The sequence below is a fragment of the Mesorhizobium sp. C268A genome, assembly GCF_040324475.1.
Classification (GTDB): Bacteria; Pseudomonadota; Alphaproteobacteria; order Rhizobiales; family Rhizobiaceae; genus Mesorhizobium.
Genome location: NZ_JAMYVX010000003.1, coordinates 844,089 through 901,759 on the forward strand (window position 1 = coordinate 844,089; position 57,671 = coordinate 901,759).

At 63.7% G+C, this 57,671-nt stretch carries 43 protein-coding genes and 1 pseudogene (2 of these 44 cut by a window edge); 21 read left to right on the plus strand and 23 right to left on the minus strand.

The features are described from left to right. Positions 1–1,305, minus strand: partial view of a trimethylamine methyltransferase family protein gene (locus NKL06_RS30975; protein ID WP_023690816.1) — the 5' portion only. 234 nt of this gene lie to the left of the window's left edge; 1,305 of the gene's 1,539 nt are visible here — the first part of the coding sequence; the start codon lies at positions 1,303–1,305; its stop codon lies beyond the left edge, outside the window. Between the two features lie 217 nt (positions 1,306–1,522). Here NKL06_RS30975 and NKL06_RS30980 point away from each other — a divergent pair, with 217 nt between their 5' ends. Beyond that, positions 1,523–2,113: a transglycosylase SLT domain-containing protein gene (locus NKL06_RS30980; protein WP_023668193.1), complete on the plus strand. Its 591-nt coding sequence runs from the start codon at positions 1,523–1,525 to the stop codon at positions 2,111–2,113. 56 nt (positions 2,114–2,169) lie between these two features. Here NKL06_RS30980 and NKL06_RS30985 read toward each other — a convergent pair whose 3' ends face one another. From NKL06_RS30985 to NKL06_RS31020, 8 genes are all read right to left on the minus strand, one after another. After that, on the minus strand, positions 2,170–2,607 hold the full coding sequence (locus NKL06_RS30985) for a TA system VapC family ribonuclease toxin (protein WP_023682204.1): 438 nt from the start codon (positions 2,605–2,607) through the stop codon (positions 2,170–2,172). Further along, entirely contained in the window at positions 2,604–2,831 is a 228-nt protein-coding gene (locus NKL06_RS30990) for a hypothetical protein (protein ID WP_023668191.1), read from the minus strand. The genes NKL06_RS30985 and NKL06_RS30990 overlap by 4 nt, the downstream gene beginning before the upstream one ends. Before the next feature lie 142 nt (positions 2,832–2,973). Next, a complete protein-coding gene (locus tag NKL06_RS30995) occupies positions 2,974–5,190 on the minus strand; it encodes a dipeptide ABC transporter ATP-binding protein (protein WP_023690815.1) in 2,217 nt (738 codons plus the stop codon). A 45-nt stretch (positions 5,191–5,235) separates the two neighbouring features. Continuing rightward, complete coding sequence (locus NKL06_RS31000; RefSeq protein ID WP_023690814.1) at positions 5,236–6,393, minus strand: ABC transporter permease; 1,158 nt, start codon at positions 6,391–6,393, stop codon at positions 5,236–5,238. A gap of 13 nt (positions 6,394–6,406) precedes the next feature. Then, complete coding sequence (locus tag NKL06_RS31005) at positions 6,407–7,441, minus strand: ABC transporter permease (protein ID WP_023668188.1); 1,035 nt, start codon at positions 7,439–7,441, stop codon at positions 6,407–6,409. A 223-nt stretch (positions 7,442–7,664) separates the two neighbouring features. Continuing rightward, positions 7,665–9,317 (minus strand): ABC transporter substrate-binding protein, encoded by a 1,653-nt coding sequence (locus NKL06_RS31010; RefSeq protein ID WP_023668187.1) that lies wholly within the window; start codon positions 9,315–9,317, stop codon positions 7,665–7,667. Positions 9,318–9,569: 252 nt separating this feature from the next. Continuing rightward, positions 9,570–15,617, minus strand: a complete 6,048-nt coding sequence (locus NKL06_RS31015; protein ID WP_023690813.1) for a translocation/assembly module TamB domain-containing protein — start codon at positions 15,615–15,617, stop codon at positions 9,570–9,572. 2 nt (positions 15,618–15,619) lie between these two features. After that, positions 15,620–17,548, minus strand: coding sequence for an autotransporter assembly complex protein TamA (locus tag NKL06_RS31020; RefSeq protein ID WP_352581512.1), 1,929 nt, complete (start codon positions 17,546–17,548; stop codon positions 15,620–15,622). 277 nt (positions 17,549–17,825) lie between these two features. On the opposite strand from NKL06_RS31020, the pseudogene NKL06_RS31025 reads away from it, so the two are divergent. The 7 genes and pseudogenes from NKL06_RS31025 (at position 17,826) to NKL06_RS31055 (ending at position 30,557) form a co-directional block, all read left to right on the plus strand. Beyond that, positions 17,826–23,311, plus strand: a pseudogene (locus NKL06_RS31025) (alpha-2-macroglobulin family protein). Between the two features lie 83 nt (positions 23,312–23,394). Then, entirely contained in the window at positions 23,395–25,500 is a 2,106-nt protein-coding gene (pbpC, locus tag NKL06_RS31030) for a penicillin-binding protein 1C (RefSeq protein ID WP_031207981.1), read from the plus strand. A 253-nt stretch (positions 25,501–25,753) separates the two neighbouring features. Continuing rightward, on the plus strand, positions 25,754–26,437 hold the full coding sequence (locus NKL06_RS31035) for a M15 family metallopeptidase (protein WP_023690810.1): 684 nt from the start codon (positions 25,754–25,756) through the stop codon (positions 26,435–26,437). A 230-nt stretch (positions 26,438–26,667) separates the two neighbouring features. Further along, entirely contained in the window at positions 26,668–27,696 is a 1,029-nt protein-coding gene (locus NKL06_RS31040) for a sulfate ABC transporter substrate-binding protein (protein ID WP_023673082.1), read from the plus strand. Between the two features lie 18 nt (positions 27,697–27,714). Beyond that, positions 27,715–28,566, plus strand: a complete 852-nt coding sequence (gene cysT, locus NKL06_RS31045; RefSeq protein WP_023687973.1) for a sulfate ABC transporter permease subunit CysT — start codon at positions 27,715–27,717, stop codon at positions 28,564–28,566. Next, on the plus strand, positions 28,559–29,443 hold the full coding sequence (cysW, locus tag NKL06_RS31050; RefSeq protein WP_023690809.1) for a sulfate ABC transporter permease subunit CysW: 885 nt from the start codon (positions 28,559–28,561) through the stop codon (positions 29,441–29,443). Before cysT ends, cysW begins: the two co-directional genes overlap by 8 nt. Positions 29,444–29,516: 73 nt before the next feature. Further along, positions 29,517–30,557: a sulfate/molybdate ABC transporter ATP-binding protein gene (locus tag NKL06_RS31055; protein WP_023690808.1), complete on the plus strand. Its 1,041-nt coding sequence runs from the start codon at positions 29,517–29,519 to the stop codon at positions 30,555–30,557. 14 nt (positions 30,558–30,571) lie between these two features. Here NKL06_RS31055 and NKL06_RS31060 read toward each other — a convergent pair whose 3' ends face one another. Both NKL06_RS31060 and NKL06_RS31065 read right to left on the minus strand, forming a co-directional pair. Next, on the minus strand, positions 30,572–30,970 hold the full coding sequence (locus tag NKL06_RS31060; RefSeq protein ID WP_023690807.1) for a type II toxin-antitoxin system VapC family toxin: 399 nt from the start codon (positions 30,968–30,970) through the stop codon (positions 30,572–30,574). Continuing rightward, entirely contained in the window at positions 30,970–31,242 is a 273-nt protein-coding gene (locus NKL06_RS31065) for an AbrB/MazE/SpoVT family DNA-binding domain-containing protein (protein WP_023690806.1), read from the minus strand. Before NKL06_RS31065 ends, NKL06_RS31060 begins: the two co-directional genes overlap by 1 nt. 240 nt (positions 31,243–31,482) lie before the next feature. Here NKL06_RS31065 and NKL06_RS31070 point away from each other — a divergent pair, with 240 nt between their 5' ends. Both NKL06_RS31070 and NKL06_RS31075 read left to right on the plus strand, forming a co-directional pair. Continuing rightward, positions 31,483–32,469 carry a sulfate ABC transporter substrate-binding protein gene (locus NKL06_RS31070; RefSeq protein WP_023690805.1) on the plus strand — a complete coding sequence of 329 codons (987 nt, stop codon included), beginning with the start codon at positions 31,483–31,485 and terminating at the stop codon, positions 32,467–32,469. Positions 32,470–32,728: 259 nt separating this feature from the next. Further along, entirely contained in the window at positions 32,729–33,178 is a 450-nt protein-coding gene (locus NKL06_RS31075) for an RrF2 family transcriptional regulator (protein WP_023673075.1), read from the plus strand. 65 nt (positions 33,179–33,243) lie between these two features. Here NKL06_RS31075 and NKL06_RS31080 read toward each other — a convergent pair whose 3' ends face one another. Beyond that, positions 33,244–34,785, minus strand: a complete 1,542-nt coding sequence (locus tag NKL06_RS31080; protein ID WP_050587033.1) for an acyl--CoA ligase — start codon at positions 34,783–34,785, stop codon at positions 33,244–33,246. Positions 34,786–34,898: 113 nt separating this feature from the next. Here NKL06_RS31080 and NKL06_RS31085 point away from each other — a divergent pair, with 113 nt between their 5' ends. Further along, positions 34,899–36,047 carry a lysophospholipid acyltransferase family protein gene (locus tag NKL06_RS31085; protein ID WP_023690803.1) on the plus strand — a complete coding sequence of 383 codons (1,149 nt, stop codon included), beginning with the start codon at positions 34,899–34,901 and terminating at the stop codon, positions 36,045–36,047. Here the strand turns inward: NKL06_RS31085 and NKL06_RS31090 are convergent. The 7 genes from NKL06_RS31090 to NKL06_RS31120 form a co-directional block, all read right to left on the minus strand. After that, positions 36,042–36,596 (minus strand): gluconokinase, encoded by a 555-nt coding sequence (locus NKL06_RS31090; RefSeq protein WP_023690802.1) that lies wholly within the window; start codon positions 36,594–36,596, stop codon positions 36,042–36,044. The two genes, NKL06_RS31085 and NKL06_RS31090, sit on opposite strands and share 6 nt — an antisense overlap. A 2-nt stretch (positions 36,597–36,598) precedes the next feature. Then, entirely contained in the window at positions 36,599–37,585 is a 987-nt protein-coding gene (locus tag NKL06_RS31095) for an ABC transporter permease (protein WP_023690801.1), read from the minus strand. After that, entirely contained in the window at positions 37,582–38,562 is a 981-nt protein-coding gene (locus NKL06_RS31100; protein WP_023690800.1) for an ABC transporter permease, read from the minus strand. Before NKL06_RS31100 ends, NKL06_RS31095 begins: the two co-directional genes overlap by 4 nt. Next, positions 38,559–40,124 (minus strand): sugar ABC transporter ATP-binding protein, encoded by a 1,566-nt coding sequence (locus NKL06_RS31105; RefSeq protein ID WP_023690799.1) that lies wholly within the window; start codon positions 40,122–40,124, stop codon positions 38,559–38,561. The genes NKL06_RS31100 and NKL06_RS31105 overlap by 4 nt, the downstream gene beginning before the upstream one ends. A 93-nt stretch (positions 40,125–40,217) precedes the next feature. Then, on the minus strand, positions 40,218–41,342 hold the full coding sequence (locus NKL06_RS31110) for a sugar ABC transporter substrate-binding protein (protein ID WP_023682221.1): 1,125 nt from the start codon (positions 41,340–41,342) through the stop codon (positions 40,218–40,220). Positions 41,343–41,666: 324 nt separating this feature from the next. Continuing rightward, complete coding sequence (gntR, locus tag NKL06_RS31115; protein ID WP_023682222.1) at positions 41,667–42,695, minus strand: HTH-type transcriptional regulator GntR; 1,029 nt, start codon at positions 42,693–42,695, stop codon at positions 41,667–41,669. Between the two features lie 159 nt (positions 42,696–42,854). Continuing rightward, a complete protein-coding gene (locus tag NKL06_RS31120; protein WP_050587031.1) occupies positions 42,855–44,027 on the minus strand; it encodes an MFS transporter in 1,173 nt (390 codons plus the stop codon). A gap of 229 nt (positions 44,028–44,256) precedes the next feature. Here NKL06_RS31120 and NKL06_RS31125 point away from each other — a divergent pair, with 229 nt between their 5' ends. From NKL06_RS31125 to mocR, 4 genes are all read left to right on the plus strand, one after another. Then, positions 44,257–44,544, plus strand: coding sequence for a DUF3175 domain-containing protein (locus NKL06_RS31125; RefSeq protein WP_023690797.1), 288 nt, complete (start codon positions 44,257–44,259; stop codon positions 44,542–44,544). A 214-nt stretch (positions 44,545–44,758) separates the two neighbouring features. Further along, positions 44,759–45,670: a myo-inosose-2 dehydratase gene (gene iolE / locus NKL06_RS31130; RefSeq protein ID WP_023690796.1), complete on the plus strand. Its 912-nt coding sequence runs from the start codon at positions 44,759–44,761 to the stop codon at positions 45,668–45,670. A gap of 214 nt (positions 45,671–45,884) precedes the next feature. Next, positions 45,885–46,091 carry a LacI family DNA-binding transcriptional regulator gene (locus tag NKL06_RS31135; protein ID WP_023682225.1) on the plus strand — a complete coding sequence of 69 codons (207 nt, stop codon included), beginning with the start codon at positions 45,885–45,887 and terminating at the stop codon, positions 46,089–46,091. Position 46,092: 1 nt separating this feature from the next. Then, positions 46,093–47,559, plus strand: a complete 1,467-nt coding sequence (gene mocR / locus NKL06_RS31140; RefSeq protein ID WP_245267063.1) for a rhizopine catabolism transcriptional regulator MocR — start codon at positions 46,093–46,095, stop codon at positions 47,557–47,559. Between the two features lie 19 nt (positions 47,560–47,578). Here the strand turns inward: mocR and NKL06_RS31145 are convergent, their stop codons facing one another. Beyond that, entirely contained in the window at positions 47,579–48,823 is a 1,245-nt protein-coding gene (locus NKL06_RS31145) for a DegT/DnrJ/EryC1/StrS family aminotransferase (RefSeq protein ID WP_023690794.1), read from the minus strand. 360 nt (positions 48,824–49,183) lie between these two features. On the opposite strand from NKL06_RS31145, the gene NKL06_RS31150 reads away from it, so the two are divergent. From NKL06_RS31150 to NKL06_RS31170, 5 genes are all read left to right on the plus strand, one after another. Beyond that, entirely contained in the window at positions 49,184–50,095 is a 912-nt protein-coding gene (locus NKL06_RS31150) for a polysaccharide deacetylase family protein (protein ID WP_023690793.1), read from the plus strand. Between the two features lie 63 nt (positions 50,096–50,158). Further along, positions 50,159–51,127: a rhizopine catabolism ABC transporter substrate-binding protein gene (locus tag NKL06_RS31155; RefSeq protein ID WP_023687959.1), complete on the plus strand. Its 969-nt coding sequence runs from the start codon at positions 50,159–50,161 to the stop codon at positions 51,125–51,127. 157 nt (positions 51,128–51,284) lie between these two features. Beyond that, a complete protein-coding gene (locus NKL06_RS31160; RefSeq protein WP_031207966.1) occupies positions 51,285–52,400 on the plus strand; it encodes an ABC transporter permease in 1,116 nt (371 codons plus the stop codon). Further along, positions 52,397–53,233, plus strand: coding sequence for an ATP-binding cassette domain-containing protein (locus NKL06_RS31165; RefSeq protein ID WP_023712088.1), 837 nt, complete (start codon positions 52,397–52,399; stop codon positions 53,231–53,233). The genes NKL06_RS31160 and NKL06_RS31165 overlap by 4 nt, the downstream gene beginning before the upstream one ends. Before the next feature lie 32 nt (positions 53,234–53,265). Next, positions 53,266–54,372, plus strand: a complete 1,107-nt coding sequence (locus NKL06_RS31170) for a Gfo/Idh/MocA family protein (RefSeq protein WP_023690791.1) — start codon at positions 53,266–53,268, stop codon at positions 54,370–54,372. A gap of 149 nt (positions 54,373–54,521) precedes the next feature. On the opposite strand, the gene NKL06_RS31175 is transcribed toward NKL06_RS31170, so the two are convergent. Both NKL06_RS31175 and NKL06_RS31180 read right to left on the minus strand, forming a co-directional pair. Continuing rightward, positions 54,522–55,298 (minus strand): FadR/GntR family transcriptional regulator, encoded by a 777-nt coding sequence (locus tag NKL06_RS31175; protein WP_023690790.1) that lies wholly within the window; start codon positions 55,296–55,298, stop codon positions 54,522–54,524. A gap of 107 nt (positions 55,299–55,405) precedes the next feature. Then, entirely contained in the window at positions 55,406–56,296 is an 891-nt protein-coding gene (locus tag NKL06_RS31180) for an NAD-dependent epimerase/dehydratase family protein (protein WP_023690789.1), read from the minus strand. 117 nt (positions 56,297–56,413) lie between these two features. On the opposite strand from NKL06_RS31180, the gene NKL06_RS31185 reads away from it, so the two are divergent. Then, positions 56,414–57,352, plus strand: coding sequence for an NAD(P)-dependent oxidoreductase (locus NKL06_RS31185; protein WP_023690788.1), 939 nt, complete (start codon positions 56,414–56,416; stop codon positions 57,350–57,352). Between the two features lie 18 nt (positions 57,353–57,370). On the opposite strand, the gene NKL06_RS31190 is transcribed toward NKL06_RS31185, so the two are convergent. Beyond that, positions 57,371–57,671, minus strand: the 3' portion of a protein-coding gene (locus NKL06_RS31190; protein ID WP_023690787.1) for a FadR/GntR family transcriptional regulator. Its footprint extends 482 nt past the window's final position; only the last 301 of its 783 coding nucleotides appear in the window; the start codon falls outside the window, past its right edge; its stop codon occupies positions 57,371–57,373.

Genomic DNA, 57,671 nt, shown 5'->3' on the forward strand with positions numbered 1-57,671 from the left:
TTCGCCGAAGAAATGGCCGCCGGTCGGCACCGCGCCCAGCGCCTCGACAGCAAGCTCCGCCTCGTCGACGACGATCGGGCGCAGGAATTCCATCATGTGCTGGATCATCTCGACATCGATGATGAGCTTTTCGAACGATGCCGTCAGCCCGCCCTCCTGCCAGCCGGCGGCATGATAGACGAGGTTGCCGTGGCCGAGCACAGCGCCCCACAGCGCCATCAGCGTCTCGTAGGCGCCTTGCGCGTCCGCCGCATTCGATGCCGACCCCGGTGTGGTGCGGTAGGGCAGGTTGTAGCGCCGCGCCAATTGCCCCGAGGCGATGTTGGCCTTGGTGTTCTCCGGCGTTCCGAAGGCCGGCGCGCCCGACTTCATGTCGACGTTGGAGGTGAAGGCGCCGTACATCACTGGCGCGCCGGGGCGCACCAGTTGCGTCAGCACCACGCCGAACAGCGCCTCGGCATTCTGCTGCGCCAGGGCGCCGGCGAGCGTCACCGGGCTCATCGCGCCCATCAGCGTGAACGGCGTCACCGCCACCGACTGGCCGAACTCAGCCATGGTCATCAGCCCTTCGGCCATCATCTCGTCGAAACGCCGCGGCGAGTTGACCGAGATGATGGTGGCAATGCCGGGATCATCGCGCATCTCGTCCAGCGTCAGCCCGCGCGCGATTGCCATCATCTCGATGCCGTCCAGCGCCCGGCCTCGTCCGATCGCCGAGACATGGAACGATTTGTCGGTCAGCGTCAGATTGGTGAAATAGGTATCCATGTGCCTGGTGTTGGCCGGCAGTTCCACCGGCGCGCAGACCTGGTTGCCGAGCATGTGGATGCAGTTGAAATGCTGCGCCAGCCGGGTCAGATCGGCATAGTCGTGCAAGTTTCCGGCGCGCCGGCCGCGCTCCATGTCGTGCACATTGGGCGGCCCGGCGACGAGGGTGAAATTGATCGTGTTGCCGCCGAGATGAATGGTGTTGGCGGGGTTGCGCGGCGTCAGCCGATAGCTGGACTGCGTGGTCTTCAGCGCCTCGGCGACAAGGCCCCGGTCGATGCGGACATTCGCGGTCGCATGGTCGACTTTTGCGCCCGCCTTCTCGAACAGCGCCAGCGCCCGCTGAGACATCACCTCGATGCCGAAATTTTCCAGAATATGCATCGACGCCTGGTGGATCGTTTCGACCTGGTCGACTGAGAGCATCGCCATCGGCGGATAGGGATTGGTCACCCGCCGCAGTGGAAGTTGCGGGATGGCGGCGGGCCCCCGGTTGCTGGTTCGCTCCGCGCCGCGCTTTCGTCTTGGTTCATTCATGCCTGGCATCAGAGCGCCGGCATCCGGATATCGCTGTCAGAAATCCGCCCTTCGCGGGCGTGATTTTAGCCAAGGCGGCATTTTTGAATTCGTATGGAGACAGAGGCGACGCAAAAGGTCGGAATAATGATACAGGTCCCACTCAGCGGAGCCGGGCCGGCAAGCCGTTAAGAAACGCCGCAAGATTCCCTTTATGATTTCAGCCTATCCGTCTTCCATGCGTAGTTCGAATTTGAGTAAAATTGTAGCGGTTGGCGTGCTGCTGGCTTTGCCGGCCTGCGCGACGCCGCCCAACCATATCAACGATGTCTGCGCCGTCTTCGACCAGAACGACGGCTGGTTCGACAACTGGCAGTCGGCCGCCGAGCGCGCCTCGCAGAAATACGGCGTCCCTGTCCCCGTGCTGATGGCGACGGTGCGCAAGGAATCCGGTTTCAAGAGCAATGCCAGGCCGCCGCGTACCAAACTGCTCGGCTTCATTCCGTGGAAACATGTCTCGTCGGCCACCGGTTTCTCGCAGGCGCTCGACGGCACCTGGTCGCAATATCAGAGCGAAACCGGCAGCTGGGCGGCGCGGCGGACCAAGTTTGCCGATGCCGTCGATTTCGTCGGCTGGTATCATTCCAAGACATCAGACACGTTCGGCGTCGCCCGCAACGACACCTACAATCTCTATCTCGCCTACTATCTCGGCTGGACCGCCTACGGCCGCGGCAACCGTGGCGATGCCGGCGTGCAGGGCTATGCCAGGGCGACCGAAAAGATGGCCCGCGACTATGCCGAACAGCTGCAGCAATGCGGCAGCTGACGTTGCCAAGCGGTCTTGCAGCCACGCAGTTTGCGATCGAAGCGGAACTCAGCCATTCATTCGCTTGGGATCAGGTGGAGGATCGACCTCCCTCCCTTTACCGCTGCCGTCGACAGCTTTCGGTCAAACGTCGCCAATTGGCCGTCACGCGCCTTGGCGAGTCCCAACAGATAGCTATCCGTTACCTGTGCCGGGGTGAGGATCCTGGCTGCATCGATGTCGTTGGAACCGACAAGGCTGATCTCGTCAGGCCAGAACTGATGTCCTGAAAGGGCATGCAGCTTGCCGACAATCTGCGCCACCACGGCGGGCGAACCCGGAGAATTGGGGTATTTCGGGTTGCTTACAATCCTGATGACGCCATTCTCGGTAATGGGACATGTTGCCCATGATAAATGCCCGGTGGATTGGAACCACCGATGGGCATCTTCATGCGCGACGTGAGCCGGATCGATCAACGCAATCAACACATTGACGTCGAGCAGGAAGGTCACGGCAATTCGTCGCGAAGCGCATTGACCATTTCGAGATCGACCATCGGGCCGTCGGGCCGCGATGCAAGCAAGGGGATGCCGTTGCGTTCACCGCCGGTCGGGGGCCTGCGCAGTGAGCGGCGAGCCAGATCGGAAATGACGTCGCCAACGCTGCGATCCTGCTGTCGCGCCATGGCCTTGGCCGCAAGTAGGACATCGTCATCGATTGCAAGTGTGGTTCTCACAACATGCTCCCTATCGCGCATCAAACATCACGCATCACATAAAGCAATGGACAGCAATATTCAAGCGAACGTAGCTGTCGTTCCTTGAGCTATGGCGACGCTGCGGCAATGCGCCAACGAGCGGCATTGCCTCTATGGCTGGTCAGCTCGGCTTCTTGCCATGCGGGCGCTTCGGCGGTTCGCCGGCGAAGCCGGGGCCGATCCCATCCGGTGCGTCTTCCGGCACGCCCTCATGCGCTGCGTGTTCCCTGTCGAACTTGATCACCGGCTCCATCGTCGCCAGCACATCGTCCGACAGCCAGCACAGGCTCATATGGCCATCGCCGAGATGCTTCACCGGCGGCACCTTGGTCTCGCACAGATTGTCCGGCACCAGCCTCTTGTAGCCGCAGCGCGTCTGGAACGGGCAGCCGCTCGGCGGGTTCATCGCCGACGGGATATCGCCTTCGAGCACGATGTGCCGTTTGACCACGCTGGTGTCGGCGATCGGGATCGCCGACAGAAGCGCCTCGGTGTAGGGGTGGTAGGGCGGCGCGAAGATCTGGTCGGTCGTACCCTGCTCGACGATGTAGCCGAGATACATGACGACGACGCGGTCGGCGATGTAGCGCACGACGGACAGATCGTGACTGATGAACAGCATCGTCGTCTTGTTCTTGCGCTGGATGTCCATCAGCAGCTCGGTCACCGCCGCCTGCACCGAGACGTCGAGTGCCGACACCGGCTCGTCGGCCACCACCACCTTGGCATCGCCGGCAAAGGCACGCGCCACGCCGATGCGCTGCTTCTGGCCGCCTGAGAGCTGACGCGGCTTGCGCGTCTCGAAGGCCCGCGGCAGCTTCACCAGGTCAAGCAGCTCCAGCATGCGCTTGCGCCGCTCGGCGACATTGTTGCCGACTTTGAATTTTTCCAGCGTGCGGATGATCTGCGAACCGACGGAGTGGCTGGGATTGAGCGTATCGAACGGGTTCTGGAACACCATCTGGATCGATGACACCGTTTCGACGCTGCGCTTCTCGATGCCGGTCGACTGGATCTCCTTGTTGCCCAGCGTCACTGTGCCGGCACTTGCCGTCTCCAGCCCGAGCAGGACCTTGGCCAGCGTCGACTTTCCGCAGCCGGACTCGCCGACGATGGCGACGGTCTCGGATTCGCGCGCCATGAACGAGATCGTCTCATTGGCCTTGACGACGCGGCCTTCGCTGGAGCCGAACACTTCGCTGCCGCCGACCTTGTAGTATTTTCTCAAATCCTCGATCTTGAGCACCGGCGCGCCGGGCACAACCTTCTCATTGACCTTCTTGGCGCCGGGAGGCAGCGCTTCCCAGTCGATCTCGTTGAAGCGCACGCAGCGCGAGAAATGCCCTTCGTGACCGGCGACCTCGATCATCGGGATTTCGGCGGCATTGCAGACGCCCTCGACGAAATGGTGGCAGCGCGGGCCGAAATTGCAGCCCTTGGGCCGCTCATGCGGCAGCGGCAACTGGCCGGGGATGGCGATCAGCGGCCGTGAATTCTTGTCGGCGCCCGGCAGTGGAATCGAGCGGAACAGCCCTTGCGTATAGGGATGGCGCATCCGGTCGAAGACGTCCTTGATCTTGCCGGTCTCGACCGCTTCGCCCGAATACATCACCGTGATGCGGTCGCAGGTCTCGAGGATGAGACCCAGATTGTGCGACACGAAGATCATCGACGTGCCGAACTTCTCGCCCAGCCCCTTGACCAGTTCGACGATGCCGGCCTCCACCGTCACGTCGAGCGCCGTCGTCGGTTCGTCGAGCAGAAGCAGCGCCGGCTTCGACAGCAGCGCCATGGCAATGACGATGCGCTGCTGCTGGCCGCCGGACAGCTGGTGCGGATAGGAACGCATCATGCGTTCGGGATCGGGCAATCTCACCGAGCGCACCATTTCGAGCGCCCTTTTGTAAGCCTCTTCCTTCGACACCTTGTCGTGGATCAGCGGCACTTCCATCAATTGCTGGCCGACCTTCATCGCCGGATTGAGGCTCGCCATCGGCTCCTGGTAGATCATGGCGATCTTGTTGCCGCGGATGGAGCGCAACTCCTCGTCGGACAGCTCGCCCATGTCCTTGCCCTGGAACTTGATCTTGCCGCCGACGATCTTTCCGATGTTGGAGAGGTCGCGCATGATGCCGAGCGACACGGTCGACTTGCCGCAGCCGGACTCGCCGACGATGCCCATGGCTTCGCCCGGCATCACCGTGCAGGAAAAGTCCATGACGGCGGGGATCTCGCCCTTGCGGGTGAAGAAGGAGATCGACAGGTTCTCGATCTCGATGATCGGCGCAGCGCTTGGCCCAAGGGTCGGCTTGCCGGGATTTCGAACTGCCTCATTCATGGGTCGCTCCAATCCTATTTTCATGCTCGCGGGCCGACCCGCAGATCAGTCTTTCATCGATTGTTCGCGCAGCGAGTCGGCAAGCAGGTTCAAGCCCAGCACGAACGACATCAGCGCGATGGTCGGCGGCAGCGCCGGGTGGATGAAGGAGCGCAGCAGGCGGCTGGCGTCCTTGATTGCGGTGCCCCAGTCCGGGCTCTCCGGCGCCAGGCCCAGCCCGAAATAGCCGAGCGTGCCGAGCAGGATCGTGGTGTAGCCGATGCGCAGGCAGGCATCGACGATCAGCGGCCCGCGCGCATTGGGCAGGATCTCCCACAGCATGATGTACCAGGGCGATTCACCGCGCGTCTGCGCCGCCGCCACATAGTCGCGCGTCTTGATGTCCATCACCAGGCCGCGCACGATGCGGAATACGCCGGGGCTGGAGGCGAACACCACCGCGACGAAGATGTTGAGCTGGTTGGGATCGATGTGGATGATCTTGAACGGATCGGCGTCGAACACCAGGCCGGCATAGACCCAGCCGCCGATGATCAGCGTCAGCCCGAGCAATATATAGAGGCGGTCCGGCCGGTTCTTGTAGCGCGTCCAGAACAGCACCGAAAAGAAGATGATCGGGAACAGGAAGAACAGCCCGGCCATGGCGTAGGGGATCGGCGTATCCATGATGCCCGGCGTCACCAGCAGGTAAAACAGCAGGATCACCGGGAAGGCCAGCACCAGATTGGCCAGGAACGACAGCACGGTGTCGATCCGGCCGCCATAGTAACCGGCGGGCAGACCGAGCGTGATGCCGACCATCAGCGCGAAACCGGTCGCCGCCGGTGCGATGATCAGCACGATCTGGCTGCCATAGACCATGCGCGAAAAGACATCGCGGGCGAGCTTGTCGCCGCCGAAATAGTAGATGAGTTTCGATACCGGCTCGAGCGCGCCCGGCAGCGCATCCTTCATGATCGGGACCTGGGCGAGCGGATCGAAGGGCGCGACGGTCGACGCGAAGATTGCCGTGAACAGCCAGAACAGGCAGATGCCGACACCGACTATGCCGACGCCGCTATCGAACAACTGGCCGTAGAGGCCGAGCCTTTTCTTGTAGGTGAAGCTCACCCCCATCACCAGGGCAAGCCCTAACCAGACTGGCCAGAAACGCCCAATCACGCCGAGCACGACATTGAAGGCACCGATATATTCGACCTGCATCTGCCCCAGCCCCCTATTGAACTCTGATACGCGGATTGAGGAACGCGTAGCCGACATCCGAAATGAGCTGCGTGATCAGCACGATGAACACCGAGACCAGTGAACAGCCAAGCAGCAGATCGATGTCGTTGTTGCCGGCGGCCTCGACCAGCGTGTAGCCAAAGCCCTGGTAGCGGAACATCACCTCGACGATGACGACGCCGGTAAGCAGCCAGGGAAATTGCAGCATGATGACGGTGAACGGCGCAATCAGCGCATTGCGCAGCGCGTGCTTGACGACGACGCTGCCGAAGGAAAGCCCTTTCAGCCGGGCGGTGCGGATATATTGCTGCGTCATCACCTCGACCATCGAGGCGCGTGTCATGCGGGCGATGTAGCCGATGCCGTAGATCGCCAGCGTCATCACCGGCAGGGTGAAATTGTAGAAGGTGATGCCCTGGCTTGCCGAGGCGGCCGAACCGTTCAGCCAGCCGAGCCAGGAGGCGAAGATGACGGTGAAGATGACGCCGGACACATATTCGGGCGTCGCGGTCGACGCGATCGATGCGACGGACAGCGTTCGGTCCGTTCGCGAGCCCTCGCGCATGCCGGCCAGGATGCCAATCAGCAGCGAAATTGGCACCATCACCAACAGCACACAGAGCATCAGGATACCGGTGGCGGCGAGTGCGGGGAAGAGCTTTGACGCAACGGAGGTTTTGAACTTGGTCGAGCAGCCGAAATCACCTTCCAGGATGCCGGAGAATTTCGGCTCCAGCGGATCGTTGCAGAAGGAGAAACGCTGCGTCGGCTTGCCGGTCGCCGGATCGGTCACCGGTTGCTTCGGGACGACGCCCAGCCATTGCCCGTAGCGCACGAAGAAGTTCTGCCGGTAGCCATGGTTGACCAGCCAGCTTTCGAGCTGTTCGGCCGATGTGTGCATTTCGGTCTGGCTGATCGCCAGCTTCTTCAAATTAGGCTCGAGGTTGATCAGGAAGAAGACGATCATCGTCAGGCACAGCATCGTCAATGCCATGGTGCCGAGACGCCGGATTACGAAAGAAAGCATGGCGGTCCCCTGCCGGTCTGGTTGGGGTTGGAGCCAGTTCGAAAAACCAGCTTTGCCGTTGCCGGCAGAGTTGGCCGTCAAATCGGCACTCGGATGCAATCAACCCAGTTTTATTGAACGGTCTTTCAGGAGAGTCCGCAACTTTTTGCTGCGGCGGCTTCCGGTTCTGGGCCATGCGAGGCGTGACGGGAAGGAGCGAAGCGCCCCTTCCCTGACGTTCCAATCACGCCTGGTCGAGCCAGACCTTGCCGTAGTCGCGCTCGAAGGTCGGATGCATCTTGTAATTCTGCACCGCCTTGACCGAGTGGCTGTAGAGCTTGCGCCAGTATGGCTGGATCATGATGCCGGAATCCTGCAGGATCTGCTCGATGTCCTTCATCATTTCCTTGCGCTTGGCCGCATCGGCGACAGCCAATGCTGCATTAAGCTTGGCATCCCATTCGGGGTTGGAATAGGCCGACTCGTTCCACGCCTCGCCAGTGCGATAGCCGATCGCCAGAACCTGAACGCCGAGCGGGCGCATGTTCCAGTTGGTCATCGACAGCGGGTACTTGGTCCAGTCGTTCCAGAACGTCGAGCCCGGCAGCACCGTGCGCTTTACCTTGAGGCCGGCGTCGCGCATCTGCGCGGCGATGGCGTCGCCGGTATTCTTGTGCCAGTCTTCGTCGACCGTGATCAGCTCATGCTCGAAGTCGGCCTGGCCGGCTTCCGCCATCAGCGCCTTGGCCTTGGCCGGATCGCGAGCGACTTTGGGCAGCTCGTAATATTCCGGGTGGATTTGGCAGACATGGTGGTTTTCAGCCACCGTGCCGGCATTTCCGTAGCCAAGCTGCAGAACGACATTGTTGTCGACCGCCAACTGCAGCGCGTTGCGCACCTTCTGATCGCCGTAAGGCTTGTTGTTGATGTTGGTGCGGCACACGATGGTCGAGGCGGTGACGATTTCGGACTTGACCAGGTCCAGTCCGTCGAGGATCGACACATAGTCGGCCGAGGTCTCGAAATTGGTATGGACTTCGCCCGCCTCGAAGGCACTGACCATGGCTGCCGGATCGGTGCCGTAGTCGACGAATTCGATGCCGTCGAGGAACACCTCGCCGTCCCACCACTTGTTGTCCTCGCGGCGCTTGTAGACCACCTTCTGGCCGACATCGTAGGAGACGAGCTCGAACGGACCGGTACCGATCGGGCAGGCTTTGAAGTCGCCGCCCTTCTCGTCGAAGCTCTTGTGGACGATGAGACCGGGATAATCGCACATGTTCGGAATGAGCGCGATGTCGGCCTTGCCGAGCTTCAGCTTGACGGTGTGGTCGTCAACCTTGGTCACGGCGCTTTCGTCGAGTTTGTCGTCCTTGACCAGCGTGCCGAGACGGCCAGGCATCGAATTGCCCTCGGCCTTCTTGTCGGCCCAGCGCTTGAGATTGAAGATGACGTCATCGGCGGTGAAGGCATCGCCATTCGACCAGGTCACACCCTTGCGCACATGCAGCGTGTACTCGGTGGCGTCGTCGTTGACCTCCCAGCTCTCCAGAAGGTACGGGCGGAACGTGTATTCGCTGGTGTACTTGACCAGCGGCTCAAGCGCCTGACGCTCGGCATTGGCGATTTCCGACCAGTCGGCCTTGCGCGGATCCTTGGGATCCTTGACCCATTGCGCGACTTTAAGGATGCCGCCCTTCTTGCCCTGCACCTCTTCGGCCCTGGCTTGGGTCGGCACGGCTACGCCGAGCATGCCGTAGGCCATCGCAGTCGACGCGCCGAACACGCTCGCCATGGCGAGGAACTCGCGGCGATCGACTTTGCCTGCCTTGGCTTCTTCGGCCATGGCCAGGATGTGATCGGGAACGCGATCGCCATTACTCTTGTAATTTGTCATACCTTAACTCCCATTGTTGGCTTTCCGCCTTTTAACATTCCGCATCCCTGCCGTGATGTCAAAGACGGCATGGCTACGGAACCTGTTAGGGAATGTGCAACTTTGAAAAGGGAGCGGTTCGCGTGATAACGACAGACTTGGCGCAAAAGTGCTAGCGCGCCCAGATTCCGCCGGAATCTGCTTAGGCGAGTAATTGATACATTTGGGCGGGTTGAGACAGCGCCAGTTCCGGTGGCGGTAAGGGCCAGGAACTCAATATTCCTTTTCGTAGAATATGCCGCCCTTGGCCTCGCCGCCATCGTTGGCCTCGCCGCGCAGCTTGACGCCGCGTCCCACATTGAGGTCGATCGTCGCCTTGCCCGATCCTGGCCTGTCGCCTTTCTGGATCGTCACATAGGTGCGGTCATTGAGGTACTTGCCCGCCGACACGGCGGTGCCGCCCTGGTCATCGGTGGTCACATCCAGGTCATCGACGCCGATTGCACTGCGCAGGTTTTCGAGCAGCGAGGTCGAGCCGCCGACGCCGGCCAGTTGGCCGGCGGCCTCGGCCAACTGCGCGATCTGAAGCGGCGACAGGTTCGACATAGAGCGGCCGAAAATCAGCTGCGCCAGCACCTCGTCCTCGGGCAGCGCCGGCACCGATGAGAAGTCGAATTTCGGATTGGTCGCTTCGCCCGAGACGACGATGGTGACGGTGGCGCTGGTCGTGGTCGATGTCGCGGTCAAGTTGAGGTAGGGCACCAGCGAGCCCGAAAAGCCGACCGTGCCTTCGGTAAAGGTCAGCCGCTTGCCGAGGATCGACAGCCGCCCACGCTGCAAGGTGAAGGTGCCGACCGCCTGCGGCGAAGCCGCCGGGCCGGTCAGCCTCAGCGAACCGCCGAACTCGGCATCGACACCCCTGCCCTGGATGAAGATCTGGTTCGGCGCATTGACCGTGACGTCGAGGACAAGCCCACTGCCGCCACCCCCGCTGGCCGCCGCCGGTCGCAAGGCCTTGTCCTGCGCCCGCACGGAGGCGGGCGCGTTCTTGTGCTTGACACCGAGCGCCGCCAGCGAGCCCGGCAGCTTATCGGGAACGGTGATGACGGTCTTGGCCAGGTTGACGGTGCCCGAAATCACCGGCGCCGAGGTGAGCGGCCCCTTGATGGTCAGGTCGCCGCCGAGATTGGCTGTCACCACCCTGCCGTCGGTATAGCGGCCGTCAACCAGCTTGATAGACAAATCGGCTGGGAAACCTTGCGCCGGATTGATGCCGAGTGTGCCGGAGGCCGACAGGCTGCCGCGTGTCGACAGCGTGCCGGTCAGCCGGTTGATCCGGGCAACGCCGTTGCCGATCGAAATGTCGGCGGCAATGTCGTTGACGGCAAGGCCGGAGCGCGCGTCGACCAGGCGGGCGCCCGACGTGCTGACCGTGCCGCCGATCACCGGCGACGCCGCCGGGCCGCGCATCTGGATATTGACGTTGGCGGTGCCGCTGAGCGACAGGCCTTGCGCCGCAAGCTTGGCGGCCAGGAAGGAAAATGGCACCTTGCCGTTGAAGTCGAGCACCAGCGCTGGTGTGCCGGCCGTCGTTACCGTACCGCCGCCCTTGAGGCCAAGCCCGGCGCCGTCGCTGATGTCGGCGTTGAAGGTGAGCTTCTTGCCGGCGAATGTTCCCGACGAAGAGATATTCATGCCGCTAAGACCGGCGCTGCGCGTCTGCGAGGTCTGCACCCCACCAGCATCGATATCGAAAGCGACAGTCGGATTGCCCGGCGCGCCGGTTACCTTGACTGTTCCCGAAATCGAACCGGCGGCCTGGAGGCCCGGCGAAAAACTGTTGGCGAGTGAGGCCGGCACCTTCGACAGCGCGGCGCTGATGTCGAGTGCCTGCCCGACCTTGCCGGTCACCGTCGCCGTGCCGCCACCGAGATTGAGCACCAGCTTGTCCAGCGTCGTGGTGCCGTTCGCGATGCTGACGGTCGAGGCCTGGGCGATGGCCGCCTTGATGCCCTGCACCGTGGCCTGGCCGGAAGCGAGTTCGATGGTGGTGGTGCCGCCAGCCACCTTTACCCTGCCCGCAGCCTTCGCCGGAATGCCCTTGACGGTGGCGCCGCCGGAAAACCCGGTCCAGTCGCCGTCGCGCTTCAAATCGACATCGATGCCGCTGATGGCGGTGCCGCCGGAAATGACGCTGTCGGCGCGAATTTTGCCCGAGATGACCGGCGCGGCGAGATAGTTGGCGACCAGCGCATCGATCGACACCGTCTTCGCCTGCAGATCGCCGCGCGTGATCGAAGCGGTCGCAGCCTTGACGGCGACGTTCGGGCCATCCGCGGTCTTTGAGAAGGCGATGGTGCCGCGCACGTCGCCTTCGGCCTTTTCCAGCGCCAGCGCCGCCAGCGGCCCGATATCCGGCAGGTCGAGCGCGATGGTGCCGACCGGCACGAAAGCCTCGTCGAGGGCGAGGTCGCCGGAAATCCTGTTCTTGCCGAGTGACAACAGCAGGCCGTTGATGGCGCTCTTGCCGTCGGCCGTGGCCAGCACCGCGCTGCCTTGAAGCGCCTGCCCCGCGACATTGCCGGTCAGTTGCACATTGGCTGCCGGGTTCGCGGCATCGGCCTTGCCGGTCGCAATCAGCTTAAGTCCGGTGATTTCGCGTTCCGCCACCAGCAGGCGGTCGCTGTTGACCGTCAGCGACAGGTCCGGCGCCAGGCTGGGCCCCTGCGCGTTGAGTGCAAAGCTGATCGCGCCTTTGGCATCTTTCGACAACAGCGAGATGTCGGCCAGTGCACCCTTGATATCTGCGCTAAGCTTGTTGTCGGCGAGGCTGGCCTGACCGTCCGCGGTCAGTGCGCCCGACGCCAGCGTGACCGGATTGGCGCTGACATTGCCATTGGCATCCCGCTTCAGCGTGGCGCTGAGCTGCGTGCGCTCTGCCAGCACGCTGCGCGCCGCCGCCGGCAACGCCGCCGACAGCACGTCGGCGTTGAGGTTGAGGTCGATTGCTCCATCGGCAAAGCCGACACGGCCATTGAAGGCACTGCCCAGCGCATCGCCCTGCACCGAGCCGCTGTCGATGGTGATCGCATCGGCCGCCAGGCTGCCCGCGACCTTGGCGGTGACTTTGCCGGCGATCAGCGGTGCGATGGTCGGATTGTCCAGACCGATCTTGTCCGCCGTCATCGTGCCCGAGATCGGACCGGTGCGGCTTCTCACATCGAACGCGTCGGAATGCAGCGCCAGCGAGATGCCCTCGACCTTGGTGAAATTCGTCGCCACCGACGGCAACACCGCCGAGATATCGAGCTTGGCTTGCGCAGCCTGCCCCGCCGCCTTCACAGACAGCGCCTGCAGTTCGAGCTTGATCGGGCCTTCCACGCTCCCGAACGCCAGCGGCAGGCTCGGACCGGAAGAGGTCAGGTCGAGCGCGAAATCGCTGGCGCCGTTCGGGTTGAGGGTGCCGGCCGCCTTGCCGGAGATTTTCTCACCCGAAAGCGTCGCCTGGTCGAGCACGACGCCGCCGGCCGCGGAATAGCTGCCGGCCGCATCGACATCGAGCGGCCCGAGCCCGGCCTGACGGGTCTGGCTGGTCTCGGCGCCGGCCAGCTTTGCATCGAAGTGGATATCGGGATTTGCCGATGGCCCGGCGATTTGCGCCGTGCCGTCGAGCGTGCCCCCGGCATCGAGGCCGGGTGAAAAGCCATTGGCAAGCGCAGCCGGCAGCGCCGAGAAGGTCGCCGCCAGATCGAGCGTCCGGCCCGCCGTGCCCGACAGCGTCACCGAGCCGCCGCCGAGATCGACTACCAGCTTTTGAATGTTGGTTATGCCATCGGCAATGGTCAGGCTCGACGGCTCGGCGATCGCCACCTTGATGCCGCGCACCGTCGCCTCGCCGGACGCGATCTCGACGCTGGTCGCGCCGCCGGCAATCTTCGCCCGCCCGGCAGCTGTCGCCGGAATGCCTGATATGGTTGCGCCGCCGGTGAAATTCGTCCAGTCGCCGTCACGCTTGAGGTCGACGCCGATGCCACTGACGACGGTCGTTCCCGAGGTCACGCTCTCGGCCTTGATCGTGCCGGAGATCGCAGGGCTGTTGAGATAGTTGGCGATCAGTGCGCTGACGGTGACTGCCTTGGCTGCCACATCACCGCGCGCGATCGACACGCTGGCTGCATTGATGGTGACGGTGGGCGCCTCGCCGTCTTTGGAGAACACCACGGTGCCGCCGATATCGCCGGCCACCGTCTGCCCGGCCAGCGACGCCAGCGGCGCGATGTCGGGGGCGGAGATCGTCAGCGTCCCCAGCGGCAGGAATTTTTCATCGAGCGCGAGGTCGCCCGACACCTTGTTGTCGCCCAGCGCTACGCTGAGCCCCTTGATGGAGCGCTTGCCGTCGCTCGTCACCAGCGCCGCCTTGATGGCGAGCGGCTGTTCGTCGACCGCGCCGGTCAGCGAGACATCTGCGGCCGGGCTCACAATGCCGGCCTTGCCCGATGCGGTCAGCTTGATGTCCTTGACGGTGCGGCCGGAGGCCGTCAGGCTGGCACTGTCGGCCGAAACCGAGAAATCCGGTGCGTTGCGCGCGCCGCTTGCCGTCAGCGCGAAATCGACCCCGCCGGCGATCGGCACGCCGACCAGCGAAGACAGCACCGAGACGTCGCCGAGCTTGCCCTTGATGTCGGCCTGGATATCGCTGCCTTGCGCGCTGGCGGTGCCGCTGGCGCTCAGCGAACCGGAAGTGAGTTCGATCGAGTTGGCGGCGAAAGAGCCCTGCGGATCGCGCGTCGCGGTCGCCGAGAATTTGACCCGTTCGCCGAGCAGCGAACTGATCTGCGGCGGCAGCGCCGTCGACACAGCATCGGCATTCATCTTGAGCGTCATGGCGAGGTCGGCCAGCGCCACCTTGGCCGTCAGCCCGGCATTGAGCGCATCGCTGCGCAGCGTACCCTCATCGAGCGATATCTCATCCTTGCTGATCGAGCCGGAAAGAGAGGCCGTCAGCTTGCCGGTGACCAGCGGGGCCAGTGTCGCCACGTCGGTCTTCAGCCCGGCCGCCGCCAGCGACACGCTGACCGGGCCGCTGCGGTTCTCGAAGTCGAAACCGTCGGAATGGATCTTCGCATCCAGATTGTTCACCTGAGAGCCGCCCGCCACCACCGAGACCAGTGAAGCGCTGGCGTCAATCATCGGCGCCTTGCCGTCACCGAAGGCGCGCGCGGTCACATTGTTGATGGCCACCATGATCGGCTGCGCCTGGGTACCGACATTGACCGTGACCGGCTTGGCTTTGGCCACGAGTTCGACCGAAAGGTCGCTGGCGCCGTTGGGGTCGACCATGCCGGCAGCGGTACCATGAACTGCGTCGCTCTCGATTGCAGCGCGCTCGATGTCGACGCCGCCGGCTGCGGTCGCGGTGCCGGCGAGGTCGAAACTGGTCTTGCCGGCAAACAGCGACTTGAACCGTTCCGGCAGGAACCCTTCGAACGAACCGTCGCCCTTGGCCTCGATCCGGTTGCCCTTGTCGGTCAGCTGGTGCCGGCCGGTGAGCTGGGTAACGATCTGCCCATCGACCATGAAGGTGCCGACGCCGCTCCAGTTGGCCAGCGGCCCGGTGCCCGAGACGACGATGTTGACCGGCGGCGCGCCGGGTAGCTTGAGCAGGTTGGCGATGATGCCGCCGGCCGGCTCGGAAGCCTTGAGATCGAGGTCAAGCTTGTTTTCATCCGGCGCGAAGTGGATGTTGGCGTCGACATTGCCTTGCTTGCCGTCATGGCGGGTAACGTTGAGCACCGTCTGGATCGCCAGCGGCGACGCATCGACCTTGGCCGATCCCTTGGCCGCAAGTTCGGCAATGCCGCTGCCGGCAAGTTGCTGGCCGAGCGCGATCTCCGGCAAATCGATCGCTCTGACATCAAGCGAAACCGGCAGGCCGGTCGACCCGCTCTTGCTCGGCTCGGTGCTCGCCACAGGCAGCCGTGCCAGTTCTATCCGTTCGGCCGCTATGCGGTCGGCGCTGAAATTCTTCGACAACAGCGCCAGCGGCGACCAGTCGACGGCCACCTTGCGGGCCACCAGCCACGCGCCCTCGCGGTCTTCCAGCACGACATGGTCGACCGTCAGCGCGCCGGACCAGATACCGTTAATGCCGCTGACCGTGACTTTGCTGTCCCTTGACGAGGCCATGTCAGAGATGATGCCGGCGAGATTTTCGCGGCCGCGCTCGGTCTTGGTCAGCACGACCAGCGCGCCGATGCCCGCCGCCGCCACGATCAGCAGCGTGTAGAAAAACAGGCGAAGGATGCGTTTCAAAATCTTCATCGTCAGAACGCCTGTCCGATGCCGGCATAGATGCCGAAACGCGGGTCGCCACGGTCGCGGTTGAGCGGCACGGCGGCGTCGATGCGCAGCGGCCCGAACGGCGTGATGTAGCGCAGGCCAACGCCCGCGCCGACCTTCACGTCGGAAAAGTCCGGCGTCGCTGTGGTCGAGACAGTGCCGGCGTCGACGAACGGCACGATGCCGATCGTGTCGGTCAGCGCAATGCGCATTTCGACCGATGTTTCGAAGAAGGAAAGCCCGCCGATCGGCTGATTGTCGATGTCCTTCGGTCCGATGCCCTGATAGGCATAGCCCCGCACCGAGCCGCCACCGCCGGAATAGAAGCGCCTGTCGGCTGGAACGTTCTGAAGGCCGGTGCCGACGATCGAACCCAGCGCGACGCGTTCGGCAAGCACGAATTTCGAGGCCGTGTCGAGCGACTGATAGGCCGACCCCTCGCCCCTGAGCTTGAGGAAGGCGGCGCCGCTCAGAATGTCGTAGCTCGGTTCGGCATAGGCCAGAACCCTGAAGCCGCTGGTCGGATTGAGCCGGTTGTCCCTGTTGTCATAGACATATTGCAGCGGAATGCTGGCGATCAGGTATTTGTGCTTGCCGAAGGCGTCGGTGATCCTGGAATAGTCGAGCGCGATTTCAGCCGAAACCGTCTGCTTCTTGTCGATCTCATAGGACAGACCGGTGCTGCCCTTGACCGAGAAATGGTCGTAGGCATCGGGATGTTCGAGGACGGTCTTGACGCTGGCGATGAATTTCGAAGCCGGCCCGATCACGCCCGGCTTCTCGAACATGATGCCGGCATTGTAGTTGAGCTCGCTGAGATCGTTGCTGCCGATGCCGCTGATCTTGCCCTCGATGCGCAGCTTTTCGGCCCGGCCGAACAGATTTCGGTGGCCCCAATAGCCTTCCAGGCCTAGCCCTTCGGTGTTGGAGAAAGTGCCGCCGACGCCGAAATAGCGTGGTTTGCGCTCGCTGACCTGAACGCCGATCGGAATGTTGCCGTCGGCGTCGAGACTGTCGGCTTCCTTCAGCGTCACGCTGTTGAACACTTCGAGCCTCAGCAGCCGGTCGCGGGCATCGTCGATCTCGTCAGGCGAATATTGCCGGCCGCGTTTCAGCCCGGTCATATATTCGGTGAACTCGCGATCGACCTTCTCGGTGCCATCGACGGTGGTGTCGCCATAACCGGCAACCGGCCCGGCGGCCACCGTCAGCGTCACGTCGAGCGTCGAGGTGGTGTGCTCGGCCACGACCTGCCGGTCGGTGATCCGGGCCAGTGGCCGGCCCTCCTGCTTCAGCGCCCGCACGATCAGCGCCTCGGCCTTGAGCACGGCGCCCGAGCCGGCATCGCCGCCGGCTATCAGGCCGAAATCGGCGCTCGCCAGCCCGGCGGCATCGCCCTCCAGCCGAATATTGCCGAGCGTGAATTTGGGCCCGCTGGCGATGCTGACCACCACCGGGATCGGCTGCGGACCTGTAAATTCGGCATCAGGCGGCAAATCGTCCAGAGCCTTGCCCTGGATGGTGATGGTGACGACGCCTTCATAGCGGGCGTCGGCATAAAGCGCGGCGACCAGCTGTTCGCGGTCGCTACGCGCCTTTGCCAAAAGGCCGAGCGAGCCGGAAACCGGGCGGTCCTCGTCGGATTTCAGCGACGAGGCGTTTTCGAGCTTCTTGACCAAGTCCTTGTCGGCATCGGGCGCTTCGATGGTCACCGCATAGCGCAGCGGGTCGACGATATCGGCGTCTTCGTCATTCGAAGAGTCCCACAATTTGATGCCGAAGAGCTCGAAGGCGGCCGCCGACCCCGATTCGGCAACGAGCACGCTCGAGCACGCCAACGCCACAATCAGCGCGCGCGAAAGCGTGCGCCGTGGCGCACTTACCTTCGACATCTGCGCTTCATACGCCGGCATCAGGACAACCTAGGTTACAAAACTAAAATTGGAATGAAGTTTTGAAGCGCTCGTAAAGGGGCCACAATCCAATTGTCTGAAATAGGCAGGGCTTGGAATTCACACCTTCTGCGTTTTCGCAAGAAAGCGTGATCCCTTTCCCGTGGATGAACTATCGGCATACCGGTCATTGGCCGGTTTGGGAACCGTTGGCGGGCGGAAACCTGCCCGTCCTCGTGTTGACAAGCTTGACTGAAGCTTGAACATGCCGCGGACGTAGCAGTGTCTGGAGGGTGTTATGGCTATGCGCGCGGCGGCTCGTGGTCTGTCGATCTTGATTCTTCTCATTTTCGCCTGGGGGTCTGTAGCGCAAGCGGCCGAAGCCCGCCGGGTGGTGACCTCAAATAATTCCGACTATTTCGGCTTCGATCTCAGATCGGACCAGAATGTCAGCCTCGATCAGTGCAGACGACATGCCTCGGCGACCCCGCCTGCCGCGCCTTTACTTACAACAACAAGGCCAAATGGTGCTTCCTAAAATCCGACTATAACCAGTTGAAACCCTTCAGCGGCGCGGTCGCGGGCAAGGTCGTCAATGTCGATGGCGACCCCGATATCGGCGCCCCGCCGGAACTCGCCTTCTTCCCCAACTGGATGGCCGACCAGGCCCAGCAATACCGCAACAAGCTGACCGATCCGGCCTATGACAAGCCGACCGACGGGCTGGAATCACTCCGCGCCGCCGCCGAACAGGCTGCACTGACCGGCGACCATGGCCAGGCCATGAACAAATACGAGGCCGCGGTCTCGGTCCTGCCTGACGACGGCCAGCTTTGGCTCGGTCTGGCGCGTGAAACGCTTGCCATACAGCCGGCCAGCGGCACCTCCGAATCCTACAATCTGCCGGTCAAAGGCACCTCCGCCGCCATCAACGCCTACAAATTGCTGCGCACCACCAAGACCCGCGCCGAAGTGCTGGCGCTGCTCGGCAACGGCCTCGACCGCCGCGATCTCTACCGTCCGGCCCTGCAGGCTTATGAAGCCAGCCTCGCGCTGGTCAGTTCGCCGGCGGTCAAGGCCGAATATGAGGATCTCAAGGCCCGCAAGGGCTTCCGCGTCATCGATCACTCGATCGACGCCGACACCAGCGCGCCGCGCATTTGCGCGCAGTTTTCCGAGGAGCTGGTGAAGACCGGCGTCGACTACGCCCAGTTCGTCACCGTCGACAACCAGCCGCCCAAGGGCGTCGAGGCCAAGGACAAGCAGATCTGCGTCGAAGGGCTGGAGCACGGCCAACATTACGAAGTGACCTTCCGCGCCGGTCTGCCGGCCGCCATTGGCGAGGTCACCGCCGCTCCGGTCGTGCTGTCGATCTATGTGCAGGACCGCGCGCCGTCCGCCCGCTTCACCGGCGACAGCTTCGTGCTGCCCGCCGGCGCCCGCCGTGGCATCCCGGTCGTCACCGTCAACATGAATGCCGCACAGATGAAGCTCTACCGCATCGGCGATCGTTCGCTGGCGCAGCTTCTGTCCGGCTATCAGTTCCTGAAGCAGCTCGACGGCTATGATATCTCCAGCATTTCCGACCAGATGGGTGAGCCGGTCTGGCAGGGCCAGCTCGACATCGCCAACGACCTCAACAAGGACGTCACGACGTCGTTCCCGGTCGACGAAGCTTTGCCGCAGCGCAAGCCCGGCGTCTACGTGCTGACCGCGCAAGCGGTAAACGAAAACGACGAGGACAATTACAATTCGCTTGCCACGCAGTGGTTCGTCGTCTCCGACATCGGCCTGTCGACCTATACCGGCCAGGATGGCCTCAATGTCTTTGCCCGCTCGCTCGGAACCGCCAAGCCGATCGCCGGCGCCGAACTGACGCTGCTGGCCAGGAACAATGAAATCCTCGGCACAGCCACGTCGGACGCCGAAGGCCATGCTGTCTTCAACCCCGGCCTGACGCGCGGCGACGGCGGCATGGTGCCGGCCGTTCTGATGGCCAAGCAGGGCGACAACGATTTCGTCTTCCTCGACATGGGCCGCGCCGGCTTCGATCTGTCCGATCGCGGCGTCGCCGGACGCGCCGCACCGGGCGCGCTCGATGTCTATGCCTGGACCGAACGCGGCATCTACCGCGCCGGCGAGGATGTGCATGTCGCAGCCCTTGCCCGCGACGGCGCCTCCAAAGCGGTGGAAAACCTGCCGCTGACCTTCATCTTCACCCGTCCCGACGGCGTCGAGAACCGCCGCATCGTTGCCGATGGCGTCTCGGCCGGCGGCTATGCCGTCGACCTGCCGCTGGAAGCCAACGCCATGCGCGGCACCTGGACGGTGTCGATCTATACCGATCCCAAGCAGGCGGCCGTTTCCAGCCAGATGTTCCTGGTCGAAGACTTCGTGCCGGATCGCATCGAGTTCGACATGAAGTCCGACAAGCAGGAGATCGCCCAGGGCGAAACCGCCAACATCGACATTGACGGCCGCTTCCTCTATGGCGCGCCGGCCGCCGGCCTCGCGCTCGAAGGCGAGCTGACGCTGTCGACGGCGCGCGACTGGGACCGTTTCGCCGGCTATTCGTTCGGCCTTGCCGACGAGCAGTCGGCCGAGCCTTCGGTCACCCCGTTCACCGGTCTGCCGGTGGTCGGCGACGACGGCAAGGCGACCTTCCCGGTCACGGTCGACCAGTTGCCCGCGACCACCAAGCTGGTCGACGCCAAGGTCACGGTTCGCATGCGTGAAACCGGCGGCCGCGCCATCGAACGCTCGCTCAACATCGGCATCCGCCCGCAAGGCCACATGATCGGCATTCGTCCGGATTTCGCCGACAATGAGGTGCCGCAGGGCGGCACCGCCAAGTTCAGCCTCATCGCGGTCGACCCCGACGGCAAGCGCGAGACGCTGAAGGGCGCGCAGTGGTCGCTGGTCAAGGTCGAACGCAATTACCAGTGGTACCGCAACAACAACTCGTGGAACTACGAACCGGTCACCTTCACCAAGTCGATCGCCAACGGCCAGGTCGATCTCAGCGCCGATGCCGAGGCGACCGTGACGATGCCGGTCGACTGGGGCCAGTACCGGCTCGAGATCGAGACTGCCGATCCCGAGGGCCCGGCGACCAGCTATGAGTTCGACGCCGGCTGGTATGTCTCCTCGACCTCCACCGAAACGCCTGATGGGCTCGAGATCGCTCTCGACAAGGACAGCTATGCCGTCGGCGACGTGGCCAAGCTGAAGGTGTCGCCGCATTTTGCCGGCGAACTGCTGGTCACCATCGGCGCCGACAAGCTGCTCAAGACCGTCACGGCAACCGTGCCGGCCGGCGGCAGCACGGTCGACATCCCGGTCGGTGACGACTGGGGCGCCGGCGCCTACATCACCGCAACCCTGCTCCGGCCCGGCGATGCGCAGGAAACCCGCATGCCGGCGCGCGCCATCGGCGTAAAATGGCTGACGGTCGACCCGGGCTCGAAAAAGCTCGCGGTTACCCTGACGCCGCCGGACAAGACGATGCCGCGCCAGCAGCTGTCGATCCCGGTTTCGGTCGCCGGCGTAGCGCCGGGCAGCAATGCCTATGTCACGGTCGCTGCCGTCGATGTCGGCATTTTGAACCTCACCAACTACAAGGCGCCGGATCCGGAGGGCTGGTATTTCGGCCAGCGCATGCTCGGGCTCGAAGTCCGCGACATCTATGGCCGTCTCATCGACGGCTCGCTCGGCACCAGCGGCAAGCTCAGGACCGGCGGCGACGGCGCCTCGATGCAGCCGCAAGGCAGTCCGCCGACCGAAAAGCTGGTCGCCTTCTTCTCCGGCCCGGTCCAGCTCGACGCCGACGGCAAGGCGAGGATCGACTTCGACATCCCGCAGTTCAACGGCACCGTGCGCGTCATGGCCGTCGCCTGGACCAAGGAGGCCGTCGGCCATGCCACGACCGATGTCATCGTGCGCGATCCGGTGGTGATCACTGCCGGCCTGCCCCGCTTCCTGGCGCCTGGAGATGCAGCTATCATGCGGCTCGACGTCGCCGACACCGACGGTCCGGAGGGCGACTATGCCCTGTCGATCGCCACGACCGGCGACCTCTCGACCGGCGACAAGCCGTTGCCCGAAAAGCTGACTCTCGCCAAGGGCAAGCGCCAGACGCTGACCGTGCCGCTGGTTGCACAGACGGCGGGCAATGCCTCGATCACCATCAAGCTCGCCCATGGCGACGGCACCTCCGTCGAGCAGACGCTGTATGTCCCGGTGCGTCCGGCGCAATTGCCGGTCACCACCCGTCTGGTCGTCGACCTCAAGGGCAATGGCGGCTCGCTGCGCGTCGACAAGGAGCTGCTCGCGGCAAGCCTGCTCGACGGCGCCTCGATCAGCGTCGGCGTTTCGCAGGCTGCCGCCTTCGACGTGCCGTCGCTGCTGATGACGCTCGACCGCTACCCCTATGGTTGCGCCGAGCAGACCACCAGCCGCGCCATGCCGCTTCTCTACGTCAACGATCTGGCGTCCGGCGTCGGCATGCAAAGCGATCCCGAACTGCACGGCCGCGTGCAGGCGGCCATCTACAAGGTGCTGAGCTACCAGGCTTCGGCCGGCAGCTTCGGCCTGTGGGGTCCGGGCTCCGGCGATCTGTGGCTCGACTCTTACGTCACCGACTTCCTGACCCGGGCGCGCGAGCAGAACTACGACGTGCCGGCCCTGGCGATGAGCCAGGCGCTGAGCAATCTGCAAAACTCGGTCGGTTACGACCAGGACGTCCAGGATCGCGGCAGCGAAATCGCCTACGCGCTCTATGTTCTGGCCCGCAACAAGAAGGCCTCGGTCGGCGATCTGCGCTACTACGCCGACACCAAGCTCGAAGCCTTCTCGAGCCCGATGGCCGTCGCCCAGTTGGCGGCGAGCCTGGCGCTCTACGGCGACGCGCAACGTTCGGAGGCGACCTTCCAGACGGCGCTGCAGCTGGCCAAGTCGACCACCGAGTACGACTACTACCGGTCCGACTATGGCTCACGGCTGCGTGATGGCGCCGCGATCCTGGCGCTCGCCGCCGAATCGAAGCCGGCGCCGACCATCGTGCCGGAACTGATCCGGCTGGTGGCAAGGGAACGTGCCGATGCCCGCTGGACCAGCACGCAGGACGAGTCCTGGATGCTGTTGGCGGCCCGCGCGCTGAAGTCGGGCAACGACTCGATCACGCTGTCGGTCAACGGCGCGCCGCATGCAGGTGGATATTCCAACCACCTCAGCGGCACCGACATTGCCGACAGCCCGCTGACCATCGCCAACACCGGCGCCACGCCGCTGCAGGCGGTCGTCACCACGGTCGCCTCGCCGGTAGAGCCCTTGCCGGCCGGCGGCGACGGCTTCACCATCGACCGCACCTACTACAAGCTCGATGGCACCGAAGCCAACGTCACCGAGGCGACGCAGAACGAACGCTACGTGGTCGTGCTCAAGGTTTACGAGCAGAACCGCTGGCCTTCGCGCCTGCTGATCACCGACCTGTTGCCGGCCGGCTTCGAGATCGACAATCCGGGCCTTGTCTCCAGCGCCCAATTGTCGAACTTCACCTGGCTGGCGCAAACGGATGCAGCCCATCTCGAATTCCGCGACGACCGTTTCGTCGCGGCATTCAATCCCAATGACGGCGATGGCGACCGCAACATCATGCTGGCCTACGTCGTGCGTGCGGTAACGCCGGGCACCTATGCCCATCCGGCAGCCACGGTGGAGGACATGTACCGGCCGCAATATTCGGCCCGCACCGCCACCGGCATGATGGAGATCAAGGCGCCGTAAGGCGCCTTGACGAAGATGAACACGCCGATGTCCGCGACCATCTCCTTCTCCCCGCTATGCGGAGAGAAGGAGCCGGCAGGCGGATGAAGGGCACCACCATGCTCTCCAGAAAATTTCTCCGTCGAACAGGCATCGCCGCCGCCTCCCTCGTCGGCTTTGCGGCGATCGCTGCCGCTTCTCTCTGGGAACTCGACCGCGCTTTCCCGCCGCCACTGCCCGAGAAACTCACCGTCTCCACCGAAGTCCAGGATCGTGACGGCCAGCTGTTGCGCGCCTTCGCCACGCCGGACGGTTACTGGCGGCTCGACACTCATCTCGATCAGGTCGACAAGCAGTTCGTCGACATGCTGGTCACCTATGAAGACAAGCGCTTCTGGGACCATGATGGCGTCGATATGCTGGCGCTGGCGCGCGCCGCCGGCCAGTTCGTCACCAGCGGCCATATCGTCTCCGGCGGCTCGACTTTGTCGATGCAGCTTGCCCGGCTGATCGAGCCCCGCGAAAGCCGCAGCCTCGGCTCGAAAATCAAGCAGATGCTGCGTGCCATCCAGATCGAGCGGCGGCTGTCCAAGCAGGAGATACTCGAACGCTACCTGACCTTGGCGCCCTATGGCGGCAATCTCGAAGGTGTGCGCGCCGCCTCGCTCGCCTATTTCGGCAAAGAGCCGAAGCGGCTGACCGTCTCGGAAGCAGCCCTGCTCGTCGCCTTGCCGCAATTGCCGGAAAAGCGCCGTCCCGACCGCAATCTCACCATCGCTCATGCCGCCCGCGACCGCGTGCTGACCCGCATGGTATCAGCTGGCCTGCTCGGCGAGCGCGAAGCCGCGCGCGCCGCACTAGACGATGTCTCGGGCCTGCGCCGCAAATTGCCGGCGCTGGCGCCACACGCCGCCTACGCCATGCTGCCCAAGGCCGTCCCCGGCAAGCCGCTGCAGCTGACGATCCGCAAAAGCGTCCAGCAAGGACTGGAGCAGGTGGCGCGCGATGCCGCGATCAAACTTGGGCCGCGCCTCTCCGTCGCCATGGTGATGGCCGATGCCCGCACCGGGGACATCCTCGGCGAAGTCGGTTCGGCCGATTTCTTCGACGCCAGCCGCTCCGGCTGGATCGACATGACCAGGATCGTGCGTTCGCCCGGTTCGACGCTGAAGCCGTTCATCTATGGCCTCGCCTTCGAGCAGGGGCTGGTGGCCCAGGAAATGCTGATCGAGGACAGCCCGGTCGATTTCGGCGGCTACCGGCCGAAGAATTTCGACATGGGGTATCAGGGGGATGTCTCGATCCGCCAGGCGCTGCAGCTATCGCTCAACGTGCCGGCAATCCGCGTGCTCGACTCTGTCGGCCCGGCACGGCTGATGGCGCGCTTCCGCCAGGCCGGCGTCAGCCCGGTGCTGCCGGTCAACGAGGCGCCGGGCCTCGCCATCGGCCTCGGAGGCGTCGGCGTGACGCTGCGCGATCTCGTCCAGCTCTATACCGGCCTGGCCAATGGCGGCAAGGCAAACACGCTGCATGACGGCACCGAGCCGGCCAACGACGAGCGCGCCACCGCCACCATCCTCGACGCCCAGGCGAACTGGCAGATCACCGACATATTGTCGGGCGTAAAGCCGCCTGAGGGCGCCTTGCAGCGCGGCATCGCCTACAAGACCGGCACGTCCTACGGCTATCGCGATGCCTGGTCGGTCGGCTTCGACGGCCGCTACGTGCTGGGTGTGTGGGTCGGCCGCGCCGATGCCGGTGCGGTGCCCGGCCTGTCCGGCTATGTCTCGGCCGCCCCCATCCTGTTCGAGGGCTTCGTCCGTTCAGGCCTCACCGCCGTCCCGTTGCCCAGCCAGCCGGCCGGCGTCGTCAAGGCCAGGCGCGAAGACCTGCCGGTGACATTGGCGCGCTTCGGCGCCGGCGCCGACGGACTGGTGCAGGCAGGCCCGACGGAACCGGCGCCAACGATCATTTTCCCGCCCAACGGCGCCCGCGTCGATCTCGCCACCAATTCCGCCGAGGCCTCGCCGCTGGTGCTGAAACTGCAAGGCGGCCGCGCGCCGTTCCGCTGGCTGGCCAATGGCAAGCCGCTCGTCGGCATCGACCGCCGCCGCACCGCGACCTGGCTGCCCGACGGCGCCGGCTATTCGACGCTCACCGTCATCGACGCCGTGGGACGCGCGGCAAGCGTGAAGGTGTTCGTTGAATAGATGGCGCCAAGCGATTCAGGGGATTGGGCTTCTTCGCCCGAGACCCGGCGCGAGGCACCCCCCTCTGGCCTGCCGGCCATCTCCCCCGCAAGGAGGGAGATTGGCAGCTTCGGCGCCGCGCTCATTCAGCAACGTTGAAAATTGGCGAAAGCCGCAGCGACATCTGATCTCCCCCCTTGCGGGGGAGATGGCCGGCAGGCCAGAGGGGGGTGTGCCGAAGCGCTTGCATCGAGGATTGGCCTTAGCCCTATCCATGTTCGTTTCGACTTGCTCCCCCGCCTCCGCCGATCCCCTGCCCGATGGCTTTGTCCGCCTGGCCGATGTCGATCCCTCGATCCGCCAGGACATCCGCTATGCCGGCCTGGAAAATTTCCTGCATCGCAAGGCCGATGGCTACGACGCCCCAATCTGCATCCTCACGAAGCAAGCTGCGCAAGCGCTGTCCGGCGTGCAGAAAGCGCTCGCCGCCGATGGCCTGACGCTGGTCGTCTTCGACTGCTACCGCCCGGCCCGCGCCGTTGCCGACATGGGCAAATGGACCAGAGAGGGCGGCCCGCCCGATCCGCAATGGTACCCTCAGGTGCAGCGCGGCGACCTCATCGCCAAGGGCTATATCGGCGAATTGTCCACCCATTCGCGCGGCTCGACCGTCGATGTCGCCATCGCCCGCAGCGACGGCAAGAACAAGTCATCCGCCGCTTGCGGCGCGGCCGGCGCCGGCACGCTCGATTTCGGCACCAGCTTCGACTGTTTCGACCCGGCGAGCGAAACCGCCCATCGCCCATTGGCGGCAGAAGCAGCGGCAAACCGCAAAAAGCTGCTCGACGCCATGCGCGCCGGCGGCTTCAAGAATTATGCGCGCGAGTGGTGGCACTACACGCTTCGGGATGAGCCGTTTCCAAAACTGCGCTTCGATTTTCCCATCACTGCGGGCTGAACCGCCCGGTGCTACAGCGAGCCTTCCCTCGCTCGGCCTTGCTTCTGCGCTGTCAGCTCCTAGATAGCGTCAAACCGGCCGGATTCGGGTTAGACCAATATGAGGAAAATATTTCCTTCCGAAACCCAATATCGGCGAAAATTTCCTTCGAGCGGACAAAAAATGCAACGTTGAATGCATCTAATTTCTATCAATTCGATAGAGTTCAGCCGTCATCAACGGAGGCGGGAATGACCAAACCTCATTTCAAGAAACTGCTCGGCGCACTGGTCGCCACATCGATCCAGTTCGGCACGCTCGGTTTCGCGTTTGCCGATACGACCATTCTGAACGTGTCCTACGACCCGACACGCGAACTCTACAAGGCCTATGACGAAGCCTTCGTCGCACACTGGAAGGCCGAGACCGGCGAGACGGTCACCATCCAGCAATCGCATGGCGGCTCCGGCGCCCAGGCCCGCGCCGTGATCGACGGCCTCGATGCCGATGTGGTGACGCTGGCGCTCGAAGGCGACATCAACGCCATCGTCACCAAGTCGAAGAAGATCAACCCGGACTGGCGCAAGAAGTTCGAGAACAATTCGGCGCCGTACACCTCGACCATCATCTTCCTGGTCCGCAAGGGCAACCCGAAGGGCATTCACGACTGGAGCGATCTGGTCAAGGACGGTGTCCAGGTGATCACGCCGAACCCGAAGACGTCGGGTGGCGCCCGCTGGAACTACCTTGCCGCCTGGGCCTATGCCAATGCCAATGATGGCGGCGACGAGGCCAAGAACAAGGAATTCGTCGGCAAGCTCTACGCCAATGCGCCGGTGCTCGACACCGGTGCGCGCGGCTCGACGGTCACCTTCGCGCAAAAGGGCATCGGCGACGTGCTGATCGGCTGGGAAAACGATGCCTATCTGGCGCTCAATGAATTCGGAGCCGACAATTTCGAGATCGTCTATCCCCCGACCTCGATCCTGGCCGAGCCGCCGGTGGCGATCGTCGACGCCAATGTCGATGCCAAGGGCACCCGCAAGGTCGCCGAAGCCTATCTCGGCTGGCTCTATTCCAAGGAAGCCCAGACGATCATCGCCAAGAACCACTATCGTCCGGCCAAGCCCGAGCTGGTGGATGCGGCTGACATTCCGAAGACGCCCGAAATCAAGCTGATCTCCATCGACGATCCGCTTTTTGGCGGCTGGAAGAAGGCACAGCCTTATCATTTCGGCGACGGTGGTATATTCGACCAGATCTACAAGCCGGCCCAGTAGGATTTAGATCAGGACGACATGACCATAGCACCCGCCAAGGCGGGGTGGCGATTCAGACAGCCGAGTGTCATTCCGGGTTTCGGATTGACGCTCGGCTTCTCGCTTGCCTACCTCACGCTCATCATCCTCATCCCCCTGTCGGGCCTGATCTGGCGCTCGGCAGCCCTCGGCTGGACCGATTTCTGGGCGATCGCCACCGACCGCCGGACCATCAACGCACTCGAAATCAGCTTCGGCACAGCCTTCATCGCAGCCGCCGTCAACGTCGTCTTCGGCACGCTCGTCGCCTGGGTGCTGGTGCGCTACCGCTTCCCCGGCCGCCGCGTCGTCGACGCCATGGTCGACCTGCCCTTCGCGCTGCCGACGGCAGTGGCCGGTATCGCGCTGACTACTCTTTATGCGCCCAATGGCTGGATCGGCCATCTCCTGGCGCCGCTCGGCATCAAGGTCGCCTACACGCCGCTCGGCATCGTCGTGGCGCTTGTCTTCATCGGCCTGCCGTTTGTCGTGCGCACGGTGCAGCCGATCATGGAGGAGATCGACAAGGAAGTGGAGGAAGCCGCCGCGACGCTCGGCGCCAACCGCTTCCAGATCATCACCCGCATCCTGTTTCCGGGCTTGGCGCCGGCCATCATCACCGGCTTTTCGCTCGCCTTCGCGCGCGGGGTCGGCGAATACGGCTCGGTCATATTCATCGCCGGCAACCTTCCCTACAAGTCGGAGATCGCACCGCTTCTGATCGTCATCCGGCTCGAGGAGTACAATTATCCGGCGGCCACCGCGATCGCGGCGATCATGCTTTTGCTGTCGTTCGTGATGCTGCTGGTCATCAACCTGGCGCAGTCATGGAGTCGCAAGCGCTATGGCTGACCCCGAGATCAAATCCTACGAACCGCATCACGAGAGCCGGTCGGCGGCGGTGACCGAAAGCCGGCCGGTGCGGCTGCTGCTGATGGCGGTGGCCTTCGCCTTCCTCGCCATCTTCCTGCTGCTGCCGCTGATCATCGTCTTCCACGAGGCGCTGGCGAAAGGCATTGGCGCCTACACGGAATCGCTCTCCAATCCCGATACGCGCTCGGCGATCCGGCTGACGCTGCTGGTGGCGGTGATCGCCGTGCCGCTTAACGTCGTCTTCGGCATTTCGGCTGCCTGGGCGATCGCCAAGTTCGAGTTCAAGGGCAAGGCTTTTCTGACCACGCTGATCGACCTGCCCTTCTCGGTCTCGCCGGTCATTTCCGGCCTGGTCTATGTGCTTTTGTTTGGCGCTCAGGGACTGTTCGGTGAATGGCTGAAGGCGCACGGCATCCAGATCTTGTTCGCCGTGCCCGGCATCGTGCTCGCGACCATCTTCGTCACCTTCCCCTTCGTTGCCCGCGAACTGATCCCGCTGATGCAGGAACAGGGCAACGGCGACGAGGAAGCCGCGCTCTCTCTGGGCGCCAATGGCTGGCAGACCTTCTGGTACGTGACGCTGCCCAACGTCAAATGGGGATTGCTCTACGGCGTGCTTCTGTGCAACGCCCGCTCGATGGGCGAATTCGGCGCGGTCTCGGTCGTGTCGGGCCACATACGCGGGCTGACCAACACCATGCCGTTGCATGTCGAAATCCTCTACAACGAGTACAACGCCGTCGGCGCTTTTGCCGTCGCTTCGCTGCTTGCCGGCCTGGCGCTGGTCACGCTGGTCTTGAAAACACTTCTAGAGATGCGCTACGGCGCCGAGATCGCCGCGACGCGCGGGCACTGACTAAATGCATGTCGCCCAAGACTGGGAACCGTTTTTGGGACAACGACATGCACCAAATTACTGAGGGATCTACATGGAAGTTCGCGTTGCCAACGTACGCAAGGAGTTTGACCGGTTTCCGGCCCTCCATGACGTATCGCTTGACATCAAGTCGGGTGAGTTGATCGCGCTGCTTGGGCCATCCGGCTCCGGCAAGACGACGCTGCTGAGGCTTATCGCCGGCCTGGAGCGGCCGACGCGCGGAAAGATCTTCTTCGGCGACGAGGACGCCTCGCACCGCTCGATCCAGGAGCGCAATGTCGGCTTCGTCTTCCAGCACTATGCGCTCTTCCGGCACATGACGGTCGCCGACAATATCGGCTTCGGCCTCAAGGTGCGGCATGGACCGTCGCGGCCGCCGGCACAGGAGATCCGCCGACGCGCCTCCGAACTGCTCGATCTCGTTCAGCTTTCCGGCTTGGAAAAGCGCTATCCGGCGCAACTTTCCGGTGGCCAGCGCCAGCGCGTGGCGCTGGCGCGCGCCATGGCCATCGAGCCCAAGGTGCTGTTGCTCGACGAGCCGTTCGGCGCCCTCGATGCGCAGGTGCGCCGGGAACTCCGCCGCTGGCTGCGCGAAATCCATGACCGCACCGGCCACACCACCGTCTTCGTCACCCACGACCAGGAAGAGGCGCTCGAGCTTGCCGACCGCGTCGTGGTGATGAGCCAGGGCCGCATCGAGCAGGTCGGCTCCGCCGACGAGATCTACGACACGCCGAACTCGCCCTTCGTCTACTCCTTCATCGGTGAATCGAGCATGCTGCCGGTCAAGGTTGAGAATGGCGAGATCTGGCTCGCCGACCGTCCGATCGGCGTGTCGGCGCCGCACGCACCCGAGGGCGATGCGACGCTGTACTTCCGCCCGCACGATACCGAACTGCTCGACGGCTGCAGCGGCTGCATCGCCGGCACGGTCGCCGCCAGCCGCCGCGTCGCCGGCACAAGACGCGTCGAACTGGAAATCGGCGGCGAGCGCCAGCGCGTCGAGATCGAACTGCCTGTGGACCATCCTGCGGCGCAGAAGAGCCGGGTGGCGTTCAGGCCGAGGCGCTGGAAGCTTTTCCCGGCGGCATAGACATCGATCCGGCGCTACTCCAGCCAGTTCTCGACCGTCAGGCCCTTGATCCGACGGAACTCAGCGGTGTTGGCCGTCACCAGTGTCGTCCCCAACACACAGGCATGGACAGCAATGAAAAGATCATTGTGGCCGATTGGCTGGCCTCTGGCCTCCAGCTCGGCACGAAGTGCTCCGTATTCGTTATCCATCGGCACATCGAGCGGCAACACAGGAACCTCGGCGAGCAATTCCTCCACCTTGGCGAGCAGCTTGGCCGATCTCTTGCGGGCGCAGCCATAACGCAGCTCCGAGGCGACAACGATGCTGGTGCACAGGGCACCGTCTCCCGCGCGAACCGCCGCACTGGCAGCCTTGCCGGCAGGGTTTCGGATCATGTCGCTGAGAATGTTGGTGTCCAGCATGAACCGCATCAAAAGATATCCTCAGGCCCCACGGGCGCATCATGGATCTCGGGAAAGTCGTCTTCAGGACCAAGCGGCGGCTCTTTCGCCCATTGGGTGAGCAAGGCGGTGAGGCCTGGTTGACGGACCGGCTCGATGATCAGCCGGTCGCCATCGCGGCTGATCAGGACCTTCTCGCCAGGCAGCTCGAATTCGACAGGGATGCGAACCGCCTGACTGCGGTTGTTGCGAAACAACTTCGCCTCCCTGGACGGTGGTATTGAGTGACGGTGCTGCGGCATGGCAGCCTCCCCTGTCTGTTCCACTTGTATATGCCATTTGTATATGCCACTCGGCCTCGAATTGCAAACCACAGAAAACCCCAACGCACCGGCATTTCGGCTGGAATGAAATTTCGCCGATAACCTGCTTCAGCGATTTCTTTTTCGCTGCAACGCCATACGTCTGCCCCGTGTGCCTCGCAGTACACCCTCCGGCCCGGCTATGTTCTGGCAACGCATTGCACATCGGAGCCTGTTTTCATGAAGCGATTTTTCCTCAGCGTCGCCACTGTCGCCGGCCTGATCCTCGCCTGTTCGCAGGCCTGGTCGGCCGACAAATTGCTCAACGCTTCCTATGATGTCGGCCGCGAATTGTTCGCCCAGGTGAACAAGGCTTTCGTCGCCGGCCATCCGGGCGTCACCGTCGACCAGTCGCACGCCGGCACCTCGGCGCAGGCGCGCGCCATTGCCGAAGGCCTCGGCGCCGATGTCGTCACCTTCAACCAGGTCACCGACATCGACTTTCTGGTCAAGAAAGGCCTCGTCGCCGCCGACTGGCAGAAGGATTTCCCCGACAACGCCTCGCCCTTCTATTCGCTCCCATCCTTTCTCGTCCGCGCGGGCAACCCCAAGCACATCAAGGACTGGAACGACCTCGTGCGCGACGACGTGCAGGTGATCTTCCCCAACCCCAAGACCTCGGGCAATGCGCGCTACACCTATCTGGCCGCAACCGCCTACGCCAAGGAAGCCTTCAAGGGAGACGACGCCAAGGTGAAGGAGTTCGTCACCAAGCTGTTCAACAACGTGCCGATCTTCGACACCGGCGGGCGCGCCGCCACCACCACCTTCGTGCAGCGCGAGATCGGCGACGTGCTGATCACCTTCGAGTCGGAAACGCGCGGCATCCGCAAGGAGTATGGCAACGACAAGTTCGAACAGGTCACGCCAACGGTCAGCCTGCTCGCCGAATTCCCGGTGGCGATCGTCGACAAGGTCGCCGACGAGCACGGCAGCCGTGACCTCGCCAAGACCTATCTCGACTTCCTCTACACGCCCGAGGGCCAGACCATCGCGGCTGAAAATGGCCTGCGTGCCCGCAACGCTGAAGTCGCGGCAAAATACAAGGCCGACTTCCCCGATGTCCGCCTGCTGACGGTGGAAGACGTCTTTGGCGGCTGGGACAAGGTACAGAAGGAGCACTTCGCCGCCGGCGGTCTGCTCGACCAGACCTATGGCAGCCGCTGATATCAGCAGCGTTCGACCTCACCTCACAAGAAAGCCGGCGCTTTGCCGGCTTTTTCGTTTTCGCGCGCCGACAAACGGCTTCAGGCGGAATCTGTCGCGATCGGTGAAAAACGTTACAAAGAATCAACGTCTTTGTGCCCAACGTGCAATCGGGCGGCTTGTTCTACGCGAAACCGGGCTGTTCAGGCGAAACGTCATGATTTGCACACAAACAACCGCCAGATGCGGGTGGTTGGGGTTTTCATGAACTGAAGCGGGCATGCTTACCAAAAAAGGCAAATACGGCCTCAAGGCCCTCGTGCATCTTTCCGGCCTGCCGGTCGGCCAGCTTGCATTCGTCAACGACATCGCGATCGCCAACAACATCCCGAAGAAATTCCTGGATGCCATTCTGGGCGAGCTGCGCAATGCCGGTTTCGTCCTCAGTCGCAAGGGCAAGGAAGGCGGTTATCGCCTCGCCCGGCCGGCTTCCGAAATCAAGATCGGCCACGTCGTGCGCGTGCTGGACGGCCCGCTCGCTCCCATACCCTGCGCCAGCCGCACGCAATACCAGCGCTGCGAGGATTGCGACGAGGCGACCTGCCAAGTCCGGCACATGATGCTGGAAGTGCGCCAGGCGATCGCCGAAGTGCTGGACAATCGCAGCCTCGCCGCCATGCGCGACGCCGACAATGATGATTTTCCGGTCGAGCTGACATCGCAGATCTAAATTAGAGCATGGTCCCGAAAAGTGCGAACCGGTTTTCGGACAAGATCATGCTGAAATGAGAGTCCTCAGACCAGGCCGAGCTTGCCGGCCAGGCCGACGCGCTGGATTTTGCCGGTGGGACCCTTGGGTATCTCCTGGAGAAACAGGATGTGGCGCGGCACCTTGAACTCGACGATCCGGCTGCGCGCGAAATCACGAATCTGCTCGGCATCGGCGGTGGCGCCCTCGGCCAGCACGATGGCCGCACCCACCTCTTCGCCGAGCATGGCGTGCGGCACGGCGAAGGTCACCGCCTGCGCCACCAGCGGATGATCGAGCAGCACATTGTCGACCTCGAGCGGCGAGATCTTTTCGCCGCCGCGATTGATGATCTCCTTCAGCCGCCCGGTGATCTTCAGATCGCCATCCTCGTCGATGAGGCCCTGGTCGCCGGTGCGGAACCAGCCATCGCTGAAGGCAGCTTCATTGGCCACCGGATTGTCGAGATAGCCATCATGGATGTTGGCGCCGCGCACCGCGATCTCGCCCTTTTCACCCGCCGGCAGGATCGTCCCCTTGTCGTCCAGGATCGTCACCTGCGGACCCGCAGGCAGGCCGACCGAGCCTGGCTTGCGGCGTGCCGGCGGCAGGCCGTTGGATGTCATCTGGTGCGCCGCCTCGGTCATGCCATAGGCCTCGACCACCGGACAGCCGAAGACGCGCTCGAGGTCGCGGAACACGGTGTCGGGAAGCGCTGCCGAAGACGAGCGGATGAAGCGCAGCCGCGCAGCCGCGATGGTTTCGCCATTGCGGGCGGCGCGCGCCAGGATCGCCTGATGCATGGTCGGCACCGCGCTGTACCAGCTCGGCCGGAAATCGCCCAGCCAGCCGTAGAATTTGAGCGGGTTGAAGCCCGGCGTGCAGACAACAGCGCCGCCGACTGCCAGCTGTGCGCTGAGCGCCGCCATCAGCCCGTGAATGTGGAACAGCGGCATCACGTTGAGACACATATCGTTTGCCGACAGCGCCAGGGTGCTGGCGATGTTGGCCATCGATGCCTGCAGATTGCGCTGCCGCAAGCCGACGATCTTCGGTCGCGCCGTGGTTCCCGATGTGTGCAGGACAAGCGCGAAATCGTCGGGTCCGTTGAACTGCATATCGTCGAGGCGAGCCTCGCTGGCAGCCTCCACCTCGGCGTCGCCCGCCAGCAGAAACTCGCCGGCCTTGGCGCCGTCAGTCACGACGACGTCGAGCACCGCAATGCCGAGCCCCTTTGCGGCGTTGCGCGCGGCATCGCCCATGCCTTGTCCGCACAGCAGCAGCTTCACATCGAGATCGCCGAGATAGAAGCGGAATTCGTCTTCGCCGTAAGCCGGATTGAGCGGCGCCGCCGTCGCCAACGCCGAGACCGCCAGGAAACAGGCCGCCATTTCCGGGCCGTTTGGCAAGACGATGCCGACGGCCGTGCCGCGGGCAACGCCACGCCTGGCGAGATCGCCGCAGAGCTTGTCGACAAGATTGGCGAGGCCGGCAAAGCTCAGGGACGGCCGGTCCGGCGCCATCAGCGCCACCGCAGCCGGCCGCCAGGGCGCCAGTTGGGGAAGTGCTACCGATAGGGCCTGTTTCAAGTTCGAACCCTGAATGGCGTTCACCATGGCCTTGCCGGCGCCGATTGCGCGCCCGTGGCAGACGCAGTAAAGCGATTTCCGGACGCACGCAAGAACAGGTGGACACCGATCGGATGAGGCTGCCGTGGTTGGGAAAATCCCGGAAAGCCGACCGGACACCATCTTCCGCCGTCATTTATCATACGGAAATCATCGCCGACATCCTGGTGCCCGAACGCGCCGAGCATGTCCGCTTCTTCAGCCGCAAGCAGGTCCGCGCCGGCAAGTTGCGCACCTTCAACAACAGGGATCTCCGCGAGCTGCTGCTGGCCGCCTTCTACATCGGCGTCGCGGCATCGCTGCCGGTCGATTGGTGGGCCGCGGTCTGCAGCCGCGTATCGGGGCTGCGCCTCAAGCGCCATATCCGCAAGGATTTCGTGCGCTACGCCGCCGCGACGCGCGCCGTGCTCGGCAATGGCATCGATGCGCAAAGGCAGTTCAGGGCCTTGCTCTGCGCCAACCACCGCCGGCGTTTGCTGCTTGCCGCGCATCTCATCGGCCGCCGCTGGTCACCTGATATCCGGCTGGAGGGCCTGGAAGGCCTGCAAGCGGCGCTGAAGCGCGGCCACGGCGCTATCATCTGGTGCGATCAGTTCACGGCACAGACCATCATCGGCAAACGCGCTCTCCATGAGGCCGGTATCGAGACACACCAGCTCAGCGTCAGGGCTCACGGCATATCCGATTCGACCTTCGGCTTGCGCTTCCTGAACCCGCCGATGGTTCGGGTCGAGAACCGTTTCCTGAAAAGCCGGATCGTGTTCGACCGCAGCGACGCCTACCAGGTCACCGGCCGGATCCAGAAGATCCTTGGCAACAACGGCGTCGTATTGGTGACCAACACCGTGCATGCCGGCTCGACATTCACCGAAGTCGGCCTTGGCGAGAGCGGCTGGACTCACCTCGCCTCGGCGCCGACGAATTTCGCTGCCAGAGGCAAGGCGGCGCTGTTTTCCATGTCGACCTTCGAGACCGATCCGTTCCGCCAATACCGCGCCGTCCTAAGTCCCGAACTGGTGCCGGCCCCGGCAGAGGCCGGCGAGCCCGCGACCAGAGCCGGCGGCGCCAAGAACATGGCGCTTCAGGCCGAGTACATATTGCTCAAGCGCGACCGCTTGCTGGAGGCGCTGAAACTCTATCCCGAGCAAATGATGGTCTGGTCAGGCCATGACCGGTTCACCGAACGGCCGGAAACCGCCTTGCCCGACGAGGGTGGTTCATGATTTTGCGCCGGCCAGCAGGCTGGCAACGGCGGTGATGATCTCAGCCACTGGAAGTGTGGCGTCGGCCGTCAGCGCCCGCTCGTCGGCGCCAGGCGGTTCAAGGATGGCGAACTGGCTTTCGACCAGGCTTGCCGGCATGAAATGCCCCTTGCGGCTGGCGACACGCTGCTTGGCGGTAGCGGGATCGATCTCCAGATAGATGAAAACGATATCCCGGCGGAAGCCGCGCAGACGATCGCGGTAGCTGCCCTTCAGCGCCGAGCAGGCGGCAACCACGCTCTGGCCGCCGCCGGTCAGGTCGGCGATCCGCTCGCCGATGGCATCGAGCCAGCCCTCACGCAGTTGATCTGTGAGCGGCTCGCCGCTCGCCATGCGGGCGACGTTTTCGGGCGGGTGCAGCCTGTCGCCTTCGACAAAGACGGCCCCTTCCTCTGCTGCCAATGCCTTGCCGACAGCCGACTTTCCGCAGCCGGCGACGCCCATCACCACAATGGCCCGGGGCACTGAGCCGGTAGCGCCCATTGGCGCCTGTGCCGTCTCTTCGTCCACGGTCAGCGGCTTGCCGGCGCGCGGCCGTAGAGCAGGAGCATGGCGACGATGACCAGACCATAGACGATCTGCCGCCCCGCCTCCGGCATCTGCATGACCGAAAGGATGGACTGCAGGAGGGTGATCAGAATGACACCGGCGACGGTGCCGAGATAGGAGCCGCGGCCCCCCAGGATGGAGGTGCCGCCCAGAACCACGGCGGCGATCGACGGCAGGAGATAGGCATCGCCCATCGATTGCGCCGCCTTGGAGGCATAGCCGGCGAGAAGCACCCCACCAAAGGCGGACAGCCCGCCTGAGATAGCGAAGGCGATCATCACCACGCGCCTTGTATCGATGCCGGAGAGATAGGCGGCACGCTCGCGGTTGCCGATGCCGTAGACGGTGCGGCCGAAGCTGGTGCGGGACAGCACAAACACCATCGCAGCGCCAATCAGCGCCCAGATGATGACGGCGTTAGGCACGCCAGGAATGGTAAAACCTGTCGCAAGATAGCGCATGGCGCCGGTGGCCGAATCCTGTGGCGAGTAGCCGCCGGTATAAACGACCATGAGCCCTTGCGCGACAGCGTTGGTGGCGAGCGTGATGATCATCGAGGGTATGCGCAGATAGGCGACGCCAAAGCCGTTGACGATGCCGATCAGCACCCCGCAAAAGATGCCGAACGGGATGGCCAGCGCCACACCGATCGGGCCATAGGCGGCAGCCGCACACGCCATCATCGCGCCCGCCGCCACCGCCCACGGCACCGACAGGTCGATTTGGCCTAGCAGGATGACCAGCATCATGCCTGTGGCGATGACGCCGAGGAACGAGGCCACCTTGAGCTGCTGCAAGAGATATTCAGGCGACAGAAAGCTCCTGGAATAGAGGCTGCCTAGGAACAGCAACAGCACGATGCAGGCGAAGGCCGTCAGCACCGCCGGATCGGCGCGGCGGATGAATTTCGGCACGCGGCCGGCGATACCGCCCAACGTCGTGTCGCTCACAGGAACCACTCCAGCCGGTTGCGGACCCGAAACAGCGCAAACGCGCCAAGGCTGACCGCGACCAGCAGGATCACGCCCTGGAACAGCGGCTGCCATAGCGGGTCGAAATCGAACACGAACAACAGGTCACCGATGGTGCGGAAGGCCAGCGCGCCGAAGATGGCGCCGATGGCGCTGCCTTTCCCGCCGAACAGCGAGACGCCGCCCAGCACCACCGCGGCGATCGAAAACAGCGTATAGGCGTTGCCGCTGGCATAGGCTGCATCGCCGGTATAGGTGAAGAAGGTCAGGAACAGTCCGCCGATCGCGGCCAACAGGCCTGCGAGCGCGTAGGCAGCGAACTTGCCGCGCCTTATCGGCACACCGGACATGTAGGCCGCCGTCTCCGAGGATCCGGCCGCATAGGCCGCGCGCCCGAGCACCGAGCGGCTGAACGGTACCCAGACCACGAGCACGACGGCGAGCAGCACGACCAGGCTCGCCGGCACCACGCCCAACAGGCGTCCGGTCAGCGCGTCGGCGAGACCTTCGTTGACCGAACCGCCGGGAAACGGCCTGAGCAGCAGCGCGATGCCGAAATAGACCGCACCCGTGGCGATCGTGGCGACGATCGGCTGCAGGCGGCCGTAGATGACGATGGCGCCGTTGATCGCTCCGCACAGGAGCCCGGTGCCGAGCACGGCGATGACGCCGAAAGCGGTCTCGAGGCCGGTGCCGATGACCAGCCAGGAGGCGAGGCAATTGGTCAGCGTGAAGATCATGCCGACGGAGAGGTCGATGCCGGCGGTGATCACGACCAGTGTCTGCGCCATGGCGACGAAGGCGAGCAGCACGCCCTTGTTGGACGCCGTCTGCACGACATTGGCGGTGAAGCCCGCCGGATGGTTCGAGGTGTAGATGACGAACATGACAATGAATATGCCGAGTGCCATCAGTGTTCCGCGCTGCTCGGCCAGCCAGTAGCGCCACTCTTTCACGCGTCCGCTCCCTGTCTTGCGCCGGCATCGTCTCTTCCGCCGGCGTCATCGCCGTGGATGTTGAGCGCGCTTGCAATCAGCGCCCGCTCGGTGATCTCGGCTCCGACCAGCTCGCGCTTGACCGCGCCGTCATAGAGCACCAGCACGCGGTCGCAGCAGCCGATCAGTTCGTCGTAGTCGGTTGAATAGAACAGGATCGCCGCCCCCGCATCCGCCAGCTTGCGCATCAGTTGATAGAGTTCCTGCTTGGTGCCGACATCGATGCCGCGCGTCGGATCGTTGAGCAGGATGATGCGCGGCTGGCGCATCAGCCATTTGGCGATGACCACCTTCTGCTGGTTGCCCCCCGACAGCGCACCGACCGGAATGTCGAGGCCGGCCGTCTTGATCGCCAGCAGCCCGACCATGTCGTCGATCAGCCGCTGTTCGGCGGCGCGGTCGATGATGCCGGCCTTGGACAGCCGGTCAAGGGCGGCAAAGGAGAGGTTCTCGCGCACCGTCATCGGCAGCATCAGGCCTTCGGTCTTGCGGTCCTCCGGGATCAGCGCCATGCCGATGCGGTCGTCGCGCGCCGCTTGCGGGCTGGCGATCGAAACCGGCTTGCCGTCGATAAGGATCTGGCCGCCGAGGCCGCGCAGCACACCGAAAAAGGCAAGCAGCAATTCGCGCTGGCCCTGGCCGTCCAGGCCGCCAAGGCCGACGACCTCGCCTGCCCCGACCGTCAGCGAGACATTGTCCAGCCGGTCCGTCCAGGACAGCTTGCGCGCCTCCAGCACGGGAACGGCGGCGGCTGCGGTGCGCGCGGGTTTCGGCGGGAAAATATGGCTGTATTCGCGCCCGATCATCAGTTCGACGACTTCGTTGTCGCTCTTTGTGCCTGCCTTGTAGCTGGCGACATTGCGGCCGTTGCGAAACACCGTGCAGTGGTCGGCAAGCTCGGCGATCTCGTTCATGCGGTGCGAAATGTAAAGCAGCGCCAGCCCTTCCGAGCGCAACCGCTTGAGCACGCTGAATATCCTGGCGACGTCCGTCGCGGTCAGCGCCGAGGTCGCCTCGTCGAGGATCAGGATGCGCGGCTTCCTGGCCAATGCCTTGGCAATCTCGACCATCTGTCTTCTTGAAAGCGGAAGATCCTTGACCAGCGCCAATGGATGGATGTCGGCCGCACCTGCGCGTGCCAGCGCATCCTCGGCAATGCGGCGCTGCGCCTTGCGGTCGATCATGCCGAAACGCTTCGGCGGATCGGAGATGACGATGTTGTCGGCAACGCTGAGTTCGGGAACCAGCGACAGCTCCTGGAAGATGCAGACGATGCCGGCCTTGTTTGCAGCAGCAGGCGAAGCGAACGTCACCTCGCTGCCGTTCAGCATCATGCGGCCTTCGTCGGGCGCGACGACGCCCGCCATGACCTTGATCAGCGTCGATTTGCCGGCGCCGTTTTCGCCGAGAATGGCGTGGATGCTACCGGACGAGACCGAAAGCTCGGCCTTTTCCAGCGCCCGCACACCACCATAGCGCTTGGATATGCCTTCCATCCGGAAGAGCGGAACCGCACCGTCCATCGGCCCTCCCGAGGCAGTTTGACTTCAAGGGATATCGAGTGGCCGGCGCCGCGGAGATCCCGCGGCGCCGGATATGCCGCCTATTGGTCAGCCCTATTGGTCAGCTTTGGTCTGACCCATAATTTCCTGCGCGGTGAAATTGATGCCGCAGGTCGGGAAGGAATTGCCGACGAAGAAATTGTCGGACTGGTCGGGGAAGAAATCCTGACCGGCCTTGAAGTTCGGATCCTCGACGATCGCCAGTGGCAGTTTCACCGCTTGCGGCACGACGTTGCCTTCGAGCGCGGCAATCGCCGTCTTGATGGCGACCGCGACCTGCGCCGGACCGGTGCCGGCCGATGAGCATTTCAGCCCGTCGCCGGCATGTGCCGCGCAGAACTTGCGGAAACCGTTCTCGGTCTCCCCGCCGAACGGCACGAAAGCATGCTTGGCATCGATCATCGCCTGCACGATGCCGGTGTCGCCGCCTTGCCCGGTGATACCGTCGAACGGACCGTTGGTGGCAATGGCGTCGGCCGTGGCTTTCTGCGCCACGCCGTCGTCCCATTTGCCGACCACCTCGGTGACGTCCCATTTCTTGCCCGAGGCATCGAGCGCTTCATGGATGCCGTTGTGACGGTCGGTGTCGACGGAAGTTCCGGCAACGCCGCGCACTTCGAGCACCTTGCCGCCATTCGGCACATGGCCGACCAGCCATTTGCCCCACAATTCGCCAAGGCCCTTCTGGTCGACATTGACGTTGATGGCGTCCTTGGTGTCGAGAATATTGTCGAAGGCGACGAGGATGACGCCAGCTTCCTTGGCGCGCTTGATGACCGGCCCGAAAGCGGTCGGGTTCTGGGCGTTGACGACGATCGCGTCATAGCCGGAATCGATGAAGTTGTTGATCGCCGAAATCTGAGCCGGCACGTCCTCGCCGGTCGAGACGACCTTGAATTCCTTCAGTTTCGCGGCGACCTCCGGCTGGGCCGCATAGGCCTTGGCGGTCTGCACCATCTGGATGCGCCAGGTGTTGGCGATATAGCCATTGGCGAGCGCGATGCGGTATGGGCCGTCTTTCTTGGGGAACTTGAAGAACTGCGTATCGGCCGCCCAGGGCGCAAAGCAATCCGGCTCAGCCGACGGGCCCTTGACAACTTCCGGGTCGGCCATGGCCGACGAACTCAGCATGACGAATGCAGTGGCGGCAACGATGCCACCAACAAGTGACTTGATCATCGATATTCCTCCCAGTTGTAGTTTTGTTTGCTGCTGCTTGTTTATTTGATGCTGTTTGTCGTGGTGTGTTTCCACGCCTGCCGAAGGCCCTCCAGCCTGGCCGGCGCCACGTCTCAAGGGCCGAAGCCGGCCCGATCCCCTCCCCCTCGCCGCTTCACAGGCGAGAAACGAAACTAGCATATTATACATAATAAACAAGCATGAGCTGTTGCTTATGTATAATAAACAGGGGCGGCCTTTCATCAAAACGTCTGCCCGACGAAAATGGTAGCGCTACCATGACGTTGTGTAAAGCACCATTTGCTGAGGCCGGCCAAAGCGTGTTCAGCGTGCGGTGCTCTCGCGGGGCTTGAGTTCGAAACCAAGATCGACGACCCGCTGCTCAGGCCTTCGTCCTGCGATCGCCGCCAGCGCCATGGCGACAGACCGACGGCCGATTTCATAGCGAGGGGTGCGGATACTGGTGAGCGGCGGGAACGCCGCCTGCATCATTTCGAGGTCGTTGAAGCCGACAATGCCGATTGTTTTCGGCACGTTGAGCGCGGCGCTATGGCATTCGAACAAAACGCCGAGCGCGATGTCGTCATTGTTGCAGAAGACGCCGTCGAGCGCCGGCATCTTGGCCAGCGCATCGCGAAGCAGCTCGCGGCCGAGCGTCACGCTGGACAGTAGCGGCGTGGTGGTGACCAGCCGCGGGTCGAACAGGCCGGCCTTCTCCATTGCCGCGCGATAGCCGGCAAGCCGCCGCTGCGAGCGCGGGTCCATGCGTGCGCCGATGAAGCCGATCCGCCGGTAGCCCGCCTCGATCAGATGCTCGGTCGCGGTGCGGCCGCCGTCGAAATGCGAGAAGCCGACCAGCATGTCGACCGGATCGGGCCCGGTCTCCATCACCTGCACCACCGGGCAGCCCGCGCTCTCCAGCAGCTTTCGCGAGGTCGGCGTCTGGTCGATGCCGGCCACGATCAGCGCCGCCGGGCGCTGCGGTGCGAACACCTGCAGCAGGCGCTCCTCCTCGAGGCCGGAATAATGGGTGTTGCCGAGTTGGACGCGGAACGGGCCGTCCGACAGGCTGTCATAGATGCCGCGCACCACTTCTGCGAAGACGTTGTTGGTCAGCGACGGCACCAGCACGCCGAACACATCGGCGCGCGCCGAGGCCAGCGCCCGTGCATTGGGATCCGGGACATAACCGAGTTCGTCGACGGCGGCCTGGATCTGGCGCCGCAGATCCTGGCTGACGCGTTCCGGTTCGCGCAGCGCCCGCGATACGGTGATGGCGCCGACGCCGGCCTTGCGCGCCACATCTGATAGGGTCGGGCGGCCGCCCCCACGACGCGAGCGCGGCTTGGTCATGGACATCCTCCACGTGCCGGGCCCCGGCCGCTGCGCCCTTGCGAAACCATGTCCAGCTTTTCCACCGCCACCATGCCAACCGGCTGCTGCCGCACCCACTCGCCTGCTGGCGTCGCGCAGCCAATCGCCCTTGTCAAGCAACAGGGCAATCCTGCCTTCCTAAGCCATCAGGGCAGCACTGCGTTTTGCTTTCCACAGCAGCAGCCCGATGGCCACTATGTTCAGCAAGTTCCACGCGATCCCGTTGAGGAACGCGGCGGCGTAGGAGCCGGTCAGGTCGTAGATCCAGCCCGACATCCAGCCACCGACCGCCATGCCGAAGATGGTCGCCATCATGACGATGCCGATACGCTGGCCGGCCTCCCTGGCGGGCAGGTATTCGCGCACAATGATGGCATAGCAAGGCACGATGCCGCCTTGCGACAGGCCGAACACCAGCGACACGACATAGAGCGAGGCAAGCCCGTCGAACGGGATGTAAAACAAAAGCGACAGGCATTGCAGCACGGAACCGATAAGCAGGGTTTTCACGCCGCCGATGCGGTCGGCGACAAAGCCGGAGGCAAGCCGGCTGACGACGCCCGCCGCCATCATGATCGACAGCATGTCGGCGCCATGCGCGATGCCGTAGCCAAGATCCATGCAATAGGCCACGATGTGCACCTGCGGCATCGACATCGCCACGCAGCAGCCGAGACCGGCAACGATCAGCAGCACTTGTAACGCCGCCGGAGACAGCGAAATCGACTGCACTGTCCGGCTTCCGGGTGAACCGGCGGCAGCCGCCGCCGGAGCAGCGCGCCGCAACAACAGCACCAGTGGCACCATGGTGACCAGGCAGAAGACACCGATGCCGGCATAGGTGAAGCGCCAGCCCTCCGCCTTGATCAGCGTCGGCATGATGGTTGGCCAGAGCGCTCCGGCGAGATAGTTGCCAGCCGCCGCCGCCGTGACGGCGACGCCGCGCCGACGGTTGAACCAGTGCGAGATGTCGGCGATCAGCGGCCCGAAGATCACCGATGTGCCGACACCAATCAGCACGCCCTGGGCAAGGGTGAATTGCAGGATAGAGGTCGACAGCGCGGCGAGCAGCAGGCCGGCGGCGAGAGCCACCGAGGATAGCAGTGCCGGGATCCAATACCCCATGCGATCGACCGCGCGGCCAACCAGCACATTGCCGGCGGCGAAGCCGACCATGGTTGCGGTGTAGGGCATCGATGCCGCGGCGCGGTCAACGCCGAACTCGGCCTGCACGGCCGGCAGCACGACGACGACGGCCCACATGCCGACCGCACCGATCGTCGCCAGCAGCATGGAGATGGCAAGCCGCATCCAGGCGTAGCTGCTGTCGATGCCGGGGCTATCCGCCTGATTGGCGACGATCGGGGTCAAGGCGTTTCCTGTCTACGGTCCTGGGAAGTCGACCGTTGTGTCGCCACTATCGGCGTATTCACCGCGACGGGCAGCGCCACAGGCCCATGATCCGTGGCTCCAGCGGCCCGGCGATTTCTCGGGAACCGGCGGCGGCCTGCCCGAGTTTTGCGACAGGAAGGAGTTTGTCATGACCGCGAAGAAAAAATGGTCGGCCGATGTGACCGAGCACAGCGATGCGATGGACCTTGAGGACCACATCTTCGAAGCCGACGACGCCAGGAAGATCGCGGCCTCGCTCAAGCGCTCGGCCGAGCACAGCGACCGCCGCAAGGCCGAGCCGTTTCAGTCGGCCATGTCGATGCTGAATTTCTACATCAACCGCGCCGGCAAGAACCTGCCGCAGGCGCGCCGGAAAGTGCTCGAGGACGCCAAGGACGAACTGCGCGCGGCCTTCGGAAGGCCGCAGCAGGATTAATGCATGTCGCTCAAAAGTGGCGCCGGTTTTGAGACAACGACATGCATAAACAAAGACCTCAGCGCGTCGACTTAGTCCGTTCAAACGGGACGCGCTTTAGCGCTCCCGATTGGCTCTGCCAAATTCACCTCAACTGGACCTAGTGACAGGTCCTCTTTCCCCTCAGTTTGCCGGCCTCGGCTTTGTGTTTCCCCGAGCCCTTTGAAGTAGCGGCATGACGGTCAAGATCGGCATCAATCCCATCACCTGGAGCAATGACGATGTTCCCGCACTCGGCGGCGATACGCCGCTCGCGACATGCCTGTCGGAAACCAGGCAGGCCGGCTATCGCGGCACCGAACTCGGCGGCAAATTCCCCAGGCGAAGCGACGAGCTTGGACCGATCCTGTCTTCTTACGGACTGGAGCTCGTCTCCGGCTGGTATGACGGCCGCATTCTGGACCGCACGGTCGACGAGGAATTCGCCGCCATCACCTCGCATCTGACCCTGCTGCGCGACCTCGGCGCCGAGGTCGTGGTCTATGCCGACACCTCGCGCGGCCGTCATGACGGCATTTTCGCACCGATCTCGCAGCGTCCGCGCCTCGCTGACGGCGAATGGAGCGCCTATGGCGAGAAGCTGACCGAACTCGCCGACCGCATGGCTGCCTTCGGCGTCGGCATGGCTTTCCATCACCATATGGGCACCATCGTCGAGAGCGATGACGAGGTCGACAGGCTGATGGCCGCAACCGGCAAGAGCGTCGGCCTGCTGTTCGATACCGGCCATTGCCTGTTTTCGGGCGGCGACCCGGCCTCGCTCCTGAACCGGCATCTCGACCGCATCGTGCATTTTCATTGCAAGGACGTCCGCGCGGCCGTGCTGGAGAAGGCACGGCGCGAGGACATGAGTTTCATGGCGGCAGTGATGGAAGGAATCTTCACCGTGCCCGGCGATGGCTCCGTCGATTTCCTGTCGCTGCTGCAGCCTCTGGCCAGCCATGGCTTCGAAGGCTGGATCGTCGTCGAGGCCGAGCAGGATCCGGCCAAGGCACACCCCTTGACCTATGCCACGAAAGGTTACGCTTCGCTTCTCAAAACGGCCTGCGCGGCCGGGTTCGACGTGGCAATACGAGACATGGCCTAACCACCGCCGGGGGGCTGGTGGTTGGGCCGGTTGGGCGCGCGCCTCGGTAGGGGTAGCGACGCGAAAGCGCCCGGCGATCCGCGCCGCCGCCCTCCCTTGGCGGCGCGGATCGCACAGTTCTTGGCATCGAAATTTTTGCCCCCGAGTTGCCGGCCCGGCGTTTCCAGCTTGAGGCTGGGGACGAGGCATGCCTTGATGCAGATGGAGGAGCGACATGGCATTCGAGGCGGCACTCGGCATGGAACGGCTTTGCACCATCCGTGAGATCGCCGAGAAGGCGGAACTCGGCGCGGCAACCGTTCACCGCGCGCTGAAGAACAGCCGCGAGGTTCATCCCGAAACCAGACGGCTGGTGCTGGAGACTGTCTGCCTGCTTAACGAAGAGAAGATCGCCCGCGCCGCCAGGTTGGTCGGAGACTAGCTTGGCCGACCACATGCGCCTTTCCCTCGACATCATGTCGGTCGACCGCGGCTCGGACGAACCGATGCACCGACAGATCTATGGCGCCCTGCGGCGCTTCATCCTCGACGGCCAGATCCAGCAGAACACGCTGCTACCATCGACACGCTCGCTGGCCGAGGATCTCAAGGTCGGCCGAAACACGGTGATCGCCGCCTACGACCAGCTGCTCGCCGAAGGGTTTATAGAGGCGCGCGCCGGGTCCGGCACCTGGGTGGCGCCGATCCAGCAGAAACGCCCGCCGGCCGCGCTGCGCGCCGGGCTTGCCGCTCCGCAAAAGCTCTCGCGGCGCGGTCAGACCATCGTCAACGGCCCGCAGCCGCCGCGCAATGCCGGTGTCATCAACTTCCATCCCGGCGTGCCGGAAACCGCGTCCTTCCCCTTCACCATCTGGTCGAGCCTTCTGGTGCGCAACGCACGCAGCCGCGACGAGAACTTGCTCGGCTATATCTCCTTTGCCGGCCATCCCGGTCTGCGCCAGGCCATTGCGTCGACCATCAGCCTGTCGCGCGGCATCAACTGCACCGCCGACCAGGTCATCATCGTCACCGGCGCGCAGGCAGCACTCGACCTCGCTTCGCGCGTGCTGATGGACGAAGGCGACCATGTCTGGATGGAGGAGCCCGGCTATCTCGGCGCCAAGAGCGCCTTTCTCGCCAGCGGCGCGCAGCTTGCGCCCTTGAAGGTCGATCGCCTTGGATGGCATCTCGCAGACCCAGAGCTGCCGCCGCCGCGCCTGATCTATGTGACGCCATCCTGCCAGTGGCCGTTCGGCACCATCATGCGCATCGAGGAACGACTGCAGCTGCTTGACATCGCGGAACGCCACGGCGCCTGGATCGTCGAGGACGATTATGACGGCGAATATCGTTATCGCGGCCGGCCGGTGCCGGCGCTGCGCGGCCTCGATCACGCCGACCGGGTCGTCTATATCGGCTCCTTCGGCAAGACGCTGATCCCGGCGCTCCGCATCGGCTATCTCATCGTGCCGCGCGAACTGTCGGTCCCCTTCGACCGCGCCGTCTCGATCACCGGCCAGTTCGCGCCGCTGATCCTGCAGGCGACGGTCAACGACTTCATCACGCAAGGCTATTTCGCCACGCATCTGAAGCGTATGCGCCGGCTCTATGCGCGCCGGCAGGCCAATTTCGTAAAACTGTGCCAGGAGCATCTGGCCGAATGGCTGACTGTGACCGAGAACGATTCCGGCATGCAGCTGCTGGCCAGTTTTATCCGACCCTACAAGGACAGTGAAGTCGTCGCCGCTGCCGTCAAGGAGGGCCTCGACGTGCAGGGCATCTCGATCAACTACCATTCGAGCGAGCCGGAACACGGCCTGCTGCTCGGCTATGCCGCGATGGACGAACGCCAGATCCTGCGCGCAGTGCTGGCGCTGCGCGCCGCCTTTATGCGGCTGGACCGGCAATAAGCCGGTCCAACGCGGCTCTTCAATTCACGCTGTCGAATTTCTGCAGGTCCACCGGTGCTGCGTTGCGCACCTCGACATCGTCCAGCGAGGCATTCTCCAGCGCCACACGGGCCGCCGCATCGATGTTATGGATCATGTCGTCGATGTCGGCGTCGCCATGCGCCGGATTCATCGCGATCATCACCGTGCGGTTGAGGATGTCGAGAGAACCCTTGCCGAGGTCGTCGGCATAGGTCAGCCGCAGGCCCTTGTTTTCCGGCAGCGTGTACGGATTGAGCGCCGGATGATGCGCGCCCTCATGCATCAGCACCTGGTCCCACTGGGTGAAATTGTGGCGGCCGGTCTTGCCGGCAATGACGCTCGGAATGGTCTTCGAAAAAGTCTGCGCCGCCTGTTCGCTGGGCAGCAGATACATTACCTGTGCCGCGCAATCGTCGTTGGGGCTGTTCATCGGCGACGGCGTCAGGCCGAGATTGCCGAGATGGCGCGTGCCGGCCAGCACCTTCTTCTTCTCCGCCCGCATCGCCTCGATGATGCCGTCCAGACGGTCGAGTTGGACATTGAGCATCGCGCCCATTAATTCCGAGGCGCGCGCGCCGATGCCGGCGAACGGCTTGATGCTGTCGCTGCGGCCCTGCCAGTAGAAGTGGCAGGGGTCGATGGCGCAGCGCGCCCGCTCCGCCACTTTCGGATCGCTGGTGGCGATGCCGCCGCCCTCGCCCGACGTCATGTTCTTGAAGTAGTTGAAGGAGTAGGCGCCGGCATGGCCGATGGAGCCGAGCTTCTTGCCCTCATAGCCGCCGCCAATGCCCTGGCAGACATCTTCCAGCACGAGCAGACCGCGTTTTTTAGCGATGTCCATGATGGCGTTCATGTTGCAGGCCGCACCCCACATATGTACCGGGATGACCGCCTTGGTGCGCGGGCCGACGGCGTCGCGCAGAGCGGCCGGGTCGATGGTCAGGCTCTCGTCGACGTCGACAATGACCGGAATGGCGCCGACCGACAGCACTGCTGTGGCGGTCGCCATATAGGTGTGCGCCGGCACCAGCACCTCATCGCCCGGGCCGATGCCGAGGCCGATCAGGCCGGCGGCGAGCCCATAGGTGCCGCTGGCGGCAAGCGCGAAATGCTCGACGCCGAGATGCCTTGCATAGCGCGCCTCGAAGCGGTTGCACTCGCTGTTCTCGCCATAGCGAAACAGCGCGCCCGAGCGGATCACCCTGGCAATGGCTTCGATCTCTTCTTCGCCGGCGGTGTACATGGCAAGTCTCCACATCGCTTGATGGTGTGAAAGCAGTACGCCTGCGGCCGCTGTTTGAAAGAACCACTCCGCTGCGATCGGACCAAGCCATCCTGCTCACGTCGGAGCGGCGTTTAGCGCCGACTGTGGGCATATCGGATGAAATCGAAATTCCAGAATGCAGGCCCGCGGAAAAATCGTACCCATCCGAATTCGCTGAAGTGGCCCTGTCGGAAAGCCCGCGTTGGGCGTTCCATCGCGTCCAGTTGGGCAAACGGTCGGTTCCATGCAGCACGGGACACACTTTGGAAGACCCTCGAAACCGGCCTGCCGGCAAGATGGTGGCCGGCAAGATGGTGGCCGGCAAAACGGTGGCCGTCCATGACGCGACAGCTCGTCCTGCACGAAGACGATGTCGGCATGTGCCATGGCGCCAACAGCGCCTTCCTCGAACTGACCGCACTGGGCGCCTGCAGCTCCGGCGCCGTGATGGTGCCGTGCCCATGGTTCCCTGAGATGGCCGAAGCGGCAGCCGCCGATCCCCGGCTCGATCTCGGCGTCCACCTGACGCTGAACAGCGAAAAGCAGCACTACAAATGGCGGCCGCTGACGTCGCCGTCGCGTGCGGCCGGCCTGACGGACGAGTTCGGCTATTTCTGGCCCGATGTCGCGACCACCCGCCGCAAGGCAGCACCGCAAGCGGTGGAAACCGAGCTTCGCGCCCAGATCGACACCGCCTACCGCGCCGGCATCGACGTCACTCATCTTGATGCCCATATGGGAGCAGCGCTGTCGCCCGAGTTTTGCGACGTCTACATCAAGCTCGGCCTGGAATATCGGCTGCCGGTGCTGTTGACCAAAACGCTGTCGGCCTATTCGCCCAATGACAATCTCGTCGGCGTCACCGAAGCGGCGTTCCAGCGCGGCGTCACTGAAGCCCGCGCCAAGGGCTTTGTCATCTTCGACGCCGCCATTCAGACGACCTGGGGCCGTCCACGCTCCAAGCCGATAGAGCCAGCCTACAAGGCATTGGTCGAAGGGGTGCGCGAAGGCCTGACCTTCTTTTGCCTGCACTTCAACGCGCCGGGCGAACTCGAACTGATCGAGCCGCGCTCCGCCTATGTCCGCACCGAGGAATACGAACTCTTCCGGGACCAGGGTTTTCGCGACTGGCTCGGCGCGCAGGACATCGACATCATCGGCATGAAGCCGCTGCGCGAGGAGCTTCGTGCACGGCTCGGGGCATCGACACCGGCAAAGGCCCGCAAAGCGGCCACCCGGGCAGCACCGTAAGCCGATCCATCGGCCAATGGCGCAAAGAGGGAATTGAGACTGCAACGACAATGGGAGAATGACATGAAGACTGTTCTGAAACTGGCGCTCGGCGCGCTTGTCTCGATGAGTATGCTGGCGGGCGTCGTGCAGGCCGCGGGCCTGAAGGACCCGAAGGATGTCCGCATCACCTTCGTGGTGCATGGCTCGGCCTCCGATCCCTACTGGTCGGTGGTCAAGCGCGGCGTCGACGATGCGGCGGCGCTCACGGGCGCCAAGGTCGAATATTATGCGCCGCAAGTGTTCGACGTGGTCGAACAGGCCCGCCTGCTCGACGCGGCCATCGCCACCAATCCAGACGGCATCGCCGTCTCCATTGCCGACGCCAATGCGCTTGGTAAATCGGTCAAGGCCGGACTTGCCGCCAACATTCCGATGGTCGTCCTGGATTCCGGCGAGAAGGAAGGCGCCGAACTCGGCACCTCTCTCTACGTCGGCACAGTCTCCGAATATGATTCCGGCAAGAAGGCCGGCGAGCGGCTGGCCAAGGAAGGCACGCTCAAAGTCGTCTGCATCAACCACGAGGTCGGCAATGTCAGCCTCGACCAGCGCTGCCAGGGGTTGAATGATGGGCTGAAGCCGTCAGGCGGCGGCACCGAAGTGCTTACCGTGTCGCCCGATCCGGCCGACATCCAGCGCCGCACCGAGGCCTATCTGTCGGCGCATCCCGACACCCAGGCCGTCTTCGCGCTCGGCGCCACCGCCGCCAATCCGCTGATCCCGTTCTTCCGGCAGAAGGAATTGTTCGGCAAGATCAAGCTCTACACCTTCGACATCAGCCCCGAAGTCCTGGATTCCGTCGTCGCCGGCGAAATGGGCTTCGGCATGGACGCCCAGCAATATCTGATGGGATACCTGCCGGTGATCTATCTGGTCGAGCATGCCACACATGGCTTCTGGCCGCAGAACAACGCCTACACCGGCCCGCTCTTCATCGACTCGCCCGACAAGGCCAAGGCGATCCTGGCGCTCGCCAAGGACGGCATCCGCTAAGGCAAGACCAAAACGGATCGGGGAGCCGCCATGCGCTCCCCGTCTCTGGTCGAGATTGCGAAGTGAGCGATTGGGGAGCCTAATGGCTGTTGTGGAAGACAAGGCGATACCTCCAGAAGCGCCGGCCCCCGGGGTACTGGGCAAGGACCGTTTCGGCATGATGTCGAAACGGGCGGCCGGTGCTGACGAGCGGCTGGCCAGCACCGGCCGGCTGACTCAATGGCTGCGCCGGCCCGAAGCCGGTGCCGCCGGCGGCCTCATCGCCACCATCATCATCTTCGCCCTGCTGCCGGGTGCGTCGAACCTCTATTCGCTGCAGGGGTCGATGACCTTCCTGACGCTGGCAGCCGAACTCGGCATCATCGCCACGGCCGCAGCCCTTCTCATCATCGCCGGCGAGTTCGATCTCTCCGTCGGCTCGATGGTCGGCTTCGCCGGCGTCGTCATCGGACTGACGGTGAAATATTGGGACCTGCCGCTGTGGGGCGGCATCGCCTGCGCCTTCGCTGTCGCCATCCTCACCGGCTACGTCAACGGCCTGATCGTTGTGAAGACCCGCCTGCCCTCCTTCATCGTGACGCTGGCGTCGCTCTACATCCTGCGCGGCCTGTCGATCGGCATCACCCGCGCCGTCACCGGCCGCACGCAGATCCCCTACATCCTCGACGGCGCGCCGGACCCGGCAACCGCGAGCCTGTTCAACGGCCATCTCCTGACCAGCTTCTTCCAATGGATGGGCACGCAAGGCTGGATCGCCACCCGCACCGACGGCATTCCCTTCGTCGTCGGCATTCCGATGTCGATCGTCTGGTGGCTCGGCCTGACAGCGCTTGCCGGCTATGTCTTGACCCAGACCAAATACGGCAACTGGATATTCGCCACCGGCGGCGACCTCAATGCCGCCCGCAATGTCGGCGTGCCGGTCGACCGGGTTAAGATCGCACTCTTCATCTACACCGCCTGTGCCGCGACCTTGCTTGCCACCATCCAGGTGATGGAGGCCGGCTCCGCCGACACCACGCGCGGCCTGCTCAAGGAATTCGAGGCAATTATCGCCGCGGTCATCGGCGGCGTGCTGCTCACCGGCGGCTACGGCACCGTCTATGGCGTGCTGTTCGGCGCGCTGATCTTCGGCCTGGTGCAGATGGGCATCTTCTACACCGGCATCGACACCGACTGGTTCAAGGTCTTCCTCGGCATCGTCATTTTGATGGCCGTGCTGGTCAACAACTACATCCGCCTCAAGGCGCTCGGACGCGGAGGTGGCAAATGACCTATCCAAACCCATCCCCGGCCATCCAGCCAGCCATGGAATTGCGTGGTGTATCGGTCAATTTCGGCTCGGTGCGCGCGCTGCAGGATATCGACATCAAGGTCTATCCCGGCGAGGTGCACTGCTTGCTGGGCGACAACGGCGCCGGCAAGTCGACGCTGATCAAGGTTCTGTCGGGCGTGCACCGGCCGACCAAGGGCGAGATTTTCGTCGACGGCAAGCCCGTCACCTTCCGCAGCCCGCGCGACGCGCAGGACCTCGGCGTCGCGACGGTCTTCCAGGACCTCGGCATGATCTCGCTGATGTCGATCACCCGCAACTTCTTCCTCGGCCGCGAGCCGACGAGAAGCCGCCTGCCCTTCTCGCGCTTCGACAAGGAGCGCGCCAACACAATTGCCCGTCAGGCGATGGCCGATATCGGCATCGACGTGCGCGACCCGACGCAGGCCGTCGGCACGCTGTCGGGCGGCGAGCGCCAATCGGTGGCAATCGCGCGCGCAGTCCACTTCGGCGCAAAGGTGCTGATCCTTGACGAGCCGACCTCGGCGCTCGGCGTGCATCAGGCGGCCATGGTGCTGAAATTCATCATCGAGGCGCGCATGCGCGGGCTGGCGGTGATCTTCATCAGCCACAACATCCACCACGCCTACCCTGTCGGTGACACTTTCACGCTACTCAACCGCGGCCGCAATCGCGGCACATACGCAAAGTCCGAGATCTCGCGCGACGAGGTGATTTCCATCATGTCGGGCGGCGAGGATCTGAAGGCGGTGGAAGCTGAGATTGCCGGGCTGTTGGCGCAGATCGGCAATCGGCCGGCCGCCGCACCCTGAGCCTGGAACACTTTGCAGAGAGTTTTAGCAGCATGAGCAGGATACGGGTTGGCGTTATCGGCGCCGGCATGATCTCGCAGGTCGAGCATATTCCGAATCTGTTGCGGCTCGGCGACCTGTTCGAACTGGTCGGCGTCGCCGACCCGTCAAGGATTTCGCGGGAATATGTCAGCGAAGTTCACGGCATCGCCAATTTCGAAACGCCGGAGCAACTGTTCGACCATAAGCTCGACGCCGTCGTGATCGGCTCGCCCGACCCGCTGCATCACGAGCAGGTGCTGGCCGCACTGGGGCGCGGCCTGCATGTCTTCTGCGAAAAGCCGCTCTGCTATTCCCCGGCGGAAATCGCCGAGATCATCGCCGCGCGCGACAAGGCCGGCAAGGTCATGCAGGTCGGCTATATGAAGCGCTTCGATCCGAGCTACCGGCTGGCGCTGGCCTCGCTGCCCGGCACGGCAAAGACGCTGCGGTCCGTCTCGGTCGAGGTCAACGATCCCGATGCCTGGCCGTTCATCGCCCACCAGCGCTACAAGCGCGGCAACGACATTCCCGAGGAGCTGATTGCCGCCGCGCAAGCCAGGCAGAAACAACAGGTCGAACGCGCTATCGGCCAGCCTTTGAACGATCTGGCTTTCCGTGGATTTATCGGCGCTTACAGCTCCGCCTTGATTCACGATGTGAATGCCGTGCACGGCCTGCTCGACGCGCTCAGCGTGCCGGAGGGCGAGGTTGTCGGCGCGCAGATCTTCGCCAATGGCGATGGCGGCCAGGGCGCGGTAAAACTGCTCGACGGCCAGGCGCTGTGGACGATGACGCATCTCACCGTGCCGAAGCTCGCCGACTACAAGGAACGCATCACGCTCTTCTTCGACGATGCCAGCCTTGAGCTCGAATTCCCCTCGCCCTGGCTCAACCATCATCCGACCCGGCTGATTGTGAAGACCTCGGACGGCCACACACTGTCGACAAGGGATCTGCGTGCCGGCTACGGCGAAGCCTTCGTCGAGGAACTGCGCGGCTTCTGGGGTGCGATCGTCAATGGCGACGAGGTGGTCAACCGCCCCGAGCACGCCGCCCGCGACCAGGCGCTGCTGGTCGCGCTGACCAGGCAGCACCTGGCCACTTCGCAGGCCGGCTGAGCGCTCGCAGGATGTGTTGAGATTCAGGTCAGGCCGCGCCGAAAACGTTGGATTTCGAGAACCGGAGCGGAGCGTACTTAAGTAAGTGAGCACCGGAAGCGCAGAAAGCCGGAGTTTGCAGGCCGGCCTCACCTGAATATCAGCATATCCTACCGGGTGTTGATGACGCCGTCGGTATTGGCGAGCAGCTTGCGCACCGCGTTGCGGGCCGCCTCCGGCCGCTGCAGGCGGATGGCCTTCTCGATCGCCTCGTGCAGTTGCTGTGCATGCTGCAGATCGTCGAGTTCGCGCGTCGTATAGGTGAACAGATGATCGAAGGCGGATTCGATCAGCACGCCGAGCGGCACCAGCAGATCGTTGCCGGAGGCGCGCAGGATGGCCAGATGGAAACGCGTATCGGCGCGCGTGCGCTCCTGCAGGCTCGACGCCTCGCCCATCTCGCGGCAGGCCTGGCTGATCTCGGCCATCTGCTCTTCGGTGCGTCGCATGGCGGCGAAGGCAGTCGCTTCCGGCTCGATGATATGGCGGAATTCCTGCACCGTCTTCAGGAACACCTCACGGTCGGGCGCGGTCGCGTACCAGGCGAGCACATCGCGATCGAGCAGGTTCCAGCGCTCCCTGGGCTCCACCCAGCTGCCGATCTTGGGGCGCGATGCCAGAAGGCTTTTGGCCATCAGCATCTTGATCGCCTCACGCACCGCCGAGCGGCTGACGTTGAAGGTTTCGGACCATTTGGCTTCATTGGGCAGGATGGTGCCCGGCGGATAGTCGCCGCGCACGATCCGAAGCCCGATTTCGCTGGCCAGTGACGCATGCACGCTGGTGCCGGGCATCCGGGTCGCGTCAGCCCGGCGAAGGGTCGCCGGGCGCTCGGCGGATGCCGCCTTTTCAGGCTTCGTTCCCTTATTCGGCTTTCCGTCCCTCATGCGTCCACAAAGTCCGGATTTCGAAAGCTGTCAAGCAGAGGGCGGGACGTTGACGGCAAAGCCTGCGGCTGTGCACAGATCAGGTCGCAACCTTGCCCCCGGCCGGCCTATTTGACGTATTTGCGCCAGCTGTGCTCGGGACGGAAGCCAAGCATGTCCCTGGCTTTGCGGTTGGAAAGCAGCGTCTCGTATTCGCCGAGCTCCGCCTTGACCGGCACGTCGGGATAAAACCGCTTCAACAGTTCCGCCGTCGGCAGGTCGGACGAGGTATCGTCATTGGCGGCGTTGAACACCTGGAAGCCGAGCCCGTCGGTTTCAACGGCGCGCAGCGTGATCTGGCCGAGATCGCGCGCGTCGACATAGCTCCAGGCGATGCGCTTGCGAAAGCCCGGATCGGCAAACCACTTCGGAAACAGCGAATATTCGTGCGGCTCGATGACGTTGCCGATGCGCAAGGCATAGATATCGGTGCCGTTGCGCTGCGCAAAGGCGCGCGCCGTGTGCTCGTTGACGACCTTGGACAGAGCATAGCTGTCCATCGGATCGACGTCGTATTCTTCATCGAGGGGAAAATATTTGGGGTCGCGCGGTTCGTTGGCGAACACCACGCCATAGGTGGTCTCGCTGGACGCGATCACCACCTTGGGGATGCCGAGTTTCACCGCCGCCTCGATGACGTTGTAGGTGCCCATCGCATTGATGCGGAACACCTCATTGTCGGTCGTGATCATGATGCGCGGTATGGCGGCGAAATGCACCACGGCATCGACCGGCTGCGGGCGCAGCGACGGGTCGAATTCATGCAGGCCCATATAGCTCGACAGCGCGTTGAACACTTGGCCGCTGTCGGTGATGTCGGTGATCAGCGTGCGTACCTTGGGATTGTCGAGCGGCTTGGTGTCGATGTTGAGCACCTGGCAGCCCTGTTCGATCAGATATTGCACGACATGGCGACCGGCCTTGCCGCTGCCGCCGGTGAACATGATCCGCTTCGTCATTTTCGTCTCCAATGCCTAGGATTTCTGTGTATTGTCAGACAATATGGCATTCTGCAACCACCCTCGCCCGCAAGACGGCGCCGCCCAATATCAATCATCGCAACAGGACTTCAAGACATGACCACGACCGCCGCGAGCGAAAAGATCGGCTTTATCGGCCTTGGCCTGATGGGGCACGGCATTGCCAAGAACATCGTCGACAAGGGCTATGGCCTGACCTTCCTCGGCCGCAAGAACCGCAAGCCGGCGGAAGACTTGGCTGGCCGCGGTGCGAAGGAAGTGGCCACCTCGCGTGAGGTGGCAGCGGCATCCGATATCGTCTTCATCTGCGTCACCGGCTCGCGCGAGGTCGAAGCCATCATCCGTGGCCCCGGCGGCCTCAAGGAGGGCCTGAAAAGAGGCTCGGTTGTCGTCGATTGCTCGACCGCCGATCCGGTCTCGACCGTGGCGCTGGCGGCGGAACTGAAGGAGATCGGCGTCGACTTCGTCGATGCACCGCTCAGCCGCACCCCGAAGGAAGCCTGGGAAGGCACGCTCGACGCCATGGTCGGCGCGCCCGACGCGCTGTTTGCCCGTGTGAAGCCGGTCATCGAGACCTGGGCCGGCCGCATCGTCCATATTGGCGACACCGGTGACGGCCACCGCATGAAGCTGCTCAACAACTTCATCTCGCTGGGCTATGCCGCGATCTATTCCGAGGCGCTGGCGCTGGCCGAAAAGGTCGGCATCTCGCCACCGCGTTTCGACAGCGTCATCCGCAACGGCCGCATGGATTGCGGCTTCTACCAGACCTTCATGCGCTGGACGCTGGAGGGCGACCGCGACGCACATAAATTCACCATCGCCAACGCCTTTAAGGACCTGACCTATCTGGAATCGATGGCGGGTGCGGCCGGCATCGCCAACCCGCTCGGCAACGCCACCAAGAACTCCTTCGCCGGTGCCCATGCCACTGGCCCGGCCGAGCAATTCGTGCCGATGCTGGCAACATATGTCGGCAAGGTCAACGGCGTCGACCTGATGCCCAGCAAGGATGGCAAGAAGCAGACGATTTGAGGTGGCGAAAAGCCTGTGTCAGCGCCTCGACCGGCCGATAACATCGTCGGTGTTGGCGAGCAGTTTGTGCACCGCATTGCGCGCGGCCGCAGGACGCTGCAGGCGGATGTTCTTCTCGATCGCCTCATGCAGCGCCTGCGCCCGCCGCTGATCGCTGGTCTCGCGTGTGACGAAGACAAAGAGATGATCGAGCGCCGACTCGATCAGAACGCCAAGCGGCACCAGCAGATCGTTGCCCGAGGCGCGCAATATGGCGAGGTGAAAACGCGTATCGGCGCGGATACGCTCCTGCAGGTTCAAAGCCTCGCCCATCTCACGA

Coding starts and splice junctions, on each gene's coding strand:
- NKL06_RS31165 (WP_023712088.1), top strand. CDS start 52,397: ATGACCTATCCAAACCCATCCCCGGCCATCCAGCCAGCCATGGAATTG.
- NKL06_RS31170 (WP_023690791.1), top strand. CDS start 53,266: ATGAGCAGGATACGGGTTGGCGTTATCGGCGCCGGCATGATCTCGCAG.
- NKL06_RS31120 (WP_050587031.1), bottom strand. CDS start 44,027: ATGCGGCTTGCCATCTCCATGCTGCTGGCGACGATCGGTGCGGTCGGC.
- NKL06_RS31125 (WP_023690797.1), top strand. CDS start 44,257: ATGACCGCGAAGAAAAAATGGTCGGCCGATGTGACCGAGCACAGCGAT.
- NKL06_RS31010 (WP_023668187.1), bottom strand. CDS start 9,317: ATGACAAATTACAAGAGTAATGGCGATCGCGTTCCCGATCACATCCTG.
- NKL06_RS31015 (WP_023690813.1), bottom strand. CDS start 15,617: ATGAAGATTTTGAAACGCATCCTTCGCCTGTTTTTCTACACGCTGCTG.
- NKL06_RS31065 (WP_023690806.1), bottom strand. CDS start 31,242: ATGCCGCAGCACCGTCACTCAATACCACCGTCCAGGGAGGCGAAGTTG.
- NKL06_RS31070 (WP_023690805.1), top strand. CDS start 31,483: ATGAAGCGATTTTTCCTCAGCGTCGCCACTGTCGCCGGCCTGATCCTC.
- cysW (WP_023690809.1), top strand. CDS start 28,559: ATGGCTGACCCCGAGATCAAATCCTACGAACCGCATCACGAGAGCCGG.
- NKL06_RS31105 (WP_023690799.1), bottom strand. CDS start 40,124: ATGGACGGTGCGGTTCCGCTCTTCCGGATGGAAGGCATATCCAAGCGC.
- NKL06_RS31180 (WP_023690789.1), bottom strand. CDS start 56,296: ATGACGAAGCGGATCATGTTCACCGGCGGCAGCGGCAAGGCCGGTCGC.
- NKL06_RS31145 (WP_023690794.1), bottom strand. CDS start 48,823: ATGTACACCGCCGGCGAAGAAGAGATCGAAGCCATTGCCAGGGTGATC.
- iolE (WP_023690796.1), top strand. CDS start 44,759: ATGACGGTCAAGATCGGCATCAATCCCATCACCTGGAGCAATGACGAT.
- NKL06_RS31005 (WP_023668188.1), bottom strand. CDS start 7,441: ATGCTTTCTTTCGTAATCCGGCGTCTCGGCACCATGGCATTGACGATG.
- NKL06_RS31150 (WP_023690793.1), top strand. CDS start 49,184: ATGACGCGACAGCTCGTCCTGCACGAAGACGATGTCGGCATGTGCCAT.
- NKL06_RS31035 (WP_023690810.1), top strand. CDS start 25,754: ATGTTCGTTTCGACTTGCTCCCCCGCCTCCGCCGATCCCCTGCCCGAT.
- NKL06_RS31000 (WP_023690814.1), bottom strand. CDS start 6,393: ATGCAGGTCGAATATATCGGTGCCTTCAATGTCGTGCTCGGCGTGATT.
- NKL06_RS31060 (WP_023690807.1), bottom strand. CDS start 30,970: ATGCGGTTCATGCTGGACACCAACATTCTCAGCGACATGATCCGAAAC.
- NKL06_RS31020 (WP_352581512.1), bottom strand. CDS start 17,548: ATGCCGGCGTATGAAGCGCAGATGTCGAAGGTAAGTGCGCCACGGCGC.
- NKL06_RS31055 (WP_023690808.1), top strand. CDS start 29,517: ATGGAAGTTCGCGTTGCCAACGTACGCAAGGAGTTTGACCGGTTTCCG.
- NKL06_RS31175 (WP_023690790.1), bottom strand. CDS start 55,298: ATGAGGGACGGAAAGCCGAATAAGGGAACGAAGCCTGAAAAGGCGGCA.
- NKL06_RS31160 (WP_031207966.1), top strand. CDS start 51,285: ATGATGTCGAAACGGGCGGCCGGTGCTGACGAGCGGCTGGCCAGCACC.
- cysT (WP_023687973.1), top strand. CDS start 27,715: ATGACCATAGCACCCGCCAAGGCGGGGTGGCGATTCAGACAGCCGAGT.
- NKL06_RS30980 (WP_023668193.1), top strand. CDS start 1,523: ATGCGTAGTTCGAATTTGAGTAAAATTGTAGCGGTTGGCGTGCTGCTG.
- NKL06_RS31075 (WP_023673075.1), top strand. CDS start 32,729: ATGCTTACCAAAAAAGGCAAATACGGCCTCAAGGCCCTCGTGCATCTT.
- pbpC (WP_031207981.1), top strand. CDS start 23,395: ATGAAGGGCACCACCATGCTCTCCAGAAAATTTCTCCGTCGAACAGGC.
- NKL06_RS31135 (WP_023682225.1), top strand. CDS start 45,885: ATGGCATTCGAGGCGGCACTCGGCATGGAACGGCTTTGCACCATCCGT.
- NKL06_RS31040 (WP_023673082.1), top strand. CDS start 26,668: ATGACCAAACCTCATTTCAAGAAACTGCTCGGCGCACTGGTCGCCACA.
- NKL06_RS31085 (WP_023690803.1), top strand. CDS start 34,899: ATGAGGCTGCCGTGGTTGGGAAAATCCCGGAAAGCCGACCGGACACCA.
- gntR (WP_023682222.1), bottom strand. CDS start 42,695: ATGACCAAGCCGCGCTCGCGTCGTGGGGGCGGCCGCCCGACCCTATCA.
- NKL06_RS31185 (WP_023690788.1), top strand. CDS start 56,414: ATGACCACGACCGCCGCGAGCGAAAAGATCGGCTTTATCGGCCTTGGC.
- NKL06_RS31110 (WP_023682221.1), bottom strand. CDS start 41,342: ATGATCAAGTCACTTGTTGGTGGCATCGTTGCCGCCACTGCATTCGTC.
- NKL06_RS30995 (WP_023690815.1), bottom strand. CDS start 5,190: ATGAATGAGGCAGTTCGAAATCCCGGCAAGCCGACCCTTGGGCCAAGC.
- NKL06_RS31155 (WP_023687959.1), top strand. CDS start 50,159: ATGAAGACTGTTCTGAAACTGGCGCTCGGCGCGCTTGTCTCGATGAGT.